The following is a 52,129-nucleotide window of genomic DNA, read 5'->3' as shown; positions in this document are numbered from 1 at the left end:
TTGTACCACTGGTGTAAATTTTCTCTTTTTGACTAGTCCTATTTATATGCTAACATCACTTGTATTTCTTTTACTATTGCACTTACTAAAGAATCAAATTCATTTGATTTACTCAAAATTTCAATTCTCAGTACACCACTAGACAGACCCAAATAATCTACAAGATACGTACGTTTTATGTAACAGCCATCCCCTTCCTCAACCACACATGCCTTATAAGAAAGTATCTCTACCTCTTTGTAGTCCAGATTTTCAAACTCAACATGAACAACCTCATCATAGGACATCGCATTATGTTCAATATAAGGAATCGTATCCACAAATACTACAATATCTGTATTCTCACCTAGAATGCGATACATCACACCTGAAGCAACCACTTTACTTTTATACAAAACAGGCTCATCATTCACAAGAAAATACGCATCCACATTCGGAAGAGTGAATGTACAAGCCAATCCCTGCACATTCAACTCTTTTCTTTTGGTATCAAGCACAATTATTCAACATCTAAAAGCTCAACAACTTTGAACTCTTTAATAATCGCTTCTGCCAATTCATCTGAAATATCATTATCATCATATTCATTGACTTCAATACAAACGATTCCATTTGGAAGATCTGGATGTTCAATATAATATTCTTTCTTTACGTCATCCTCATCCGATAAATCCGCAACTAAAGCTCTATAGCCACCGACTTTTGTCTCTTTATAGTCAGCTTGCCCATTCAAATCTTTTGTCGCAAGTTCCTCAATAGTATATCCATCACTCCATTCCGCAAAGGCATCATCTCCTACATATACTAAAAGAACCGGAAGATAATCATCATAAACTTCATATTTTGTGCTTCCAAGTGATAATTCCGTATTGTAAACAGGCTTTTCTAAACCCTTCACCAAATAGAAAGAATCCAAGTTTGGCAATTTAAAATTACAAGCTAGACCCTCCGATTCATACTCTTTTCTTTCGGCAAACTTCTGCTCTTCTTTCTTCTCTACCGTTTTTGTGCCATCCGTCTTTGTAGTTGTACCACCATCGCTACTACCACATGCAACTAGACTCAAACCCATACCAAGCACAAACAGACTTGTTAATAACTTATTATTTTTCATATTATGTTCTCCTATTATTATTTAATTTCTACCTTCAATTGCTGCAAAGCCGCCAATAATATATCTTCTAATCCTGTCGTATCATCCGAATTATCACGAAGTGTTACAGAACATGATAATATTACATTTTTATCGCCCACTGGATAATTTAACTTATACCTATACGTCGTATCATTGGCACTATTCCAATAATTGTGGTAGCTCATAGAACGATACCCAGAATATTCACCCAATGTATACTCTGTGAATGGCTCTTCTCCTTTACTTAAATGCTCGTTATGGAAGACGATAGCCTCTTCAACCGTATCACTTGAATCCGTACATATGTTTACGTATATTGAACGATCTGGATCTTTTCGACTTAATGTATAACCAATGTTTCCCTTATCTTGCTCACCCTTGATTGTGTCATACTTTTCACTAGGCGTATAGAACGAAGTCAAATCCCTAGGTAAAGTTAATTTTGCACGAGACGATTCACCAACGATTTCCTTACTGTTTTCATCCTTCTTCTCTTCTTTAACTTCCTTCTTTACTTCCTCTTTCTTTTCTTCCTTCACCTTTTCCAACTTCATATTTTTAACAATAGCCTTCGCAAAAGGTTCTAAATCAGAAGTATCCTTTTCTTTATCATTCTTCTGGTTGATTTCGATAGAAACGACTTTGTTGATATCCTCGACTGGATAATCTACATAATAGTGAAGTCTAGTATTTTCAATTGTACCAAGATTGATGGTATGACTATACGCATCAAAGCCCTCAAACGTACAAGGCTTATACTTTTTATCCTCGTCATTTTCACCATACATTGAATTCTGTAGATCCGCACTCTTTTCAGCTGAGCTAGACGACAACAATTTAATTTCAGCATTCAACTCATACTTATTTTCTTCATTTAAACACTTATAGATAATCGAACCATTATCCTTTAACATACTCTCCATTTTACCTACACCCTCTCTAGATGAAGTAAAATAAGGAGATAGATCTTCAACAATACTCAATTTAGCTGTTCGATCCTGCGTAACAATTTGTTTCTCTTCTTTTTTCTTTTCTGCTACCTTAGTCTCTTCTTTTTTAGACTCAGGCTTATCACTTGAACAAGCCACTAAACTCAGTCCCATACCCAAAACTAAGAAGCCGGTTAATAACTTATTCCCATTCATATTATTCTCCTATTAATTCAATCTTTAAATTATGTACCACATCCAGCAACAATGGCTCTAACAAGGAAGTATCGTCATCATTACGTAATTCTTCACGAATGGTTAGTACGACATCTTGACCATCCACTAGATAATCAAGCACATAATGATATTCAATCGATTTATCACTTGACACCACATACTTATATCCAGAATATTCACCTACAGTACATGGCTCATACATTTTTGATTCATCCTTACAAACCTTGTTGTGAGAAACGCTAGCAGCCTCTGCTGAATCCCAGCCATCCGTTCCAATTGAGAAATGAATGGTGAACGTACGATCTTTCGCATACAATGAATAACCAAGAACATTCGATTCTTCCATATAGCTATATCTAGAAATTTCTCTAGCAGGCATATGGAAAGAAGTCAAATCTTTAGGTAAAGTAACTCTTACCTTTTTATTCGCATAACTAATAATCGTACTATCCTTTTCTTTTTCTTCCTCAGCTGCCTTAGCCTTTTCTTCTTCCTTCTTCTCTTCTTTTACCTTTTCTTCTTTTTCTTCGATTGCCTTAGTCTCTTCTATTTTCTTTTCTTCTACCTTTTCTTCTGGCTCATTTGATGAACAAGCCACTAAACTAAGTCCCATACACAAAACCAAGAAGCCAGTTAATAACTTATTCTTTTTCACTCTTATCACCTACTCTTCCATACAAATTTCAACAACGATATTATCCAATACAGCAAGTGTTACCTCATCCAAATCATTGGCTTTTTCTTGTTCTACATAAATTTGTAAGACAACATTATCTTCACCAACCGGATAATCAATCAACATCTTAGAATAGGTTTTATCAGACGAATCATATACCGTCGTTTTCTTATAACCCGAATACTTACCAATCGTAAATGCCTTATATTGATCTGCTTCATCTTCAAAACCTGCATTCAAGACATCCGCCGTTTCCTTGGCCGCCTTACGATAATCACAATCAATTGAAATTCGCGTGATATACGTACGATCATCCGAATGTAAATCATATTTAAGAATACGACCACCCTCTAGCTTACCCGATATGTTTAAGCCTTCTTGTTTCGGTGTATAAACCGACAATAAATCTGGCATTGTCATCTTAATGAAATAGCCATTCATTTGTGCGACTCCAGTCATTTCGCCAATCTTTACCTTCTCTTCTTTTTTCACTTGTGAAGACCTTGGTTCTTCTGGCTTTTTTGCACAAGAAACCAGGCTTAAGCCTATACCTAGCGCAAGCAAGATCTTAGCTAGCTTATGATTCATAGGCTTACTCACATTTCTTCTTTTCAACTTTTACATTATCTAAAATTGCAGTAATAATAGCTTCTGTATCCGAATCATCCGCTTCCGCTTTTAGCTTTTCAACAACAACCTTAATTGTTCCTTTAAAACCATCTCGATCCAAATTGAAATACATATTGTACGTTACATAATCATCATAAGAATAATCTTGAATTTTATTTACGCCTGTATAGTTTCCAACCTGATAAGGCTTATAAAGCTTACTTTCATCTTCCTCACCTTTATTGAAGGTTTCAGCCACTTCATCCGCTGTCGCATCTGCATTAGCTTCAATAGCCGCAATCTTTTTCGTATCGGCTTCTTTATTTTCAAAGCTATAGCGAATAAAGGAATCATTGACAATCTCTCCTGTAACCTCTACACCATCAGCTGGCGTATAAATCTTTGTGAAATCTTGAGGCATTGTGATGATGATCTCATACTTCTTGTTGTAGTTTTTGCTTACCACAAAATCCGTTGTTTTCTCTTCTTTCTTTTCCTCTTTCTTTTCTTCCTTTTTAGCTTCAACAACCTTTGTATCTTCCTTTTTAGGCTCTGGATCATTCGATGAACAAGCAGCTAAACTCAAGCCCATTCCGATTACTAATAAGCTCTTCACAAATTTTGCGTTCATGACTATTTAACCTCAACTTTCATATTGTCTAAAACAGCCTTCATCGCTACTTCCATATCCGCTGTATCCGTATCATTGAATTGTTCTACCGTTACAGACATCACTACAGCAGAACCATCCACACTTTCAAAATCCAACAACAAGTTATCTTTACATTTGAAGCTAGGATTTTCACTTGTAGTCACTTTTATAAAGCCACTGAAATCACCCACCGTGCTAGGCTTATATTGTTTCGATTCATCATCCTTAAATCCTTCATTAATACGATTCGCATAGGCTTCTGCACTCTCAGCATTGATTGGATTTACATAAATAGCCATTTTAAAATCACCAAATTCATCTTCAAGCGTATATGAGATTTGTTGCTCATTTACTTCTGTTTTAACTTCTAAACCATCTCTACTTGGTGTATAGAATGAAGTAAGCTCAGGAATTGTGACTGTATATGTCTTACTCGAAATTTCTCTTACTAATACAGCATCTGTACTTTCTTCCTTTTTTTCCTCTTTCTTTTCTTCCTTCTTCTCTTCTTTCTTTTCAACAACCTTTGTATCTTCCTTTTTTTCTTCTGGCTTTTCACTTGAACATCCTGTCAATCCAAATACCATACTTAATGCGAATGCACTTACTAATAATTTTTTATTCATATTTATACTCCAATTCTAATTTGTCATGATCAAACAAATTTTTGATCTCTAATTTTTCATATAACGGCATTACTTTACAATACGATAAGACTTGTTGATTATAGTCATCATATCCATACACAAATCCATCTTCTTCCATACCTACACTAAACAATAGGCCAGAATGCGAATTCTCTTGATCCTGCATTGCATACAAACCATTCTCATCGATTTGAAGTGTTACACTCTCATTTGTATACGTACCCTCAAGACTTTTAAACGGCTGATTTCTCAATGCATCAAATAAATCAATCAACTGATCCTTTTCTGTCAATGCCTGACCAGCACGAAGGCTCTTTACTTTATCTAACCCATATAATGGTCCTTGGCTACAAACTCGATTAATTGGCAAACCATCCTCAATCGCAATCACTTCCACCAAACCATTTGTCGTAAGGGCAAATCCATAAGTAACGCCTGGACCAATTTCATATACATGAACCTGTTTATATTCATTGAAACATCCATGTACTTCATATGCTTTTTGTGTCCCTGCAAAATAGAGGGATAGCTTATTATTCTTTAATGTCATAGTCATCTGGTCAAACGTGGAAGAATCTTCTATCTTATAAGACTTCTTGCGACTTGGCCTATACGGAACCATCTTTGTTCCAGAACCAAAATTTGTGGCGACAGGAATCAATACATTCAATTTCCCTTTGTGGTAAAACACATCCAGATTTGAAGGCAACAAACCAATTGTTTGAGCTCTTAACTCCTTTACATTGTCATAATATTCATTGGCATATTCTTGATCAAAAGCCTGTGCAGCCCATGCCTTCGTATCCTTTTGATTGATTTTATATTTCTTATATAGCTTTTTATTCGAAACACGCTTCTTTGTTTTAAAATCAAAATGATATACTTTGTATCTAGGATCATCCGCTTCCACTTCTTCCTTGATGACTAAAGAAACCATTTTCTTGTTCCAATATTCTTTATAGCTAATACTTGTATCTGGTAATGTATACTTTTCTTCTTTTGCTTCATTTAAAGTATGAATCAAATCCTTGTATTCATTTTTTATAGTCTTATTCAACTTCTTTGCGGATTTTGAATCACAATGAATACGAGGCAAGGAAATGTCGTACTTACCAACATTTCCCCATGCATCCTGGTATTCTTCATGAATATTGTAGAGATCTGAAACATACACCTCTTCATTGGATTGTGATTTACAACCTGTAAACATTAGACTCAAACTAAGAAACACGATCGAACAAAGCTTAATCCAAATCATATCCAGCTAGAGCTTGATCGGCTGCATCTTTAAATTGCGTACGATCTCCAATAATAGTTGCCCCAAACGCATCCACTGTCGCTTTCGCTTTTTCTTCTAAATTTTCTCCATTCTTTTTGGCTTTCGCTAAATCCCACATACTCTTTGTTGCCTTAAATTGAGTTACAGACTTTTTAATGCCACTTCTAAATGAATCATCTAAGCCAAACAATTTATTTAGATAATCTACACATTGATGACAATCAGTTTCACTATCAAATGGAATATAGACATCATTTAAGCCTTTTGTATGTACGAAACCTAAGTGAACACACATTTTATCTTTATCCGAACCACTTGTTCTTGCGGGCATCCTTTCAGTTCTATAAAGCTGAAGATTTTCTAGACGGAATACACACGCATATGTTTTTGTATTAAACAAACCTCCACGAGCTTCAATAACCGCAATCAAACCTAGACTTGGTGCAATATAAATAGGGCGGAAAGCCTGCATCTTTTGATTTTTATCACGTGTTTTTTTCAAAGGTTCCATTAAATCTTGCCAAACCTTTGTACCCACCTCAGTTTGATGAATGTGGTCCTTGACATTATCTAAATCAGAATGAACATAGTCGTAATATTTTAATCCCTTTGCACGACAACCCTTTGTACAAATATAATTTCCATCCATTAATTTCTGTGATTGTAAAACATTAATTGTAGCACCACAAATTGCACATGTATTTGCCATATATGATTCCTCCTTTTCTGTGCATTATTATGATTCAAGCGCATTCTTTAATGCGTTTGCCGTCTGTAAAGATTCCTGATACTTTTCGTTTGACTGTACCATTACTTCTTTATCCTGCATTTCTGAAATGATCTTGACATCCTCTTTGGTAATTTTCAAAGAAATCATTTTGATGAATGGATGATTCGTTTGAATATTTACCTTGAATTGGTACGTAAATTCGTATCTTGCTGGTTTGTAGGAACATGTCTTCCCTTTCTTATTTGTGAAATGAAGTTCTCGCTTATTCTCTTCAATTTCTACCAAAACATTTTGAATGTCACTTAAGTCAAACACATCTGGATTTTCATCACTAAGCTTTGTTGCCTTTGTCACGACAAACCAGTTGTGCTTTCGATCAACCATTACCTTTGGATACTCACCAAACGTTTCAGCTGCCACAAACGCTTTGACTCTTTGTACGTTTTCTTCACGATAGGTTAGCTGCCCTTTGATCTGTGTTATTGTTGTGTTTTTGTAGTCTGTAAATAATGGTGACATTTTTTTCTTACAGTCATTACAGATCGTACCATCCGCACATTTATAACCTTCCATCAATGCCATCTTCTTTTTACACACATCACATTCCTTTTTAGAAAACAACCCCATTTCATTTTCCTCCTTTCTTCATTTGATTGACTTGTTTACTTGTGCTATATTGTATTTAGAAAGCACTTTCAAAACTTATGTAATCAACTTACATTTTCATTATAGAAAGTATTATAAAATTTACCCCACCCCAAAACTTAAAAAGGGTGGGAACTGCTGTAAATAAAGGGGAAAATCATGAAAAAAGTTATAAAATATTTATTAGTATTTGGTCTAAGCCTGTGCAATCTATATGGGTGTTCATCAAAATCTTTACTCGATAAAGATAACCCCGTGACCCTGACAATGTGGCATGTTTATGGAGAACAAGTCAATTCTCCAATGAATCAATTGATTGCTGAATTCAATGAAACTGAAGGCAAGGACAAGGGCATCATAATTAATGTCACAAAAATAACCAATGCGAGTAAAATTGGTTCTGAGCTTGAAGAAAGTTTATCTAAAGAACCAGGTGCAGATCCAATGCCAGATCTTTATACAGGACATATTCATAATGCCAAACAGGTAGGCTTAGATAAGAGTGTTGTATGGAATGATGTATTTACAGAGAAGGAAATTTCAAATTTTGTTGATGAGTTTTTAGATGCTGGAATGCTAGAGGATAAGCTTGTGGATCTTCCATTATCAAAATCAACAATCGTTTTATTTATGAATGGTACACAATTTGAAAAGTTTTCTAACGATACCGCTGTTTCATTAAATGATTTTGACACTTGGAATCAAACGTTTGATGTAGCCGAAAAATATTATGAATGGTCAAATGGAAAGCCGTTATTATGCTTTGATTATCTATTAAATTCCATTGAATCTTATGCGATCGCATTAGGTTCTAAACATATGTTTAATGAGAATGGCTGGTATAATACGGACGATAAAGAATTTCAAGAAGCCTTTAGAACCTTTCTAGAACCATTGATCAAAGGCCATATTTCTGCTTCAGATTTCTATTCAAGCACAGAACTTACAACCGGAGAAACACTCATTGGTGTATCCAGCAGTGCAGCCTATCTCTATTTAAATGACATCGTTACATATCCAGATAATACAACGGAACCATTAAATGCGATTGCCCTGCCTTATCCAAAGGCCGATAAAGACCATGCCCTCATGACACAAGCTGGTGTTGGATTATGTGCCTATAAGACTACAGAACAAAAACAAGAAGCCGCTAGTGTCTTTGCACATTGGCTTGTGGAGCCAAAACGAAACATGGACTTTGTGATCCAAGCAGGTTACATGCCAGTCACAAAAAAAGCATTTAAAAACTTAAAAAATGAAAAGTTTGAAGATGAAGAAACACAATCTTTATACAATACACTCACCGAAATGAAATCCGACTATACCGTTATTTCTAGAGAGGTTCCAAATGCGATTTCTAGAAAGGCCTATGCATTTTATGATCAAGTAAGAAGCCATCAACCAGAATGGCAAGCACGAGCTGCTGCTGGTGAAGATATTGATGAAATTGTAGATGAAGCAATGAATATTTTAAAAAGTCTTTCTTGAGGTTAGCCTATGCAATTAAGTTTTAAATCAAAAGAAAGATCCATGAAACGAAAGCTTTTCGTATATATGTTCTTTCTAGTGACTACCATCAGTATTACTTTATTGATGGGACTCTTCCTATTTGGAAGACTTGGAACGACCGAACAAGATTTTCATAAAGATCTAACAACACAAAGTGAATACTTCACAAAGAATATGGAAAATTATTGGGATGACTTGGCCTCTATAAATATCGCATTGGCTGATAATATGGAAGCTATATTAGAAACAACCCTAGCGAATCAAGGATTAACCTTTCAACAGTTGCAGGACAATCCCAATGCCATCTATTCTTTAGAAAATGATATGATTCAGCCTTTAGAACAATATCTTGAACGATCTAATTGTTCAGGAGCTTATGTACAACTAGATACGACAATCAATTCCACTTTGGATAATGCGCAGACACAACGAAGTGGTGTGTATCTTCAAAAAACGACAATGTCCTATTCAAAGGAAGACTTAATTTTGTATCGTGGCATCGCAAATATAGGAAAAAAGCATGGCATCATGCCACATCGTAAATGGAGACAGGAATTTGATATTACACTTGTACCCGATTATGAAGAATTAAAAAAAGGGAACTTTGATTATTCCCTATCAAATATTATTCAATTGCCATACACAGGTGAAAGAATCGCCCTATTACGTGTTCCTTTAGTTGGAAAGGATGGTACCTTCTATGGTCTTTGTGGTTTTGAAATTTCACAAAGCTGGTTTAAATTTGCGCATACCCAGCCCTCAACTCTCAACCATTTAACGTGTCTTTTAGTGCCAGACTCCGATTCAATCATCACAAATGAAGGCTTTAGTACGGGAAGCCAAAACGGATTCTATTATATGCCAAATGGAGATCTTTCCATTAAGCCTATTGGCAATAATTTATTAAGAATCACAAGTAAGGATCGTAATTATATTGGAGTTAAGAACACTATCAAAATTTCTAAGAATCAAACCTATTCGACATATGTTATGATTTTGGATTCTGACTACAATCGAGCCATCGCAAAAAGTAATATTGAATTATTCTTCTTTACCATTGTCCTATTATTATTTGTATTTTTAGGATGCTCTTTCTTCAGTCAAAGATACCTGTCCCCAATTCTAAAAGGATTAGAACAGCTGCGTAAAGACAATAAAAACAGTATGCGCTATGATGTACAAGAAATTGATGATCTTTTGGATTTCTTATCTTCAAAAGACTATGAAGTTGAAAATAAAATGTTGACGCTTGAGCTAGAAATGCAGGAAAATCGCAAGAAGCTGCAACTGATTGAAAATGAACATGAAGCCATTCAAAAGGAATATGACAGAGCTAAAAAAGAAGTGGAGCGGTTAACGACAAAACGTATCGATGATATTGATGAGGATGAATATAAACGTTTCTTAGAATGTCTTGCGACTTTAACACGTAAAGAAAAAGAGATTCTAGAGTTATACGTGAAGGGATATTCCAGCAAGGATATTCTAGATACATTAAGTATTACAGATAATACATTAAAGTATCACAATCGAAATATATATAGTAAGCTTGGTGTAAAATCTAGAAAACAATTATTGATGTATATGACAATTTTGAAGAACAATAAGTCTTAAAACCACAAAAGGAACCGATATATGGTTCCTTTTTATGAATATATAAAACTGGATAGGGATAAATCAACCTTTAAAAGTCATAGGGATTTTAGCTCTGAGAAAGAGATATCCTTTAAACACTTTTAGGGTGAACTTTTCCTATCTTTTTGTTACAGTATTTTTAGAAGGGATTGGACGTAAATAAAAAAGGTAGAAATCCTTCACCGACCATACCCGTCCTTTTAGACAATATTATGATACTGAAAATTATCAACGACTTCAACTTGATTTTGAATAAAGATGATTATCGAGCATTTATTGCTTCGATTGATCTGCTTTCTTTACATTGTCCTGTTTGTGGTGTCGTTGGGCTTTTTATATTATATGAACACTACAAAAAATTTGTGATCATTGATGATATTTCCAATGGTGATTGTAAGATTCAAATTCCTGTTCAACGTATCCAATGTACTCAATGTAAATCCACTCATGCCTTGCTTCCAACTCATTTTGTTCACCGTTATGGTCTACATCTTGTTCTATATTTTTACTGAAATCAAAAAAAAGCAGAGCCTGCTCCACTCAAACTCTGCCTCTCACTTTTTTCTTTTTATACTGCCGCTATTCTTCTACTTCTCTCTCATAAACAATCTCACCGCCAAGAACTGTCATATCCACTTTCGTTGTCTTGATTTCATCCGGGTCGATCTCATAGATATTCTTCTCGAGAACTACGAAGTCCGCATTTTTTCCCACTTCGATGGTTCCGTTCTCGTCTTCTGTATAGGAAGCGTAAGCTGCGTTTTTTGTAAAAAGCTTCACCGCTTCGTCTACGGATATTTTTTCGGATGGGATCCAGCCTTCCTGTGGCTGACCGCTTATATTTTTGCGGGTAACTGCAAAATAAATATTCTCCATTGCATCAAAGCTTACCACAGGAGCATCCGAGCCGCCGGACGTATGGATTCCCATATCCAGCATACTCTTCCATGCATACACCTTATCCATACGTTGTGCGCCGATGGCAGGTTCCACTGTGTTCATATCCAGATCGATAAATACCGGCTGGATATATGCCAGCAAATCCTGGTCTTTCATCCCCTGCAAAATACGCGGATTGGTGATCTGGCAATGCACGATACCATGTCTGCCCTTTTTGTTATCCTTCCGGTAAGGAGATTTCGCAACTGCCTCAATGACCATATCCATGGCACGATCGCCTATACAGTGTACCGCCGCCTGCATCTGATGCCGGTCAAAAAAAGCAAACAGATCGTCAAGCTCATTCTGACTGAATGTGATGATCCCGGTATTTTCCGGCGAATCCTCGTAAGGCTCATTCATGGCCGCTGTTCTTGCACCAAGGGAACCATCCTGGATCAGCTTCATCGGTCCAACAGTAAAGTAATCTCCCCTCTGCCTGGTACGATATCCTTCCTCGATAAAAGCCTTCGCATCCTCCGCCCGCTCAAAAAGGCACTGCTCATAATGGCGAATACTCAGCTCTCCTCTGGCATCCAGTGCCTTGTAGGAGGCCATGATCCGACGCCAGTTTTTTCCCGGAAGGGAGGCAAGATCATCGGACTGTACACCTGTAAATCCACATTCATTCAGCTTCTTCGCACTGTATCTGATGTAGCCTTCCACTTCTTCCTGGGATGGTGCTTCCAATACGGAAGAATAAAACTGTACTGCATTCTCCTTCAGAAGTCCGGTATCCAGATCAACCTCCTTCTCAATCTCCGGAAACTCCGGGATTTTTTTCAGAAGCTCCAGACCACAGCTGTTGCACACAGCCACATGCCCGCAGACACGCACCATAATGATGGGGATTTCCGTTGAGAGTGCATCCAGCTCATCCTTATGCGGATAGCGCGGCTTATCAAAATGCTCCTCATTCCAACCTCTGCAGTAGAGCCAGGTCAGCTTCTGACCTTTACTCTCCTCCAGTCTTTTTTTTGCTGCAGCAAGCATTTCCTCAACACTTATGCAGTCAAACAGTTTCACAGATCTTTCCACAAATGCATAATGCAGCATATGCATATGTGTATCCACAAAACCGGGCAGCATCAGCCTTCCCTTAAGGTCAATCCGTTTTTTGCAGGAAAAAGCTTCCGCTTCTTTATCAGTTCCCACAAAAACGATCCGGCCATTTTCAATTCCCACAGCCTCTGCCACTTTTTCACTGTTATCCAGTGTTCTTATACATCCGTTAAAAAAAATCGTATCCACTGTTTATTTTTCCTCTTTTTCTTTTTTATCCTCGTAGAAAAGTGCCATATCCTTGTCTACTTTTCCGATTCCCATGTAACGCGCCTTATAATCCTTCAGCAGCTTAAAGAAGGTACCACTTAAGATAAATAATGTGGCAACATTTACAAATGTAGGGAATACGGTTGTAAAGTCTGCAATTACCCACAGCTGTGCCGGTGTTCCGTTTCCGTAAATAGTAAGCACTGTGACCAGAAGACCCCATAATGGCGTTCCAAGGATAAAAACCTTCTCTGCGATCTTCAGAACCTTCTGATTGTTTTTCAGCCAGTGCTTCAGGATCACACTGTAATAGGTGAACCATCCGGTTGATGTTGTCAGTCCGAAAAGGAAAATACTGATTGCAATCAGTGCTCTCGCAACAGAGCCCATTCCGGACTCAAATGCTGTCAGTGTCAGCTCTGATCCCTGAAGTCCTGAATTCCAGTAGCCTGTGATGATAACAACAAGACCTGTCATGGAGCAGACTACGATGGTGTCTGCAAATACCTCAAATGCTCCCATCAGTCCCTGTTTAACAGGATGGTCTGTTTTTGCGGAAGCATGGATCATAGGTGAGGTTCCCCAGCCTGCCTCGTTGCTGTATACAGAACGAGCAAATCCAAGACGCATAGCTGTTGCAACACCGGCTCCCATAAATCCGCCGACTGCTGCCTGTGTTGTAAATGCACCCTTAAAGATCAGTCCAAAGGTTTCCGGCAGCTTATCAAAATTCACTACCAGTATTGCAAGAGATCCTACAATGTAAAGCATGCACATGATCGGTGTCATATAGGAAGAGATCACACCGACTTTCTTTACACCGCCAATGATGATCAGGTAGATTGCTGCCACATACAGAAGTGACGGCACGATGTACGGCAGGTGGAAGGTACTTCCGACAGCCTCTGATACTGTATAATTCTGTAAGGTGATGAACCATGTCATAAAAATACAGCCGCCGAACAGTACTGCAAAAAGTTTCCAGAAGGGAAGCTTTTTCTCGTCGCCAAGACCCTTCTGCATGTAGTAGGTTGGGCCTCCCTGGTACTCACCGTTTGGCTGTTTTTCTCTGTAGTACACAGCAAGTGTTACCTCTGCCATCTTGATGACCATAGCAAGAAGCGCTGCGATCCAGAGCCAGAATAATGCACCAGGTCCTCCTGTTGCAATGGCTGTTGCAACACCGGACATATTGGATACTCCAACGGTACCGCCGATCGCAATGGAAATAGCCTGGAACGGTGTCAGACTCTTTCCGTCGTCTCCGCCTTCCTGACGGCGTTCTTTACTGAACATGTTTTTCACAATGTAACCAAAATGGCGGAACTGGAAGAAACCGGAACGTACTGTCAGATATACACCTGTAGCGAGAATCGTGATCAGCAGTGGCAGTCCCCAGAGCCAGTTGGTCAGATTTTCAAATAATTCAAACATCTTTTCCTCTCCTATCCTTTTTATTGTTTTTCTTTTGCATACATTCGGAAAATCCGCGTATAGTCCGCGTATAGAATATAAAAAAAACCAGAACATGAAGTCAGATACGGATACCCGGTGTTCTCGACATACAGCTCTTCTGCCATATATCTGCGAGCCCCGTTTCTGTCCTCTTTGTACTTCATGCTCTGGGGATCTTACATTTCAATCCACTAATCTTCCAAACGGGCACAGTATATCACAGTTCCGAAGGAATTGCTACTTTTCCCGTTTGAATTTTGTATTTTTATTGTACGTAACGCTTTAAATAATTTTCATCTAAAACCAAGATTTTATGATATACCATAGTGATGACATTCTCTTCGCGTAAGCCTCGCAAGATACGATTCACACTGTTTCTTGTCGATACACCACAGAAACCTGCAATATCATCATTTGTGATTTGTAAATCAATAAAAATACCCTTCTTTACTTTTCTTCCAAATAACGGAATCAAACTATATACGAAAGCACAAACAGCTCCATTTTTACCATTCATCGTCATAGTTTGTTGGCGAATAATAGCTTCCTTTAATTTCGTACGATAATATGTATCAACATAATTTTTGAAATCTGAATTATACTTAACCTCATTAAAAAATAATTCTCTTGGAACACGACAGAATGTAGCCGTATCACTTTCTATACGAACTCGAAATTGAGAAGTCGTAAACTCATTGATTTCATCTTTCAATAGTGAAATTACATCAAAATCTTTTATGTAAGTAATATTAAATTCTCGCCCATCACACAAAATAACACTTACTTTAATAATCCCCTCTTTTAATACATACATATATTCTTGATCATGTCCATCTATCATTAAATATGTATGTTTCTTTTTTGTGATTGAAGGCATATTTTTTTCTTCTAGAAAATGTAAAATGCACTCACTCATATATAACCCTTTCTTAATCAGCGCCTATTATACCATAGTCGCATAGCCATTTTATGTAACATTTGTTATAATTGACACATGACAATCAATCGTTACAAAAATAATATAACATACTTTAAGTAAACCCATTCACTTTCAACCAAGAAAAGACTTTCCAAAGGAAAGTCACACGTCTAAATGACGTGCCCGGTTCGTTTCCAGTCGTCCGGTAACATTTCAATATCCACTCCATCTTTCTGAATTATTCGGTATCCCGATCCATTCAGTCTTTATCGATGGAGTTTTTATTGTATGCTTTTTTATAAATACTTCAGAATTTCATCCATGATCTATGTATCTATCATCCAGTAAGATATCATAAACTTCTGGTTCTGATTATTTATTTCATTTAATCCACAAATCCCATGCCTCTTCGATTGATCACATAGGCTGCACAATAATGTACACTCAATCCTTTGATCATTGTATACTTTTCTTTTCCAATCTTACTCGTATTCTTTGGATCAACTTTAATTACATCCACTTCATTCATCAAACATTTTCTTTCTAGTTTTTCTAATATCTTTTTATACGCAAAACTCGATAACGTTTTATTTTGTTTTTTAGGGCGATAAAGCATCCTTGTTTTCAACTGTTTGAAATTCAAGTCTTCAACAACTAGACTCTTCTTCTTGGATTTACATTGCTCCATGATTTCCATGGCCAGCTGATATAGTTCTTCATTGCGTTTGTTCTTTGCATTCTCTTTATGGATTGGATACTTCTTGATTAGTACGATATTTCCATCCTTATTGGTTTCACATAGTGCTATATGGTCCACATTGATATCGATTCCTACGGCTCCATACAATGTATCTGTCTTTGGAAGATTCATATGTTTTTCAAATATAGCTTTCACAATAAAGTATTCACCATAATCCATCAACTCATAGGCTACAGCCTTATCAGGTGAATTGTGTTTTTCATTGACTCTTGCATACAATTCATCCTTGTATTTGTGAAACTCCACTTTGAATACAATGTTTTTCTGCGTACTTCGATAGGTCAACATATCATTATCAACATTTAATTTGAATAGGTTGTTTGAATACTTGCCCTGTCTTCTGCCTGGAATAAGCATTCTTCTTTGTCTTCTGAATCTAAAGGTTTCTAAATCACTTCTCAAATTCTTTTTACCACCAAAACACACAGAAGGCATCTTTCTTTTAAGCTTGAACTTATTCCGATTTCTTCTGAATTTAAGATTGCGAATGATGCTCTTCAATCTTTTGATATTTGGATCCAATACCTGCACCTCATACAAGTAATCCTCTTCTGTATATTTCTTTTTCTTGGATCTGTTGATCAATTTTTCTTTTTCCTTTAAAGCCTTCTTTAATTGCTTCTCCTTCTTTTTGATTTTCTTGTCTATCTTTTTAAGACGAGTCTTGATCAAATCACGATCTTCCTTTTCTCTACATTTAAGACTTTTCACCAAAGCCTTGGCCTCATTAATGGCAGACAAAGGAAAATAATCACTTGTACCATAGAAGGACTTGATCATTCTTTGATCTGTTTCTGAATAGGTAACATCTTTATAGGCACGGTCAAAACAGATCTTGAATGCCTTATGAAACATGCAGTTATACAGTTCAAGATCCTTTTTAATGATAGATTCTGCTTCAGGTTCCAAATCTTTATAATAGATTCTTTGTGACATCGAAAATACCTTCATAAGACAAGTCCTCCTGTTCTATCTGACTCTATTATACTATATTCAAAACACGTTTAATAGATAGATTTGGGACTTTCTGATTTATTTTATTTGTATCATTATATCACCAATGTGTATATGTGATATTTATCGATATTCTCACATGTTCACATTAAATTCACATTGGACTTATTCAGGTCCTTTTTATTTGCCAAGTCTTGTTTACATCTCTATTTAATTCTATACTTCAATTATGGACACTACTTATTATTCAAATATTCTAATTGAAATTTTATCTCTTTTAGATTGTGATGTTAAAAACTTCGATTTCAATCACCTATCAAGAATATCTTCTTCGATAATATTGAATACATTCGAAAATTAGATGCTTCCGGTAAAGCTCGTCCTTGCATTTTAGACAATGTCGAACGTTCATTACTTTACTACACATGTTATCTTGGATTTGATCAGTTTGAATGTACTGATTGTGACAACTGGAATATTATTCAACATTCATGTCATTCCAGGTTCTGTAATGCATGTGGTGTTAAATATGCCAAACAGCTTGCAGCCAGGGCTACTTCTTTTTGTCTTGACTGCCCTCATAGACACATTGTCTTTACTATTCCTGAAGAACTTTGAAATTGGTTCAGACAAGATCGTACTCGACTCAATCTATTGTTTGTTGCAGCTAGAAATACAATATGTATACTTATGAATAGATTATTATTAAAGAAATTGAAAACGAAACAATTAAGGAATACTCATTATATATTCAAAGATATTCCTGTTCGTAATGAATTTGGCATGATTGCAACTATGCATGCTTTTGGAAGGGACCTTAAATGGAATCCACACATCCATTGTCTTGTACCGGAACTTGTATATTCGCAAAAAACAAACAAACTTAAGATGTTCCACCATTTCAATTTTTCTAGGCTTCGAAAAAACATTTCAATATCAGCTGATACATCTCATCATTGAATCTGGTAGTTTGAGTAAACTAGAAGAAAGAAACAGACTCTATAAAAAACACCCAAAAGGTTTCTATGTCTATGCCAAATCTAAATCAGATAATAATGATTCCAATAATGGTAAAAACATTCAAGGCTGCATAAACTACTTCATTCGCTATGCAGGTAGACCTGCCATGGCTGAAAATAGAATTACAGAATACAATAAAGAATCAAAGACTGTCAGTTGATTCTACAATGATCATAAGGATGAGAAAAGATATGATGTCACAGATAATGTGATCGACTTTATTAACCGCCTTATTATACATATACCAGACTACCATTTCTTAACCACTCGATATTATAGATTCTATGCCAATGCTTCTAAGAAAACATTGGATAAAGTTCATGCACTTCTTGGAATCAAAAAGAATAAAGATTATTCTCGTGAAACAAGAACTAAAGCCTTAAAAACAAACTCAATAAATTCAGATACCGCACACACTTGATTAATTCTTTTAACCTAAGACCCAATTCAATGTAAATGTGGATCTATAATTAAGTATACCTATACATACAATCCTTTAGAAAACTCAAAGAATGACAGAACATACAGAAAAAGATGTATTGATGAAATGATGCGAATGTATAAAAGAAGGATATAACCAATAAGAACTCCATACTAAACAAGGCTATTACCAATAGTCTGTTTTGTCATGCCAATAAAGTTCTAAACCCAGATAATTCGGTCATTTTTAAATTTTCAAATTCATCTTCTCCGAAACCAATTTCTTAATATATAAAAAATACAAATCCTACTAAAATATGCAAAGACAAAAGAAAGCGTAGGTACAACACTACGCTTTACAAAATATCGATATTTTCTCCAGATAAAGCCTTATTCATGCTTCGTACAGCACAGAATTTTCCGCACATACTACAAGTATCACTGTGATCTTCTTCTGGCATACGTGATTGACGAATAGCTTTTGCGGTTTCAGGATCTAAAGCACACTCAAATTGTGCATCCCAGTCCAAAGCCTTTCTTGCGTCTGCCATCTTGTCATCAATTTCTCTAGCTCCCGGTACCCCTTTGGCAATATCAGCCGCATGCGCCGCAATCTTAGATGCGATAATTCCCTGCTTTGTATCTTCTACATTTGGAAGTGCTAAATGCTCTGCAGGTGTTACATAACATAGGAAGGCAGCTCCTGACATAGCGGCAACCGCACCACCAATGGCAGCTGTAATATGATCATATCCAGGTGCAATATCTGTAACGATTGGACCTAGCACATAGAATGGAGCTCCCATACAAATTTGTTGCTGAACCTGCATATTGGCAGCTACTTGATTTAAAGGTACATGTCCAGGGCCTTCTACAATTACCTGAACATTGTGTTCCCATGCACGTTTTGTAAGTTCACCTAAACGAACCAATTCTTCAATCTGACATACATCTGTCGCATCTGCCAAACATCCTGGACGGCAAGCATCTCCTAAAGAAATTGTCACATCGTATTTTTCACAGATGTCTAAGATTTCGTCATAATATTCATAGAATGGATTTTCCTCACCTGTCATTGACATCCACGCAAATACTAAGCTTCCTCCACGAGAAACAATATTTGTCTTACGTTTGTGTTTTTTAATTTGATCAATTGTTTTTCTAGTGATTCCACAATGTAATGTCACAAAGTCCACACCATCCTTGGCATGTAATTCAACAACATCTAGAAAATCCTTAGCTGTTAAAGTATTTAAATCTCTTTGGTAGTGAATTACACTATCATATACAGGTACTGTACCAATCATAGCTGGACATTCTGCCGTTAATTTTTGACGGAATGGCTGTGTATTTCCATGACTCGAAAGGTCCATAATGGATTCTGCACCTAAATCTACGGCAGCCATAACCTTCTTCATTTCAATGTCATAGTCTTTACAGTCTCTAGATACACCTAGATTGACGTTGATCTTTGTGCGTAACATACTACCTACACCTTCTGGATCTAAAGATTTGTGGTTTTTATTTGCCGGAATAACAACTTTTCCACACGCAATTAACTCACGTAGAGCTTCTTCTGTCATTTTTTCTTTTTTCGCTACAATCTTCATTTCTGGCGTAATAATTCCTTTACGCGCAGCATCCATTTGTGTGGTATATGTAGCGCCTGTACTTACTGTACTTTCATTTGTGTTCATTTTAATTCTCCTTTTCAAATGATTATTTAACGTGACAAAAAGTGGTGCTCCCATTTTGCCACTAAAAAAGTGAGCAGCCAAAATAGGTCTACTCACATCAAAACAATGTATTTTCCTACGTTGGCATTATCCAAATCAGGTTATAGGTCGAAAGTCATACTTTCCTCTCAGCCTGTCATACAAGCTCCCTTTTTTATTTACATTTAAGTTATACACCAATTTTTTAAGATAGTAAAGACTAAATTACTTTCTAAAAATTGTTGCACTACAGCCATCCTTCTTTTTACTTTGATACATGGCTGAATCTGCTCTATAATACAAATCATCAAAGCTAAGCTCTTCTTTTCCATCATAAATACATGCTCCCAGACTAATCACGATCTTTTTATCTTCAAGCGCTTCAATTTTGATATTATTTATATTTTCAAACAAACGATCAATAAAAGATTGTGCACATTTTTGTTCCGTTACCCCAGGAATAAACATCGCAAATTCATCTCCACCTAAACGCATCACAACATCCTTATCGCGACATGATTTTTGGAGCGTATTCGCAATCGCAATAATCACTTCATCTCCTACCATATGGCCATAGGTATCATTAATGGCTTTAAACTTATCGCAATCCACTAAGCACATCATGCCACTAACTTTATTATTCAAAACACGCTCAATCATCTTTTCACCACTACCACGATTAGATATACCTGTCATAATATCGGTTTGTGCCATATATAAAAGCTTATCTTCCCTTTTCTTTTGTTCATCAATACATTCCACACAATATAGTACATGTAACAAATGACCATCCTCATCATAATCGACTGGAATAAAACGACTTCGACACCAGCCAGAAAGCTTACCATAAAATACATTCTCAATTGATTTTCGATTTTTTAATCTTTCTTCCAAAGTATTTAAATCAATAAAATCAAACTCGTATTCTAAATATTCTGGCTTACAAAACTTTTTATAAATTGTACGCATATGCTTCATAAAATTATCTTCAATATCGTATTTTTCATGTAATGCTTCTCTTCCTAAATATTTCAAAACAACATTATTGATTTTGACAATATGAAATTGATGAGTCTGCACATTAATATAGTGCATCGACATATAGATTTGAGCCAAGGCTGAATAGCCACTTAATTTAGCTGCCCTTTTTGTTTTGATCTGTGCATTACGAATTTTTAGAAAGGAAACTACCATCGTCGCAATCATATCTAAGAAGGTCGTTAATCCTAAGTTTTCATTGATTGGTGGATTATCAACGCCAAAGAATGCACTGATTTCATCTTTGTAGCGAATTGGACAAACCACTAGTGATTTCACATTTTGTTTCAATAACGTACTATACGTATATGGATGCTCTTCTTTGATTGTTTCAACATCTTGAATGATCACATTCTTTCCTTCATCAAAAATATCGTACCACCAATTAATAATATTCATATCTACATCCTGTAGATTATCAATTTCTTTCGATACACCCTGTGCACACCATTCATATGTATTAACTGCCACATGCTCTTTTTTATTATCTTCAAAAATATAAAACCGATCACACCCAATATGCTTACCAAAAAAACTAATAAATTCATAAATTTGTTCATCTGGCATATCATACATCAGGGCAGATCTTAAAGCCTCATTGATTACCAATTCATACTTCATGAGTGTCTTCATAAAAGCCTGCCTTTCTTTGTAAGAAATCTTTATTTATTAAATTATAATATGACTTTGGTTATATTATAGTTATATTTCAACCAAATAAATAATTTATTTATATACACAAAAATAAACTCTTTTAGTTATTTATCGCAATTATGACCCATCATATCTCTGACTACTCCTCACCGCAAGTAGTGAGGACTTTGAACTGACAACATTATGCAGCAATCGCACATTATTTTCAAGCTTTGGATTTGTGTCTTTCTGTTGGAGAAGTGAACTCTACAATCAAGCACTACATTTAGCACACAAGAAATTGTTTTCTGTATCTCTACATGAAAACATGAAGACATGATTTCGAATCTGTTCTTCCTTAGTAACTTGATTTATATATCTAAGATTTGATTGATACTCATTAATTTCTGAGAAAAATCCCTATTTTCTATTGTTCTATCTTCTTTAAAACGAAAAAAGCTTAGCACGACACTAAGCTTATAAAATCTTCTTCATTTAAAGGCTTTGAATAATAGAAGCCCTGTATTTCATCGCATTCCATTTCTTTAAGACAATCTCTTTGTTCCTTTGTTTCTACCCCTTCAGCCACAACCTTCAAATCTAGGCCATGGCACAAATCGATAGCTTGTTGAACTATTTTTTTACCTCGATTCTGATTGATACAGTCAATCAAACTCTTATCAAGCTTAACAGTTGTAAATTTCAGTTCATTTAAACTCGTCAAAGAAGAATATCCGGAACCAAAATCATCCATATGAAGCTTAAATCCAGCTTTCACTAGCTGATTTATAATTGCTGCAATTTGTTGTGAATATAAAGCAGCAGATTCCGTTAATTCCAATGGAACGCACGCAAATGGAATATCATTTTCTTTTACAATTTCAACATATCGCTCTACGACATTATTAAAATGAATACTTGCACGAGACAAATTAATGGAAATAGGAACGACAGGCAAATGATTTTGAATACGTTCATGCTGGAAGTTACATACACTTTTAAAAACATATTCATCTAATTGAACAACCAATCCATCCTTTTCAAATAAAGGAATGAATTTACCTGGTGGAATCAATTCTCCATCCGATTTCTGCCAACGTACCAAGGCCTCTGCACCTACGATATGTTCATCTTTTACATCATATTTTGGTTGAAAATACACCTTAAATTCTTTATTTAAGATCGCATTCTTAAAATCATTTTCCATTTGTCTTTGTGCCAATAATCTTTGATTCATTTCTGAAGTAAAGAAGGCAATATTTGTTTTAAAATCCTTTGAAATGCTCTTTACAGCTATCAAAGCACGGTCACAAATAATTGGAATCTGAAGACTCTTATCTATATTTTCATATATACCCATTTTAATACGAATATTAGGAATTGGTGCTTCCTCGACAATCTTATTCAAATTCTTTTCTATTTTTTCAACTTGCAGTTTATCATTACTATGGAACAAACCTAAGAGCTGATCTCCTTCATAACGTGTCAATAAACCATTCTTTCCATAATACCGGAAGGCATTCGCAAGATAGACTAATACTTCATTTGCTTTTTTCGTACCATATGTTCCGTTGATCAGCTTAAAATCAGCTATATCCAAAACAATCACATAACAATTTTCATTGGAAATAAAATTAATAAAAGTTCTCGCATGATGATAAAATGCCTGTCTTGTAAACAAAGCCGTTAATTCATCCTTTTCAATAGCTGCCAAAGTCATGCTGGATTCTCTAAGCTTTATAACACTGTCAATACGACTCTTAACAATTCTTGCATTGTATGGCTTTGTGATAAAATCAACAGCTCCTAGGCCTAAGCATTTTAATTCATCTTCCTGTGAATTATTTCCTGTTGTTACAATGACTGGAACATTCGCGAGTAAAGAATCTGATTTTTGACGATTCAAAAATTCAAATCCATCACATATAGGCATCACAACATCTAACAAGATGATTGAAATATCTTTATAATTCTGAGATAAAATTTTCAAGCCCTCTTCTCCATTGACGGCTTCGAGAACTTCATAATCATCCTCTAATGTAACCTTTAATATTTCACGATTGATTTCATTATCCTCGACAATTAAAACCTTTCGTCTAAGTCCATTTGGCACAATCGTATTATCCATCATATCTAAATTGTTTCTACGAATATCTAAGTCTTCATTCGCAAAACCAATAATAATTTGAGTAAGCTTATTACCTTCCATGATACGTCCAAAATGTGTATACATAAAATGAACTTCCGTATCACTTTTTGATTGATAATGAATATTAAAGTGTTCTGATTTTTCTAACCTTGCATAAAGAGAATCAAATGAAAGAGCCATTCGTAACATATCTCGATTTTTTTCATAGACACGCTCATCAATATATTGATTCATCGCATCATCATAATTCATGCATAAAGAAAAACCAGGCAACTTTAATGTTTCCTTAAAAGCATAGATTTGTTGACTCTCACAATCAACAATATAGATGTTTTTAAATTCATCGCCTAGTATTTGATAAATGCGACTAGAATCAAAATCTTTCATAAAAACCTCTTTCAAATAATATAAATAACCAACATTATTATATAACCAAAACTTTCATTACGCAAACAACCCAAAAAAATAAAAAATAAAAAATAAAAAAAGTGTCTAATGACACTTTATCATTATTTACGGTTTGCGTTTACCGATTTCATGATTTGACGAATCTGTGCTTCACTAGGTTTACGTCCCATTTGTAAGAACATTGCACGAATCATCTTTTCATTAATAGGTGGATTTTCTTTAATTTCTTTTTCAAACTTCTTACGAGTGAAGTAGAAAGTAACCAAGCCACCAACGATGGCTCCCACTATCGTATAAAAAATTGAACCCATGTTTTAGTCAACCTCACTATCTACTCATTTATTCTACTATCTTTTTACGCTTTTGACAATATGAATTGACCACTATATTCCGTTAAAATTACAGATAAGAAGATCAATAAGCCTCCTAAAATCATAATTGGACTCTTTGCTTCATGTAATAATATGAAACCAAATACATTCGCAAATAAAGATTCTGTACACAAAAGTACACTTGCACTTGAGGCATCTGTATACTTTTGTGCAAGTGTCTGCAGCTGGAAAGCTAGATATGTCGCAATTAAAATCATATATCCACAGCTCAAATACGCATGCATTGTGATTGTTTCAGGAATGGTTTCCAAGCCTAAAGCCAAAGGAACGGAAAGTAAAGCCGCAATACTCATTTGTACGGCATTAATTGCGATGGAATTGCTGTTTTTTGTTGCATACTCCAAGGAAATAATGTGACACGCAAAGAACAAAGCACATGTCAGTGATAAACAATCACCAAAACTAAATAAGAAATAGCCTTTTGATAAGCTTAAACATGCGATTCCTGCTAAACACACCATACTAGCCAAAAGCTGACGGTTGCTCGGTTTCTTTTTCCAAAGAATCCATACTATATAAGGTACAAGTACAACATTAACAGCTGTTAAGAAAGCATTTTGTCCTGTATTTGTCAAAAACAAGCCAAAGGTTTGAAAGGCAAACGCCAAATACATCAAGACACCCGAAATACTTCCTCGTACAAGTGCTTCCTTTGAAATCTTCACTTTACTTGTCATGCAAACTACAATACTGACAAGAGCCGCTCCAGTAAAGCGAATCATTAAAACAGTAAAGGGAGCAAAAGTTTGTAATGCAGCATCTGTAGCAATAAAGCCACCACCCCATATAGCTGCTACTAAAAGGCAAACAAAATTGGCTTGTTGTTTACTCATATCTTAATCCTTATCGAACAAAGATGGTTGCTCAAAATCATCTTGTTTTACCCAGAAACCATCTTCCACATTTTCTAGTGGTGAAATCCATTCAAAACGATCAACCTTGCCAAATGGCGAAGAGAATGTAGATTGTGCATTCATTAAACTGATTTCTTTCGCTTCAAAACGTAAAATCTCATCTGTATAGACTTCACACTGCGAATTTAGATCTACCATTTGAACATTCAATATCGTATTTGGATTAGACTTTACAAGCTTACAAACACGATTTCCCTTAGCAGGACGATTTAATGAAGCAATTTCAATCTGTTTCATACGTTTCAAAGATAATGTAGTTGTAGAAATAAGAACTTGCTCATCACGATTTTTATTGATACAAATAGAAGCTACACCATCATCCTTGGATAAGTTTGTGGCCTTTACACCTTTTGATTTATTTGAAACCAAAGGAATTTGTTCTACCGGATACATCAATCCATAACCTTGTTCCGTTACTAAAATAACCTGATCATCTGGCTTATAAGATAGGGTTGCACAAATCATTTCGTCCATAGCCCCAATTTTCATGCATACCATGGTTTTATTCGAACGACTCACTTCAAACTCTTTTAAATCTGTTCGTTTGATCATGCCATGGCGACTAGCACTTACAACATGAACTCCTGATTTAAAGGAATCCAATACGTAAGCTGCGATGATTTTTTCACTTGAATCCATCTTGATATAATTCGAAATATGACTACCTAGATCCTTCCATTTAGCCTCTTCAATCTGATATACCGGAATATATCCATATGTACCTCGATTTGTGAAGAACAATAGTGTCTGTAAAGTATGACTAGCTCCGTAACAAATCAATGAATCCGTGTCCTTTCGTTGTGTCATCGCATCATTTGAAGCATTAAAGCTACGCATTGATACACGTTTAATATAACCATCACGAGTCACAGTAATCATACATTCTTCTTTTGAAATCATAGCTTTTTCATCAATAACAATTTCCTTAACTTCATGTACAATATCTGAAAGTCGAGGAGTATCAAATTCTTCATTGACCTTTTCTAATTCTTCAACCATGACCTTATGAAGCTCGCACTTATCTGAAATAATTTTTTCTAATTCGGCAATATCACTTTGAAGCTGCTTAAATTCAGCTTTTAGTTCTTTCACATCTGTATTCGTTAAACGATACAAACGCATCACTACAATGGCCTCTGCCTGCTTTTCTGTAAAGCCAAAGCGCTCAATCAAATTCTTTTTGGCATGTGACTTATCCTTCGACTTACGAATGATTTGAATAATTTCATCCATAACACTTACAGCTTTGATTAAGCCCTCTAATATGTGTGCTCGATCTTTTTTTGCTGCCAAATCATACTTACTTCTACGAATGACAACATCTTCTCTATGGACAATAAATGCATCAAGCATCATTGCCAAAGACATCTGTACGGGTGCCTTATTTACAATCGCAATGACATTGTAGTTATATGAAACTTGTAAATCCGTATTCTTATACAAGTAATTTAATATTTGTTCATCATTACTATCTTTTTTAAGATCCACGACAATTCTAAGTCCTGTACGATCACTTTCATCACGAACATCTAAAATACCATCAATTTTTTTATTTAAGCGAATCTCATCAATTTTCTTTACAAGATTCGATTTGATTACCTCATAAGGAATCTCATGAATCACAATTTGTTTAATTGTACGAGTAGGGACAACCTCGACCTTTGAACGAATCAAGATACGTCCGCGTCCTGTTTGAAACGCTTGTTTAATTCCATCAAGACCCATGACAATACCGCCTGTAGGAAAGTCGGGTCCTTTGACAAACTGCATCAATTCTTCTAAGCTGCAGTCTGGATGGGATATACGATAAATACTAGCTTGAATAACTTCATTTAAATTATGTGGTGGAATATTTGTGGCATATCCAGCGGCAATACCTGTAATTCCATTCACTAACAAGTTTGGAAATCGAGCAGGTAATACGGTTGGCTCCATTTTTTCATCTGAGAAGTTAGGTGCCCATTCCACTGTATCTTTATCAATATCCTGTAATAAAAAATCACTGATTTTGGCAAGACGTGCTTCCGTATAACGCATCGCAGCCGCTGGATCATCATCAATAGACCCATTATTTCCTTGCATATCAATCAATGGGTTGGTAATTTTCCAGTTTTGCGACATACGAACCATCGCATCATATACTGAGCTATCTCCATGAGGGTGATAGTTACCAATTACATTACCGACTGTCTTTGCGGATTTATGATAGGGCTTATTGTATGTATTCCCATCTTCATACATCGCATACAAGATACGTCTTTGAACAGGCTTTAAACCATCTCTTGCGTCTGGTAAAGCACGTTCTTGAATAATATATTTTGAATATCTGGCAAAACGATCTGCCATGATATCTTCTAAAGAATTCTTTAAAACATTATGTTTTACTTCTTTTTCTTTCACGCACTTACCTCCTTATAATCATCCTCTAATGTAAACACGACATTATCTTCGATCCAATTACGACGAAGCTCCGCTTTGTCACCCATTAACTCTGTTACACGTTTTTCTGCCATCATCGCATTTTCAATCGTCACACAAAGTAATGTTCTTGATTCAGGATTCATTGTCGTATCCCATAGCTGTGTGGCATTCATTTCACCAAGACCTTTATATCGAGTAATGGTATAGCCATTCTTCAATTCAGCTTTTTTCTCATCTAATTCTTCATTCGTATATAAATAATATTCTTTTCCACCTTTCGCAATACGATAAAGTGGTGGAAGCGCAATATACAACATTTCATGTGTAATTAAATCGCGCATATAACGATAGAAGAATGTTAATAATAAATTTTGAATGTGTGCCCCATCATCATCGGCATCGGTCATAATAATAACCTTATAATAGTTAGAATCCTCTGCCGTAAAATTAGCACCTACTCCGGCTCCTAAAGCATGAATAATAGTATTTAATTCTTCATTCTTTTCAATAGCTTCAAGACTTGCCTTTTCTGTATTTAATACTTTACCACGCAAAGGCAAAATCGCCTGATATTTAGAATCACGTCCCTGCTTTGCAGAACCACCGGCAGAATCCCCTTCGACTAAGTATAACTCTTTTCTTCTAGCATCCTTACTTTGTGCAGATGCAAGCTTTCCAGATAAAACTCTTTCTGAACGGTTCTTGCCCTTTCCATTACGAATATCCGCACGAGCTTTACGAGCTGCATTACGTGCTTGCGCTGCCTTAATGATTTTTCGAACTAAGGCATTTGCGATTTCTTTATTCTCCTCTAAGAAATAACGAAGATTTTCTGATACAACCGTTTCCGTAGCCGGTTTCGCCTCTGGTGTCCCCAACTTTTCTTTTGTCTGACCCTCAAATTGAAGATAATCTTCAGGAATCGTTAAATTGATGACAAGTGTTAATCCTTCTCTAACATCATTTCCATCAAAGCCTTTATCTTTTTCCTTTAAGAACCCATTTTTACGAGCATATTCATTGAAGACTTTTGTGAAGGCTTGTTTCGCTCCTGTTTCATGTGAACCTCCATCACGAGTACGAACCATATTTGTGAAAGAAAAAATATTTTCCTGATACTCATCTGTATATTGGAAGCATCCCTCCACTACAATTTGATTACTTTCTCCTCTGAAGCTAATTGAATCGTGCATTGGCGTATGATCTTGATTCACTTCTTCAATAAAAGCCTTTAATCCATCTTCATATTGATAGATCACTTCTCTTTCTTCCTTACGTTTATCACGCACAATCATTTTTAACCCTTTTAATAAAAAGGCATCCTCCTGTGCTCGTTCACAAATGGTTGAATAAGAGAAATGAACCGATTTAAAAATAGATGGATCCGGTTTAAAAGAAACAGTACTTCCTGTACGATTGGTCTTTCCTACTTTTTCAAGCTTTCCAATCTTACTTCCCCCATCTTCAAATGTCATACTCCATATATTTTTCCCATCATGAACGGTCACCTTACACCATGTACAAAGTGCATTTACAACACTGGCACCTACACCATGTAATCCTCCAGCACTTGTATAGCCTCCATGACTAGTAAATTTTCCACCTGCATGCAGAATGGTAAAGATAACTTGAAGTGTGCTCACTCCCGATTTATGCTTTCCAACAGGCATTCCACGCCCATGATCTTCTACAGTGACGCTGCCATCTTTTTCTAATGTGATCGCAATTTCATTACCATATCCATTTAAGGCTTCATCAATCGCATTGTCTACAATTTCCCAAACAAGGTGATGCAGACCCTTTGAATCCGTAGATCCTATATACATACCTGGACGCTTTCTAACGGCATCCAAACCCTCTAAAATAACGATACTATTTTCATTATATTGTTGTTTTGGCATACTATCCCTACTTTCCAACGTAATTTTTATTATATCAACAAATCAAAAAAAGTGCACATAAATTCCTGTTAAATCTACCATTGAATATACTTCTTATATCCACATCATATATGTCAATTTATTAAAATTAAAAAGATGTTTTGCATACCCTTTTCTCAAACCCATACTTTCCTTTCCATGTCCTGCGACAGGTTCAATTATGTCTACTTCTAACAATTTAGTTAGTATTTAGATACAGCTAAACGCTATAATCCAACAAGATCCATGACATCTTCTCTGCCAAATACTTGATTGTATCCAAATTCTTCAAAAAGAGTTTCAATATGATGTATTGTTTTCTTACTGAAATTAACACTTCCAATATCCACTTTTTCGACATACATTTTATATCCACATCATTTATGTCAAATCATTAATTTTTTCATCCAATTCTCGACTAAGTAGATCAAAACTGCTAAAATAAGTTTCGAGGTGGAAGAAATGAAAACTATTCTATGTATTTTATTAGGTTACTTATTAGGATCTTTACCCTTCGCATTGATTATTGGTAAAGTTTTCTATCATACAGACATACGCCAATATGGCTCAGGAAATTTAGGTGGAACAAATGCTGGAAGAGTTCTAGGAAAAAAAGCTGGTATTTCCGTTATCTTGTTTGATGTATTAAAGGTTGTCTTGGCCATTGCGATTGCGACACAAGTCTCTAAAGTTGCGGGTATCTGGACAGGACTTGCATGTTGTGTAGGACATTGTTATCCAATCTTTGCGAAATTCCACGGTGGAAAAGCTGTAAGTACAATGTTTGGCTTCTTATTTTCTACAAGCATCTTCCTATTCCAAGATGCAAGCTACTTACTTGTCCCATTCGGTATGTTTATCATCGTATTATACATCTTTAAATATGTATCATTAGCAAGTATGTGTGCAGCTATTGCCAGCAGCCTATACATCACAGCTCTTATGTTTGGTGCAAATGTTGAAAACATCTGTGTTATTGTCGCAAGCTGGTTAATGACAATTCTAGTTATTTACAGACATCGCACAAACATTGAAAAAATTAAGTCTGGAACAGAAAATACAATCTCGTGGTTATAGAAAGTTTTTAAGAAACTTTCTTTTTTTTATGTCTTTTTCACATAGAACCCGTATCATTAATACTATGAACTACTTATATTATGAATTTAAAACCAGTCAAGTATGCATAGTAAAAGAAAATGAAAAGAAATACCATAACAGTATGAGTATAAACGCATACTTCAATGAAAAATGCTTAATGAATGGAGCCAGTCTAAAAGGAAGACAAGAGGCCTTCATGTATCAAATGAAAGTTAAAAAGTTTATTCCAATCATTGTTTCTGTTCCAAAGCAGGAAATTTATTTTCCAAACAAGTCAAAAAAAGATCCAAATTGTCTATGGATCAACTATGCGAATATCCAACACGTTTCCTATTATGATTCCTTTTGTCGCATTCTATTTAAGGATGGAACTTATCTAGATTGTACACATCCCAAAAGAATTCAGCATTCCTTGCAACAAATATTTCGATACATTAAAAAAAATACACCAGTCTAACTGGTGTATTAGTGACATCCTCCACCACATGATGAGCAATCATGTGAGCAGCTTGATTGTTGCATCTGTTCTTCATGACGAAGTGTATTTACGCCTAAACCTTCAATGCATACTGTGGCATTATCTGCCAAATTTGATACTTCTACGATTGTACAAGCTGGGAATGGTTCATCCACAAAGTTTTTAAAAGTTGCCAAGAACGCATCCTTATCATTGATATCCTTTAAATATACAGTGAATTTTACAACATGGTGAAGCTGTAAGCCATAGTTTGATAATACATCAATCACCTTATTAATTGCTGTAATTGTTTGTTCCTGAATGCTTTCTCCAAGGCCTGTTTGCCCACTTAAATAAAAGAAGTCACCTAATTGAACCATATTTGAAACACATGGTGCTCCCTCTTGTTTTCCTGCTGATTTTAAAAATATATTCATAGTGTTTTAATTCCTTTCTTATTCTATTATATAGAATCTGTACCATCTTCTAAAGTATTTTGCACTAAAATTTCACGTGGTTTACTACCTCTTGCAGGTCCAATAATGCCATTGGCCTCCAAAACATCCATTAATCGAGCCGCTCTTGAATACCCGACAGAGAATTTTCTTTGTATCAAAGAAGTACTTGCCTTTCTTGATCCAATCACAAAACGCTTGACCTCTTCATATAGAGGATCCGCTGTCACATTACCTGCTTCATTACCTTGATTTTGTAAATCCTTTAATTGGATAAAGGCATCATCATACTTAGGCATAGCCTGTGACTTCACATATTCACAAATATGGTTAACCTCTTCATCCTGAATAAATACACCTTGAATGCGTTTTGGACTCGTTTCACCATTTGGCAAATACAACATATCCCCATTTCCAAGCAATCTTTCAGCTCCAGCTTGATCTAGAATCGTTCTAGAATCAACGGCCTGAGATACCGCAAAAGCAATACGACTTGGAATATTGGCCTTAATAACACCCGTAATGACATCGACACTTGGTCTTTGGGTTGCGACAATCAAATGAATACCCGCTGCACGTGCTAACTGTGTAATTCTTTGAATACTTGCCTCTACCTCTTTAGCTGCCACCAACATCAAGTCGGCCAACTCATCAATAATAATCACAATACGAGGCAACACCTTTAAATGCTCGTCCTCATGCGTTTTAACATACTCATTATAAGCTGTAATATTACGCACACCTAAATCGCCAAACAAATCATAGCGACGATCCATCATTTCCACAATGACCTTCAATGCCTTATTTGCTAAATCTCCATCCGTAATAACTGGAGATAATAAATGTGGTACATCATTATAAGGTGTAAACTCAACCTTTTTAGGATCAATCAAAACCAATTTAACTTCGTCTGGCTTTGTTCGCATCAAAATCGATGAAATAATCGCATTCACACATACCGATTTACCACTACCCGTAGCACCTGCAATCAATAAGTGTGGCATACGATTTAATTCACCATAAACATTATTGCCCATCAAATCTTTACCCAGGCAGAATAATAATTTTTTATCCTTCATAGAATCTGGAATCGTACGCATCAAATCCTTCATCTGCACTGTTGTCTTTTCCACATTTGGAATTTCAATTCCTACACTCGCCTTACCTGGAATCGGTGCTTCAATACGAATATCCTTGGCCGCCAATCCCATCTTAATATCATTTTGAAGGTTGCTGATTTTATTAACACGCACACCTAGTTCTGGCTTGATTTCAAACTTTGTAACACTTGGACCAATATGAATTTGAACAAGCTTTGCCTCTACACCAAACTCATGTAAGATTTCAATTAGCTTTTCGCCCTTTTCCTTTGCGGTTGTGACATTCACATTGGATCTTGATTTACGTTCAATGTCTGATAAAACATTCAACTTAGGAAGCTTATAGTTTTTAAAGTCTGTATTTTCATCGAGAATATATCGTTTGGGTTCTGCCTTTTCAACAATCCCCTCATTTACAACTGGTACTTCTTTTTTCTCAACCACTTTTTCCTTTGGTTCTTCATCCACATCCATCATAAAGCTAGGTTTTCTTGGTTCTAAATCCCCAATAATTAAAGGCTCATCCTCTTCTTTTTCCTCTTCCACGCTCGAATCCATTTGTGCTGGTTTCACAGGATCTGCATTAATAATTTGAAAGCTCGATTCATTTGTATCTTCATCTTCAAAAATAAAGCTTTGACGATCAATAGACACTGGTTTTTCCTTAACAGGCACACTCTTCATTTGTTTCCTTGGCTTTCTTTCAAAGCCCATGATCTTCTCATATCCAAACATTAAGATTCCAAGTACAACCAACAATAAAATCATGATATATGTACCTGAATAATCAAATAGAGATTGAAACAAACAAAATAATAAGGCTCCCAATAACCCTGACATACTTGGCATTCCATCAATGATAATGTTTTTGGCATGTTGCATAACATAGCTTAATCCAAAGCTTCCTGGTTCAGGCTTAAATTCGATAACAGAGGCCCCTAGACACAATGCCATCAATAAGAAAATAGCTCCAAAAAGGTATCTTTTACGGATAGGAAGTTGATCCTTATTAAAAATCTTAAGCCCACTCACTCCAATCGCAACGACAAAAAGTATGTTGGTCAAGATACCAAATAAAAACGCAAAGAAATTATGTAAGAAAGAGCCTACAACACCGAGCTTAAACAGTGCTATAAAACTAATAAATATCATACAAATAAGGAAACACAAACGAAACAAGTTTGAGTGCAACCAAGACGTTTGTGTTTTCTTTTTCGTAGATTTTCTTCGTGTTGTTTTTTTTCTGGCTTTAGCCATACTCTACCCCACTTTCTACTTATTTAAGTTTATTTCGAGAATAACCGGTAAAATCATCGGTCTCTTTGCGGTTTGTTTATAAAGATACTTAGAAACCTTATCACGGATCAAATTACGCGTCTCTAAATTATCATACGTTTTATTCTCAACCGCCTCGTTGATTGTATCCTCCATAATTTTGGCAACATCACCCGTAATGTATTCTGCATCACGCAAGTAGATCAATCCACGACTTTGTACATCTGGACCATTAATGATCTTTTTTGTCTTGGCATTGATACCAATTGCCAAAATCATTACACCATCTGTACTTAAGGTTTCACGATCCTTTAATACAACACCGGCCATATCCCAGTTTTCTTTTCCATCAATCATTGTTTCATGTAGCTCAAGCTCCATTGAACAAGAAACTAATTTACGATTCTCAAAAGTAGCCACCTGACCATTATCTAAGATAATGATACGACTTGGATCATATCCCATTTCCACGGCAATCTGTGAGTTCATATGTAGTAAACGATATTCACCTTTGATTGGAATATAGTACTTTGGCTTTGTAAGGAAAATCATCATCTTTAAATCTTCTTTACTAGGGTGCATACTTAAAACATTCTTGTCTAAGACAATGATTTCACCCTCTTTTTTATACATGTCATTTTCCATGCTCTTAAATTCATTTTCAACTCCAGGCACAACTGGACTTGCCACAACAATGACATCATCTTGATCAAAGTCAATAGAATCCAATTCATTATTGGCAATGTTGTTGATGGTTTTGAATAATGATTTACCTTGTCCTGAAATGATAACAACTACATCTTTCATGGAATTATCAAAATCTTGAGGATCTACAACTAGAGTTGGATCGACCTCATATCCAATATCTTTCAATCTTTCAACAAGCTCACGCAATTCTTTTGAATAGAAAACCATTTTACGATGACTTGCCATACAACAATCAATGATTTCTTGAATACGATATACACTTTGGTTATATACACTCACAAATACTCGCTTTTGTTCATGTGTTTCTAGTACCTGCAAAAGCTTAGGTGCAATACGATGATTTGGCGAAGTATGGCCACTTCTCTCTGCTCCCTTACTTTCTTGTAATAAAGCCAATACACCTTCATTTCCAATTTCAGAAATAGTTGTAAAATCAGCTCTATACGCATCATCTAAATCATCATAATCTTCAATAAATTCACCTGAATACACAATATAACCTTGATCCGTTTGAATAGCTAGACCAAACGTTCCAGGATATGCATGGGTAATTGGGAAGAAAACAATTCTTCTTTTTCCAATACGCTTTTTTTCATTTCTTTTTACTGAATGCACACGAACTCCCGAAATATGTTCCTGACGAATCATTTTCTGTACTTCTTTTACGGCAAGCGGAGCTGTATATACATCACAAGGGACTTGTTTTAATAAGTAAGGTAAAGCACCCATAACATCATCATGACCATGGGTAATAAAAATAGCGGCAACACGGTCTTTATTTTCAACTAAATATGTAAAATCCTGAATAATAAATTCAATTCCTAATGATTCTTTATTATCTGGGAACTTAATTCCCGCTTCAATCACATAGATTGATTGATCGACCTCCACACAGAATAAATTTTTTCCATCTTCATCCAATCCGCCAAGGGCAAAAATGCGAATCTTTTCTGTCAATGAAGGAATTTTTTCTTCTTTCATATTATCTCCTTTTAATAGTATTATTTTTTTAATTATATCACACCGCAACGCCATCTAAAGAGAAACTTTTCGCATCTGTGATTTCGACTTCTACAAAATCTCCAGGATGAATATTTTCACCTTTAAAATTAACTAATTTTTGGGTGTCTGTATATCCAGAATATACTTTTTCATTCTTCTTACTTAAGCCATCCACCAATACAGTAACGGTACGTCCTACATAAGCTTTATTCTTTTCTAATGCAAAATCATTCCATGTTTTATTTAATTTTGCTAAACGTTTTCTCTTTGTCTCCATATCAATAGAGTCTTTCATACGACTGGCTGGTGTACCAGGTCTTGCTGAGAAAATAAACGTAAAGGCATTGTCGTATTTACAATAACGAACTACATCTAGAGTGTGTTCAAACTGTTCATCTGTTTCATTTGGGAAACCAACAATAATATCTGTAGAAACAGAAACGTTTGGAATCGTATTCACAATCTTGTCATATAAAGCTAAGTATGATTCTTTTGTATAACGACGACCCATTAATTTAAGTACATCATCATCTCCCGATTGTAAAGGCAAGTGAATGAATGGCATGATATTGTCATATTTGGCAATAATATCAATCATTTCTTCTGTGAAATCCCAAGGATGGCTTGTTGTAAAACGAACACGAGGAATTCCAATCTTTGCGACCTCTTCTAATAATGTGGCAAAATCCTGCTCATTATCCATATCTTTTCCATACGCATTTACGTTTTGTCCTAATAATGTGATTTCTTTATAGCCTTCCTCTTTTAATTGTTGAACCTCTTTTAAGATTTCAGACATTTTACGAGAACGCTGCTTACCACGAGTATAAGGGACAATACAATATGTACAGAATTTATCGCAGCCATACATAATGTTGACCCAAGCCTTAAATGTTCCAAAACGATGAACTGGTAAGTTTTCGTAAACCTCTCCTTCTTTCGAATAGATTTTTACAACCTTCTTACCTTCAAACATACAACTATATAACATACCTGGAAGATCTTGAATATTATGCGTACCAAACAATAAACGTACCTGAGGGTATTTTGTCAATAATGTTTCAACTAAGCCTTCCTCTTGTGCCATACATCCGCAGACACCAATCACTAATTCTTTATTTTCACGATATAAACGTTTAAAGTTTCCAATTTCACCTAATACTTTTTCTTCAGCATTTTGTCGAATTGCACAAGTATTGATGATAATGACATCACTGCCTTCTGCCATTTTATTTGGTGTAAATCCACATTCATCCAAAATACCGGCAATTGTTTCGCTATCACGTTCATTCGCCTGGCAACCATAAGTCGAAATAAAATACTTTTTACCTCTTCCCATCATACGAGCTGCTTCAGGAATTGTAAATGTATCAACACGATCAATTGTATTTGTCGTACGCTTTTGTGCTTCTTTTAAATCGGGTAATACCCATCCTGGTTTTTGTTTCATATTGACCTCTCTTTCCAAAAAAAATTGCCAAGCATTAAGCTTGGCAAACATTCTTTAATAGAATTACTGGTTGATTGCTCCAACAGGGCAAGTTCCTACGCAAGAACCACAGTCGATGCAAGTTCCTTCGTCACAAACTGATTTTCCTTCATCATCTAATGAAAGAGCTCCAACTGGACATCCTCCTACACAAGCACCACATCCGATGCAAGCATCTTTATCGATATTTACTGCCATTGTCATTTCCTCCTTGTTTAATAATTTATACTCAAATTATAACTATAACCTAGAAGTGAATCAAGACAGTTTAGTAAGTGGAGGCTTACCGTAATTCATTTACCATACTTAAAAAATTGAAGTCGGGACTAAAGCCCGACATTTTTATTTTGCGTATTCCTGGGCACGTGTCTCACGAATAACATTAACTTTAATTTGACCTGGATATGTCAATTCAGATTCAATCTTATCACGAATATCACGAGCTAATTTAACACAAGTCAAATCATCTACATGTTCTGGATTTACTAAAACACGAATTTCACGCCCTGCTTGAATCGCAAATGCGTTCGCTACACCTTCAAAACCATTCGCAATCTTTTCTAAGTTTTCAAGACGGTTGATATAGGCCTGAGCACTTTCCTTACGTGCTCCTGGTCTTGCAGCACTAATTGTATCGGCTGCGATTACCAAATGACTTGTCAAGAACTTAGGTTCTACATCCCCATGGTGTGAGTGGATCGCATTCAATACGATTTCCTTTTCACCATGCTTCTTACAGAACTTGTAACCCAATTCTACGTGAGATCCATCTTGCTGTTCAATATTTAAGGCTTTACCAATGTCATGCAATAAACCTGCACGTTTGGCAATTTGCTGATTCAATCCTAATTCAGCAGCCATACAACCCGCAATATAAGCAACCTCCATAGAGTGCTGTAATGCGTTTTGACCATAAGAATAACGATATTTTAATGTACCAATCAATTTTACGATTTCACGATCGATACGACCAATACCCAATTTGAAAATTGCTTCTTCCCCAGCCTTCATGATTTCCTGATCAATTTCATTCTGGTACTTCTTAACAACTTCTTCAATACGTCCTGGTTGAATTCTTCCATCACGAATTAAATGTTCCAAAGCTAAGCGAGCCACTTCACGACGCACTGGATTAAAACATGTGATTGTAATTAAATCTGGTGTATCATCGATATTTAATTCAACCCCTGTCGCCTGTTCGAAACAACGAATGTTACGTCCCTCACGACCAATGATACGTCCCTTCATTTCTTCACCAGGTAAAGAAACAACACTTACGGTTTTTTCTTGTGTTTCCTGTTGAGACATACGCTCAATAGCTAAGGCAATAATATTTTGTGCCTTTTCATTGGCAGTAGCCTTTGCCTCATCTTCTTTATCCTTGATATATGCAATTGTTTCATGTTCCATTTTCTTTTCGACAATTGCGAACAATTCATCTCTTGCTGCCTGACTCGACATTTTGGCAACATTTTCTAAAACCACAACCTGTTTATCAATTTCTTCTTGTAGTTTCTTTTCTTTTTCGTCTAATGATGACAGTTTGTCAGCAACACTTTTCATTTTTTCATTAATCTGACGCTCTTTTTGATTTAACGCTTCATCACGAAAATTCAAGTTATCTTCTCTACGCAATAACTTGTTCTCTAATTCCATTGATTCTTGTTTACGTTCTTTAATCTCTTTTTCAGCTTCAACACGTAAATCGTGTGCTTGTGTCTTTCCGTCTAACACAGCTTGTTTTACGCGAGATTCCGCTTCATTTTGAGCTTCCTTTAAAATTTGTTCTGCTTTTTGCTGATTCTTATTTAAACCTGCTTTTGAAATTCCGACCATACAGCCAGTTCCAAGCGCAAGACCTGCGACACCAGACAAAACGATCCATAGTACATCCATACTATTTCCTCCTTTTCGTCCTTTGTTCTAGGTAAAACCAAAAATATTATACACGAAATCAGCTATAAAGTCTATTAACTCAAAAGCTAAAATAAAAGATGTTTGCTTAAACAAACACCTTTAGAATAAAGCACGAATCGCAAAGAAAATCAAAACAATGACACCTAATACGATACGATACCAGCCAAATACTTTGAAATCATGTTTTTTAATGTATGACATCAAGAAGCGAATCACAAAAATAGACACAACCAATGCCACAAGCATACCTATAATTAGAATAAAGAATTCTAAAAAGCTAAACGCAAAGCCAAATTTCACAAGTTTCAAAAGACTTGCTCCAAACATTACTGGAATAGCCAAAAAGAAAGTAAATTCAGCTGCTACGGCACGACTTACTCCAATCAACAAGCCTCCAATAATAGTTGCACCAGATCTTGAAGTTCCTGGAAGCACAGCTGCAATTACTTGGAATAAGCCAATAATCAATGCATCTTTATAAGATAAAGCAGATAAGCTATTTACAGTTGGACGCATATCTTTATTGCGATTTTCTACATAAATAAATGCCACACCCACTAAAATCAACATAATCGCAACCACGAAGCCATTATACAAGTGTTCATCGATCCAATCATCCAAAGCCAAGCCAATAACAGCAGCAGGAATGGTAGCCACTAATATTTTTGACCATAAGACCCAAATCGATTTTACTGAAACACATTTACCTTCTCGCGTTTTCTTAAATGGAAATATCTTATTCCAATACAACAATACAACGGCTAGAATTGCACCTAGCTGAATCACGACAAGAAACATAGACCAGAATGATTTAGATACATTCATTGGCATAATTTCTTCTAATAAGATCATATGACCTGTTGAACTAACAGGAAGCCATTCGGTAATTCCTTCAACAATACCATATATTATCGATTTTAAAATTTCGATCATATTATCCTCCATACTACAGAAAAAGCCAGGAAATCCTGGCTACATTTTTACTTCTCAACGATTTGTTTGCCGTTGTATTCGCCACAAGAGCACATCTTGTGAGCAAGTTTATATTCACCACAATTTGGACAACGAGTCAACGCTGGTTTCACCAATTTGTAATGTGTTCTACGTTTTGCTTTACGTGTTTTTGAATTTCTTCTCTGTTGAACTGCCATGCTTGCACCTCCTAGTCATCATCCAGTTTGAAATCATTTAACTTTTCCCACCGTGGATCAATCTTTGGCTCTTCCTTATCCTGATCAGATAAAAGCTGCCAACCATCTCCCTTTGGATATTGATCACGAGGTAAACGAGTGATACTCATTGGAGCCTCATATAATATCGCCTGGAAAATCTCTGGGTTAATATCGATTGTATCTTTTTTCACCACGATAATTTCCTGATCTTCTGCATCCTGTACCGGAACAAAAGAATACGTTTGCTGCGACTCCGCTTCAAATGGAAAATCGATATCTTCATCTGTAATCGAATCAAGAACAATCATTGTTCCATCCATTTTCAAATCACTCGATACGAAATTCATTCCGTCAAACTCTAATGTACCCGTAACATGTACATCTGGAATAGACTTGACAGAAGTATGATGAAGCAGATCGTTTTCTTCAACCGCAATCCACTCATCAATATTAATAATATGGTTTTTTGCATTTAAGAAGTCTTTTCTATTAAATTTCACGATCTTCACCTCATGTCGCATTTGATATTATAATAAAAGTAATTCATAAAGTCAATATTTCCACGAGAAAAAGATTTTGTTATCATAATGAATATGAAAACATGTGGAATTATTACAGAATACAATCCTTTTCACCAAGGACACCTATATCATATCAAAAAAACGAAAGAATTAACACAATGTGATTGTTTAATTGCGATTGTTTCCAATCATTTCACCCAAAGAGGCCTGCCTAGCCTAATGCGTATGGAAGATAAAACCAAACTTGCCCTAGAAGCCGGATGCAATCTCGTCATTGAATTGCCACCTTGTTATGCAGCACAAGGCGCTGATTACTTTGCCAAATATGCCATAGAATCACTAAATGAAATACAAATCGACCAGATTTGCTTTGGTTCTGAAACCAATGATATTCAAAAGCTTAAACAATTATCTTTAAAAATGGAACAAATCAAAAAGGATCCTTCCCTTAGTATGAATCAAAATCTTTATGCCAACGATTTGATTCGTCCAAATGACATTTTGGGAATTCAATATATTAAGCAATGTGAGAAACATCATATTGAATCCATCTGTATTTCAAGAAATGAAACCTTTAAAAGTGCTACGCAAACACGTATAGATTATTTTAATGGTCTTTCCCAATTTAACGATAAATATTTCTTAGAAAATCAATCGTGGCAACATTATTATACTTATTTAAGAAAATATTTAATCCTAACTGATGTTCATGTTCTATCCACATTCTTTCTTGTGAATGAAGGAATTGAATATCGCTTAAAGGAAAATGCCAAAAAATATACAGATTGGGATAGTTTTCTTTCTGCTTCTATTTCAAAAACATATACGCGTGCGCGTATTCAAAGAACTTGTATGTTTATATTGCTACAAATCACAAAAGAACAGATGAAGGAAAACAATCATTTCAAAGAAGTCATCGTCTCTGGTTTTGATTCAGTTGGACAAGCTTTCCTTAAAGATAAACAAGTCATCACAAAATTTAAAGAGCTTCCTGAATTTCTTCAAGATATTGAATTAAAGTGTCAGTATCTTTGTTTCAATACATTTAAAGCTAGAAAGGTGATTTATTATGATCGTTAGTTTATGCATTCTAATCATCCTTGCAAGTATATACATCTATTTCTTTCCCTTTATCCCAAAAAGAAAGAAACACTATACATATGCATTATTACTTGGATGTCCGGCTCACAATGATGGAACGATGTCTTCAAGTCAAATCAAACGATGCCATTTAGCTATCGACACATATAAAAAAGGCTTATACGATACCTTGATCATTTCGGGTTCAAATGTTAAAAATGAATATGTAGAAGCTCAAGTAATGCATGACTATATTCAAAAACAAATATATATTCCAACCATCCTAGAAGCCAATGCGCGTAATACTTTTGAAAACTTTAAATTTTCAAAGGAATATATTCAAAAACAAGATGTTGTTATCTTAACCTCACAAACTCATGCCAAAAGAGCTTGTGCCATCGCAAGACAATTCTTTGATGATTATGGTTGTGTTTGGTATAAAGATCATAAACCCAAACATATTGTTCGTGAGATTGGATCTCGTTTGATTTATATAAAAATTGAGTTATTAAAAAAAGTAGGAAAGTATTAACTCTCCTACTGAATGGTACGAATGACTTCATTGACACTTCGTACCTTTTTTAAATTCGAAATTAGATTTTGTAGATGCGCCGCATTCTTAACCGACACCGTCAATTTTGTAGTCGCCTCTAAATTACCATCATCTACCGCAGAATCTACATGCTTCAAATATACATTACATTGCTGCAATGTCGTAACAATATCACTCAATAAGTAATTACGATCGTCACTATGAATGATCAAATTAACTTCATATTGTTTTTCATCAAGGCCTTCTTCCCATTGAACAGGAATCAAACGCTTTTTCTCATTTATAATATTTGGACAATCCGCACGATGCACCTTCACACCCTGTCCCTTAGAAATATATCCAATGATTGGATCTCCAGGAATCGGACGGCAACAATTGGCCAATGAAACCGCAATTGTGTCAACACCAGGAACAATAACACCACAACTTGAATGCTTAGCTTGATGAGTTGGCTGCTTATTGTAGATTTTCATAATTTCCTGATCTTCTAACAAATTCGAACGGTTTTTAACCAAACGATCCACAATAGACTGCAATGAAACACGCTTCATCGCAATTCCTACATAAAGGTCATCTACCGTCTTAAATGATAGTGATGTTAAGATAGATTCCAACCGTTTTGTCTCCATCAATTTTGAATCTAATTTTAAACGCCTAAATTCATCCTCAAGCATCGACTGACCTAATCTAATACTATCTTTACGAGATTGTTGCTCTTGTTTTTGAAGGAAAGCACGAATCTTATTACGAGCATGTCCACTCTTAACAATTTTAATCCAGTCCGCACTAGGCCCCACCGAATTATTATTTGTCAAGATATCGACAACGTCACCTGTCTTTAAAGGTGTATTCAAAGGAACAATAGCCCCATTGACTTTTGCTCCTACTGTTTTATTTCCAACTTCCGTATGAATTCGATATGCGAAATCAATCGGACAAGAACCAGAAGGCAACGCAATTACCTTTCCTCTTGGTGTTAAACAATATACGTTGGCTTCAAAAATGTCCTTTTGAAGAACATCCATATATTCCAATGGATCTTCACTTTCTTCATCGGTCATCATAGAGAAATCTCTAAACCATGAAAGCTTATCTTCAATTTCCTTTTGTTCATATTCAGGCGTATAGTTACGATTCTCTTTATATTTCCAGTGAGCCGCAACACCACGTTCAGCAATCGCATCCATTTCTTCTGTACGAATCTGGATCTCAAAAATATTTCCATGCCCAGGCTCTACAATCGTCGTATGCAAAGACTGATACATATTTGCCTTTGGCATCGCAATATAGTCTTTAAAACGACCTGGAATTGGTCTATACTTCGCATGAATATAGCCTAAAATTTCATAACAATGCACAACAGAATCGGTAATGATACGAATCGCTAGTAAGTCTAAAATTTCTTCAAAACGCTTGTTTTTCGTTATCATCTTTTTATAGATACTATAAAAATGCTTTGAACGGCCAAAAATACGATATTGAATATTATATTCCTTTAAAATTGCTTCGATATCCGAAATCATTTCTTGGACCTGTTCATTACGATCGCTTTCACGCTGCTTAACAAGGCCTTTGATTTCTTCATACTTTTTGTAGTCCAAATATTTAAAAGATAGATCTTCTAATTCATTTTTGATTTCACTAATACCCAAACGATGCGCAATTGGCGCATACACGCTTAAAGTTTCACGTGCAATCTTTTTCTGCTTTTCTGGACGCATATACTGTAAAGTACGCATATTGTGAAGACGGTCCGCCAATTTAATCAATATAACACGAATGTCTTTGGCCATCGCAATGAATAATTTACGATGATTACTTGCCAAATACTCTTCTTCGTCCTTGAACTTAATAGCGCCAATCTTCGTTACTGCATCCACAAGTGTCGCAATCTCTTCACCAAACAATTCTGTGATTGTTTCCGTTGTAACACCTTCACAATCCTCTACTGTATCATGTAAAAGGCCTGCCGCAATGGTTTTAGGACCACAATGCATCTCGGCTAATGTATTCGCAACTTGGATTACATGAATGACATAAGGCTCTCCACTTTTACGAAATTGTCCCTTATGGTGTTCATAGGCAAAATCATATGCCTTTTGAATCAACTCAATATTTTCTGGACGCTTTATGTATGTCTTTACATTCTCCATACATTCTTCGAATGTAACTTGTTTTTTCTGGCTCATAATCAAGGCGCCCCCCTTCCTAAAAATTATTAAACTAGTTATTCACCTTCATAATGTGTTAGTGAACAAACTGGAATATTCTTAAACTTTTCTTTTCCTTTTAAATCATCTAATTCAATCACAAATGCCACACCTGTAACACTTGCCTGCATACGCTCTACCATTTTAATGATAGCTTCCACTGTTCCTCCTGTTGCCAATAAATCATCAACGATTACTACTTTTTGCCCAGGTAAGATAGCATCTGCATGCACACACAATTCATCCTGCCCATATTCTAAATCATAGCTTTCATTTACTGTTTCACGAGGAAGCTTTCCTGGCTTTCTAACTGGAATAAAACCAATTCCACTTTCCAAAGCTACAGGAACCCCAAATAAAAAGCCTCTTGCTTCAGGAGCAACAATAATATCGGCCCCTACTTCCTTCACAAACGCATTTAATTGATCCACACAATAACGCATAGCCTTCGCATTTTGTAGAATCGGTGTTACATCTCTGAAAATAATCCCTTCTTTCGGAAATCCCGGAATACTTTCAATATAATCTTTTAAATCCATACAAAAAACCTCTTTCTAATTAGTTTAATTTTACTACGCATATACAATCTCATCAATCACAAAATTCACCTGTTTACGCCCTTGATACTGATTGATTTGAACCGTTCCAATAAAAGAATAGATTGCATTTACGCTTTTTTTATATTCTATATCACTTTGGTTAAAGCGGATACACTGCAAGCCTGATTCTAAGGTATATTTGCGATGCTTATGATTTTGAAAGTCATATAAATTCTTTATTTTAGGATGCACGATTTCAAAACTAGGAAACACAAATCCAGGTCCAAAGGGACGTAGTGTATCTAAAGACTGAATTGTTTCCAAACTTAATTCTTCATCATCGATCACTAATGTGTTTTTCTTTTTAGCTTCATATGTGTATTCATGAATACGCTGATGCACGAACTTTTCAAACAAATCAAATTCATTTAAATTCAAAGAAAAGCCTGCTGCATTTTCATGTCCTCCAAACACAACAAAATGCTCATACGGGCCTAAAAAATCCATACAATTAAAGCCTTCTGGACTTCGCATACTCGCCTTATATCCCTGTTCATTTTTAGCTAAAACTATGCAAGGCTTATTAAACTGAGAACATAAAGATCCCGCAACTAAACCAATAATCCCTTCATGGAAGCTTGTATCTTCAATCACAAAAATATCATCATTGATGTTACACTTTGAATATGCCTTTTTTTGCATTTGATCCGACAATTGTTTACGCATCGTATTGATTTGTGTAATCTGTGAAGATAGCGCAAAAATACTTTCATCATCCTGCGCTAAAAAATAACGCACAACATTATTCGCATTGGCAAGATTACTCAAGCGACCAATCGCATTCAGTTTTGGCACCACTTGAAAGCCTACACTTGTCTCATTTAATTCACGATCTGTAGCCAAAGAAAAAATATGCTTTTCATGTGTTTGATTCATCAAACGTAGTGCATTTTGAATTAAGGCACGTGTTTGCCCCTTCACTATCATCATATCTGAAATACTAGCCAAACCTGCAAGCTGCAACAAATAATCATTATCCACCCCTAATACACGCATACATTCATAGGCAATACCTGCTCCACATAAGGTAGAAAAGCAAGATTCCATCATTGTAGGGTGCACAACAATATCACAATTGACTTCTTCATCCATCGTATGATGATCTGTTACAATCACGTCCATAGATAATTCTTTCGCCAAGGCTAAGGCTTGTTTACTCTTAACACCATTATCTACAGTAATAATCAATGAATACGCTTTTTTATGTGCTAAGCTAACTGTTGCTTCACTCAATCCATATCCTTCTTTAATTCGATCTGGAATATAAAATCCACAATCAAGACCTAAAGATTTTAGACCTGAAACCATGATTGTTGTGGCTGTAATTCCATCACAATCATAATCACCAGCTACAATCACTTTTTCCTGATGATCAACCGCTTTTAAAATACGCGCTTTAAAACTCTCCATGCAATTTGCTTTAGAAACAGGATTTAATTTCTGTTTACTCGTCCAATATTCCCATTTTGTTTGATCGGGTTCTAAATATTCTAATACTTTTCTTGTTAATTCTGTCATTTGTTTCATGTTAACAATTATACCACATAATAAAAATGTTCACAGAAACTTAATCTGTGAACAAATCCTTCTGGTATGGGATCTGAAGATGCTCATATGCCTTAGGAGTCACAATTCTTCCTCTAGGTGTACGATTGATAAAACCTATCTGCAATAAATAAGGCTCATATACATCTTCAAGTGTCATTGGCTCTTCACCAATGCTAGAAGCAATCGCCTCTAGTCCAACAGGTCCCCCTTTAAATCTTTCAATAATTCCTTTTAGGTATTTATGGTCGACCGCATCCAAGCCCAGATGATCGACGCGCAAACGATCTAAAGCTGTTTGAGCAATTTCTGTTGAAACAATTCCATCATTGTATACTTGGGCAAAATCTCTTACACGACGGAATAAACGATTCGCAATACGCGGTGTCCCACGTGATCGAAGGGCAATTTCTCGAACAGCATCCTTTTCAATTTTGGTATCCATGACGCAGCTTGTACGATAAACAATTTTTTCTAAATCTTCTAAATTGTAATATTCCAACTGTGAAATAATCCCAAAACGATCTCTTAAAGGAGCACTTAAATCACCGGCACGTGTTGTAGCACCAACAAGTGTAAATGGAGGTAAATTAATACGAATATTGTGTACAGTAGCTGAATCCTTGCCTACCACAATATCTAAACAATAATCCTCCATAGCTGGATATAAAACTTCTTCTACTTGCTTTGGCAAGCGATGAATCTCATCAATAAACAACACATCTCCAGCTTCTAATGTTGTTAAGATAGCCGCAAGATCACCACTTTTTTCAATTGAAGGACCACTTGCCGTCTTTAAATTCCCATGCATCTCATTGGCAAGAATATAAGCCAAAGTCGTTTTTCCAAGTCCTGGAGGACCATAGAATAAAACGTGATCCAAGGCTTCATTTCTTGATCTTGCCGCATGAATAAACACATTTAGATTTTCTTTCAACTCAGACTGACCAATATATTCACTTAAGCTTTGCGGACGCAACGTCTTTTCAAAGCTATCGGCCTCCTGAAGATTTCCATCTACTTCTCTAGGCATTTATCTTATACTCCATTTCTTTTTGCAAGTAAGACCAACGCTTGTCTTAGCATTTCATCTTCCTGCAATTCTGTATTTTCTAATTCATTTTTAATTTTTGTTAGTTGACTCGACTTATATCCCAAAGATACAAGTGCATCCTGTACCTGTGTCCATACAGGATTGGAAGTTGAAGACTCACTTGTTTCCAATGACACAAACTTGCCTTTTAAATCCAAAACAATTTGTCCGGCTGTTTTAGCACCTATACCTGGCAAAGACTTTAACCTCTTAATATCATCATTTTCAATGGCTTCTATCATTTCTTTTCCTGAACATACCGATAACATTGTTTGGGCTGTTTTAGGACCAATCCCCTTTACATTGATCAAGCGCATAAAAACTTCATAGTCCTCTTCCTTTAGAAAACCAAATAATAAAATGGCATCCTCACGAACATGTTGATAGGTATATAGAAATAATTCTTCATCTTTTTTTTGGCTAAGCGCATTGGCTAGATAGACTTCATAGCCTACGCCATGCACATCAAGTACGACGCGATCACTTCGAATAATTTTTACAATTCCATTCACAAACGCAATCATTTTACACCTCAATCTCTAATTCAACAGGACAATGATCCGAACCATAAATATCTGTAAGAATCTTGGCGTCCACAATTTTATCCTTTAATTCTGGTGACACCAACCAATAATCGATTCTCCATCCTGCGTTTTTTTCTCGAGCCTTAAAGCGATAACTCCACCAGGAATATTCGACTTTTTCTGGATATAAAGTACGATATGTATCCATAAAATCTGTTAACAGATGCTTTTTAAAGCTATCTCTTTCTTCATCCGTAAACCCCGCATTTTTATGATTGGTCTTTGGATTCTTAATGTCAATTTCTTCATTGGCCACATTAAAGTCTCCACAAGCCATAACAGGTTTATCTAATAATTTTAAATAAGCACTAAAAGCTTCATCCCATTTCATACGATAGTCTAAACGTTTTAAACCATCACCTGAATTTGGTGTATATACAGTCACAACATAATAATTGGGATACTCTAAAGTAATCACTCTTCCTTCTGTATCATGCTCTTCTATACCCATGCCATAACGAACCGAAATAGGTTCTTCTTTACAGAAGATCATCGTTCCACTATAGCCTTTCTTTTGCGCACTATTTATATATTGGTAGGGATACAACTCACAATCCACTTCGATTTGGTCTGGCTGTGCCTTTGTTTCCTGAATACAAAATATATCTGCATCCAAGGCATAAAGAATTTCCACAAAATCCTTTTTTAAAACGGCACGAATGCCATTCACATTCCACGAAATACATTTCATAAAAAAACACCTCAAATGCATTATACCACACCATAAGAAAAGGCTACACAATGTGTAACCTTAGTTTTCAATAAATTCAAATTCAAAACCTAATAAACGTACTGTATCTCCATCTTGACATCCAGCTTCTCTTAGGGCTGTATCAATTCCAAGATAACGCATCTTATTGGCAAATAAATAGAAGTCTTCTTCTGTATTTAACTTATTGATGTCAAATACACGTTCAAGTCTAGGACCTGAAACATTCCATACACCATCATCTTCTTTTTCAATAATGATGTCTTTCTTCTTCTCTTCAAATGTATACATAACACCTGTTTCACCTGTATCTTCCGTAATTGGGAATACTGGTGTTGTCGCAAGAAGATCAGCTGCTTTTCTTAGTACTGGATCTAGACCCTCATGAATAATTGTGGTTGTTTCATAAACTGGAATGTCTGGATATTTTTCTTTAAAGCGACGAACATTTTCTTCAGCATTTTCCATATCCATCTTGTTCGCAACAACAATTTGTGGTCTTTCCAACAAACGAATCTGGTATGATTTTAATTCGTTGTTGATAACTTCGTAATCCTTCAATGGATCTCTTCCATCTTCAGCACCCATATCGATAACATGAATAATAACACGACATCTCTCAATATGACGTAAGAATTGATGCCCTAAACCTTTTCCATCACTTGCGCCTTCAATTAAACCTGGAAGATCAGCTAAAACAAAGCTTCTACCATCACCGGTTTGTACAACTCCAACGTTTGGTGTAATTGTTGTAAATGGATAATCTCCAATTTGTGGCCTTGCCTTACTAACAGCATCTAAAAATGTTGATTTTCCAACACTTGGAAATCCTACCAATCCAACATCAGCCAAAACACGTAATTCGACAATACAGTCAAATTCCTCACCTAAAATACCTTGTTCTGCATATTTTGGAGCTGTGTTGTGACTTGATCTAAAGTGCCAGTTTCCACGACCTCCACGACCTCCATGTGCAACAACTTGTTGCTGATGTGGTTTTGTCAAATCGGCTAAGACCTGATTATTATCTACTCTTTTTACAATCGTTCCTAATGGAACCTTTACAATTTTATGTTCTCCATTAGCTCCATGCATTTTTTTATTTTTACCTTTTTCACCTGGAGTAGCAATGATCTTACGATGGTAACGTAAATCTAATAGTGTTGTCATTCCTGGATCGGCTTCAAAAATGACATCGCCCCCATTGCCTCCGTCTCCTCCAAAAGGTCCGCCGTAGGCTACATATTTTTCATGGCGGAAACTTACTAAACCATCTCCACCTTTACCTGCTTTTATATGAACTTTGACTTGATCTACAAACATATATACCCTCCTTTCCTTCTCATTAAAAAAGATCCCAGCAACGGGATCTTAAATTTCACACTTGTTAAGCTTGTGGATAAACAGAAACTTTCTTTTTATCTTTACCAAGACGTTCGTATTTAACAACACCGTTAACTAAAGCGAACAATGTATCATCAGCACCACGTCCTACGTTAGTTCCTGGATGAATTTTTGTTCCACGTTGACGATAAATAATGCTTCCAGCGTGACAAGATTGTCCATCAGCTAATTTAGCTCCTAAACGTTTTGAATGAGAATCACGACCGTTCTTTGTAGAACCAACTCCCTTTTTAGAAGCGAATAACTGTAAGTCTAATTTTAATAACATTTTTTACACCTCCTGTACTTGTATGTATTTAGGATATTCCTCTTCAATACTTAGAAACTGAACCAATAGCGTATTCAATATGATTTGTAGCTCAGCACTTTCCGTATTGTTTATTTTTAATTCAACATCCCCTGCTACTACGTTATAAGAAATGAAACTTAAATAGCCAAGCTGTGCGATTGCGTTGATACCACCAATAATAATGGTACTGGCTGCAGAGCAGACGATATCTTTTCCATACTGATCATATTCAGCATGTCCATGCATCGAGATCAACGAAATTCCATTTTCATCTCGAGCAACTTTAATTTTAATCATAATTAAGCTTCGATAGCTTCAATTTTTACACGAGTGTAAGGTTGACGGTGTCCTTGTTTACGACGTGTTGAAGATTTTTTGGCTTTATATTTCACGATAGTGATTTTCTTTCCTTTGCCTTGTTTTTCAACAACACCAGTTACCTTTGCACCTTCTACGAATGGTTTACCAAATTTTCCATCAGCGTATAATACTTTGTCAAATGTAACTGTGTCTCCTTCGTTAGCTTCTAATTTTTCAACGAAGATAACAGCATCCTTTTCAACACGGATCTGTTTTCCACCAGTTTCGATAATTGCGTACATGTGTGCACCTCCTATTCATTCTTTTTTCACATTTAGCTTGATACTCGCCATCAAGGTGTGAGATTTCAACTTAAAACCTTTTCTGGGCGGTTGCAAGTCCATACACGGAGTTTGCAACATTGATATTTTAAAGGATGGAATGCAATACGTCAAGATAAAATTCTATTTTTTAGGCTCTATGTTTAATACCGATAAATTGGAATTTGTTTCTTGATACTTATTACACTTTTGCTTTTTTCTTAATCATACATATTGC

51 protein-coding genes, 1 pseudogene, 1 riboswitch and 1 other annotated feature are annotated in these 52,129 nt (G+C 35.7%); of the genes and pseudogenes, 11 read left to right on the top strand and 41 right to left on the bottom strand.

What is annotated here, in order from left to right:
* Positions 1-38 precede the first annotated feature (38 nt).
* Genes DWY01_RS07730 through DWY01_RS07685 form a run of 10 tightly spaced genes read right to left on the bottom strand, consistent with a single transcriptional unit; the run spans position 39 to position 7,521 of the window.
* A complete protein-coding gene (locus DWY01_RS07730; RefSeq protein WP_117995569.1) occupies positions 39-497 on the bottom strand; it encodes a hypothetical protein in 459 nt (152 codons plus the stop codon).
* Between the two features lie 2 nt (positions 498-499).
* Positions 500-1,114 (bottom strand): hypothetical protein, encoded by a 615-nt coding sequence (locus DWY01_RS07725; RefSeq protein ID WP_117995568.1) that lies wholly within the window; start codon positions 1,112-1,114, stop codon positions 500-502.
* A gap of 17 nt (positions 1,115-1,131) precedes the next feature.
* Positions 1,132-2,280, bottom strand: coding sequence for a hypothetical protein (locus tag DWY01_RS07720; protein ID WP_117995567.1), 1,149 nt, complete (start codon positions 2,278-2,280; stop codon positions 1,132-1,134).
* 1 nt (position 2,281) lies between these two features.
* Positions 2,282-2,956 carry a hypothetical protein gene (locus DWY01_RS07715; RefSeq protein ID WP_117995566.1) on the bottom strand — a complete coding sequence of 225 codons (675 nt, stop codon included), beginning with the start codon at positions 2,954-2,956 and terminating at the stop codon, positions 2,282-2,284.
* A gap of 9 nt (positions 2,957-2,965) precedes the next feature.
* Positions 2,966-3,565 carry a hypothetical protein gene (locus DWY01_RS07710; RefSeq protein ID WP_199519921.1) on the bottom strand — a complete coding sequence of 200 codons (600 nt, stop codon included), beginning with the start codon at positions 3,563-3,565 and terminating at the stop codon, positions 2,966-2,968.
* Positions 3,566-3,569: 4 nt separating this feature from the next.
* Positions 3,570-4,217, bottom strand: coding sequence for a hypothetical protein (locus DWY01_RS07705; protein ID WP_117995564.1), 648 nt, complete (start codon positions 4,215-4,217; stop codon positions 3,570-3,572).
* Positions 4,218-4,219: 2 nt separating this feature from the next.
* Positions 4,220-4,864 (bottom strand): hypothetical protein, encoded by a 645-nt coding sequence (locus DWY01_RS07700; RefSeq protein WP_117995563.1) that lies wholly within the window; start codon positions 4,862-4,864, stop codon positions 4,220-4,222.
* Positions 4,857-6,095 (bottom strand): hypothetical protein, encoded by a 1,239-nt coding sequence (locus DWY01_RS07695; protein ID WP_147332171.1) that lies wholly within the window; start codon positions 6,093-6,095, stop codon positions 4,857-4,859. Before DWY01_RS07695 ends, DWY01_RS07700 begins: the two co-directional genes overlap by 8 nt.
* A gap of 34 nt (positions 6,096-6,129) precedes the next feature.
* Positions 6,130-6,873, bottom strand: coding sequence for a hypothetical protein (locus tag DWY01_RS07690; RefSeq protein WP_117995561.1), 744 nt, complete (start codon positions 6,871-6,873; stop codon positions 6,130-6,132).
* Between the two features lie 27 nt (positions 6,874-6,900).
* Entirely contained in the window at positions 6,901-7,521 is a 621-nt protein-coding gene (locus DWY01_RS07685) for a DUF4428 domain-containing protein (RefSeq protein ID WP_117995560.1), read from the bottom strand.
* Positions 7,522-7,698: 177 nt separating this feature from the next.
* Between DWY01_RS07685 and DWY01_RS07680 the strand changes: the two genes are divergently transcribed.
* From DWY01_RS07680 to DWY01_RS07670, 3 genes are all read left to right on the top strand, one after another.
* The gene (locus tag DWY01_RS07680; protein ID WP_117995559.1) at positions 7,699-9,027 is read left to right on the top strand and encodes an ABC transporter substrate-binding protein; all 1,329 of its coding nucleotides are present in this window, start codon (positions 7,699-7,701) and stop codon (positions 9,025-9,027) included.
* 9 nt (positions 9,028-9,036) lie between these two features.
* Positions 9,037-10,662: a LuxR C-terminal-related transcriptional regulator gene (locus DWY01_RS07675; protein WP_117995558.1), complete on the top strand. Its 1,626-nt coding sequence runs from the start codon at positions 9,037-9,039 to the stop codon at positions 10,660-10,662.
* A 233-nt stretch (positions 10,663-10,895) separates the two neighbouring features.
* Positions 10,896-11,195: a hypothetical protein gene (locus tag DWY01_RS07670; RefSeq protein WP_199519920.1), complete on the top strand. Its 300-nt coding sequence runs from the start codon at positions 10,896-10,898 to the stop codon at positions 11,193-11,195.
* A gap of 67 nt (positions 11,196-11,262) precedes the next feature.
* On the opposite strand, the gene DWY01_RS07665 is transcribed toward DWY01_RS07670, so the two are convergent.
* The 4 genes from DWY01_RS07665 to DWY01_RS07645 form a co-directional block, all read right to left on the bottom strand.
* Complete coding sequence (locus DWY01_RS07665; protein ID WP_117995557.1) at positions 11,263-12,873, bottom strand: amidohydrolase; 1,611 nt, start codon at positions 12,871-12,873, stop codon at positions 11,263-11,265.
* Positions 12,874-12,876: 3 nt separating this feature from the next.
* Positions 12,877-14,328: a sodium:alanine symporter family protein gene (locus DWY01_RS07660; RefSeq protein ID WP_117995556.1), complete on the bottom strand. Its 1,452-nt coding sequence runs from the start codon at positions 14,326-14,328 to the stop codon at positions 12,877-12,879.
* Positions 14,329-14,614: 286 nt separating this feature from the next.
* On the bottom strand, positions 14,615-15,226 hold the full coding sequence (locus DWY01_RS07650) for a Crp/Fnr family transcriptional regulator (RefSeq protein WP_243001990.1): 612 nt from the start codon (positions 15,224-15,226) through the stop codon (positions 14,615-14,617).
* Positions 15,227-15,653: 427 nt separating this feature from the next.
* Positions 15,654-16,979 (bottom strand): IS200/IS605 family accessory protein TnpB-related protein, encoded by a 1,326-nt coding sequence (locus tag DWY01_RS07645; protein WP_117995554.1) that lies wholly within the window; start codon positions 16,977-16,979, stop codon positions 15,654-15,656.
* A gap of 318 nt (positions 16,980-17,297) precedes the next feature.
* Between DWY01_RS07645 and DWY01_RS12020 the strand changes: the two genes are divergently transcribed.
* The 4 genes and pseudogenes from DWY01_RS12020 to DWY01_RS12005 all read left to right on the top strand — a co-directional run.
* Positions 17,298-17,600: a transposase zinc-binding domain-containing protein gene (locus DWY01_RS12020; protein ID WP_117995570.1), complete on the top strand. Its 303-nt coding sequence runs from the start codon at positions 17,298-17,300 to the stop codon at positions 17,598-17,600.
* Between the two features lie 72 nt (positions 17,601-17,672).
* Positions 17,673-17,942 (top strand): transposase, encoded by a 270-nt coding sequence (locus DWY01_RS12015; RefSeq protein ID WP_147332170.1) that lies wholly within the window; start codon positions 17,673-17,675, stop codon positions 17,940-17,942.
* A gap of 10 nt (positions 17,943-17,952) precedes the next feature.
* On the top strand, positions 17,953-18,162 hold the full coding sequence (locus DWY01_RS12010) for a transposase (RefSeq protein ID WP_158553678.1): 210 nt from the start codon (positions 17,953-17,955) through the stop codon (positions 18,160-18,162).
* A gap of 15 nt (positions 18,163-18,177) precedes the next feature.
* Positions 18,178-18,423 (top strand): annotated as a pseudogene (locus tag DWY01_RS12005) (hypothetical protein); the annotation flags it as partial.
* A 355-nt stretch (positions 18,424-18,778) separates the two neighbouring features.
* Here the strand turns inward: DWY01_RS12005 and thiC are convergent.
* The 8 genes from thiC to DWY01_RS11535 all read right to left on the bottom strand — a co-directional run bounded on the left by thiC (position 18,779) and on the right by DWY01_RS11535 (position 30,376).
* Positions 18,779-20,119, bottom strand: a complete 1,341-nt coding sequence (gene thiC / locus DWY01_RS07620) for a phosphomethylpyrimidine synthase ThiC (protein ID WP_117995550.1) — start codon at positions 20,117-20,119, stop codon at positions 18,779-18,781.
* Positions 20,120-20,214: 95 nt separating this feature from the next.
* A riboswitch (TPP riboswitch) is annotated at positions 20,215-20,320 on the bottom strand.
* Between the two features lie 42 nt (positions 20,321-20,362).
* On the bottom strand, positions 20,363-21,808 hold the full coding sequence (locus tag DWY01_RS07615) for a GGDEF domain-containing protein (RefSeq protein WP_117995549.1): 1,446 nt from the start codon (positions 21,806-21,808) through the stop codon (positions 20,363-20,365).
* Between the two features lie 460 nt (positions 21,809-22,268).
* Positions 22,269-24,344 (bottom strand): EAL domain-containing protein, encoded by a 2,076-nt coding sequence (locus DWY01_RS07610; protein ID WP_117995548.1) that lies wholly within the window; start codon positions 24,342-24,344, stop codon positions 22,269-22,271.
* Positions 24,345-24,466: 122 nt separating this feature from the next.
* Positions 24,467-24,676, bottom strand: coding sequence for a YneF family protein (locus tag DWY01_RS07605; RefSeq protein WP_117995547.1), 210 nt, complete (start codon positions 24,674-24,676; stop codon positions 24,467-24,469).
* Between the two features lie 44 nt (positions 24,677-24,720).
* Positions 24,721-25,590, bottom strand: a complete 870-nt coding sequence (locus tag DWY01_RS07600) for a DMT family transporter (protein ID WP_117995546.1) — start codon at positions 25,588-25,590, stop codon at positions 24,721-24,723.
* Between the two features lie 3 nt (positions 25,591-25,593).
* Positions 25,594-28,071, bottom strand: a complete 2,478-nt coding sequence (gene parC, locus DWY01_RS07595; RefSeq protein WP_117995545.1) for a DNA topoisomerase IV subunit A — start codon at positions 28,069-28,071, stop codon at positions 25,594-25,596.
* Positions 28,068-29,993, bottom strand: a complete 1,926-nt coding sequence (gene parE, locus DWY01_RS07590; RefSeq protein WP_117995544.1) for a DNA topoisomerase IV subunit B — start codon at positions 29,991-29,993, stop codon at positions 28,068-28,070. The genes parC and parE overlap by 4 nt, the downstream gene beginning before the upstream one ends.
* A gap of 245 nt (positions 29,994-30,238) precedes the next feature.
* The gene (locus tag DWY01_RS11535) at positions 30,239-30,376 is read right to left on the bottom strand and encodes a hypothetical protein (RefSeq protein ID WP_158553677.1); all 138 of its coding nucleotides are present in this window, start codon (positions 30,374-30,376) and stop codon (positions 30,239-30,241) included.
* Positions 30,377-30,473: 97 nt separating this feature from the next.
* Between DWY01_RS11535 and plsY the strand changes: the two genes are divergently transcribed.
* Both plsY and DWY01_RS07580 read left to right on the top strand, forming a co-directional pair.
* Positions 30,474-31,088, top strand: a complete 615-nt coding sequence (gene plsY, locus DWY01_RS07585) for a glycerol-3-phosphate 1-O-acyltransferase PlsY (RefSeq protein WP_117995543.1) — start codon at positions 30,474-30,476, stop codon at positions 31,086-31,088.
* Between the two features lie 64 nt (positions 31,089-31,152).
* The gene (locus DWY01_RS07580; protein ID WP_158553676.1) at positions 31,153-31,566 is read left to right on the top strand and encodes a competence protein ComK; all 414 of its coding nucleotides are present in this window, start codon (positions 31,153-31,155) and stop codon (positions 31,564-31,566) included.
* Positions 31,567-31,574: 8 nt separating this feature from the next.
* Here DWY01_RS07580 and DWY01_RS07575 read toward each other — a convergent pair whose 3' ends face one another.
* The 9 genes from DWY01_RS07575 to DWY01_RS07535 form a co-directional block, all read right to left on the bottom strand.
* Positions 31,575-32,003 (bottom strand): RidA family protein, encoded by a 429-nt coding sequence (locus DWY01_RS07575; RefSeq protein ID WP_117995541.1) that lies wholly within the window; start codon positions 32,001-32,003, stop codon positions 31,575-31,577.
* A gap of 26 nt (positions 32,004-32,029) precedes the next feature.
* Positions 32,030-34,378 carry a DNA translocase FtsK gene (locus DWY01_RS07570; RefSeq protein ID WP_117995540.1) on the bottom strand — a complete coding sequence of 783 codons (2,349 nt, stop codon included), beginning with the start codon at positions 34,376-34,378 and terminating at the stop codon, positions 32,030-32,032.
* A gap of 15 nt (positions 34,379-34,393) precedes the next feature.
* Entirely contained in the window at positions 34,394-36,085 is a 1,692-nt protein-coding gene (locus DWY01_RS07565) for a ribonuclease J (protein ID WP_117995539.1), read from the bottom strand.
* 37 nt (positions 36,086-36,122) lie between these two features.
* Complete coding sequence (gene miaB, locus DWY01_RS07560) at positions 36,123-37,556, bottom strand: tRNA (N6-isopentenyl adenosine(37)-C2)-methylthiotransferase MiaB (RefSeq protein WP_117995538.1); 1,434 nt, start codon at positions 37,554-37,556, stop codon at positions 36,123-36,125.
* A gap of 63 nt (positions 37,557-37,619) precedes the next feature.
* Positions 37,620-37,793, bottom strand: a complete 174-nt coding sequence (locus DWY01_RS07555) for a 4Fe-4S binding protein (RefSeq protein ID WP_040466055.1) — start codon at positions 37,791-37,793, stop codon at positions 37,620-37,622.
* 144 nt (positions 37,794-37,937) lie between these two features.
* Positions 37,938-39,491 (bottom strand): ribonuclease Y, encoded by a 1,554-nt coding sequence (gene rny / locus DWY01_RS07550; protein WP_117995537.1) that lies wholly within the window; start codon positions 39,489-39,491, stop codon positions 37,938-37,940.
* 120 nt (positions 39,492-39,611) lie between these two features.
* On the bottom strand, positions 39,612-40,445 hold the full coding sequence (locus DWY01_RS07545; RefSeq protein ID WP_117995536.1) for an undecaprenyl-diphosphate phosphatase: 834 nt from the start codon (positions 40,443-40,445) through the stop codon (positions 39,612-39,614).
* A 47-nt stretch (positions 40,446-40,492) separates the two neighbouring features.
* The gene (gene rpmF / locus DWY01_RS07540; protein WP_003864180.1) at positions 40,493-40,663 is read right to left on the bottom strand and encodes a 50S ribosomal protein L32; all 171 of its coding nucleotides are present in this window, start codon (positions 40,661-40,663) and stop codon (positions 40,493-40,495) included.
* An 11-nt stretch (positions 40,664-40,674) separates the two neighbouring features.
* Positions 40,675-41,184 (bottom strand): DUF177 domain-containing protein, encoded by a 510-nt coding sequence (locus DWY01_RS07535; RefSeq protein WP_158553675.1) that lies wholly within the window; start codon positions 41,182-41,184, stop codon positions 40,675-40,677.
* Between the two features lie 87 nt (positions 41,185-41,271).
* Between DWY01_RS07535 and DWY01_RS07530 the strand changes: the two genes are divergently transcribed.
* The gene (locus tag DWY01_RS07530) at positions 41,272-42,285 is read left to right on the top strand and encodes a nucleotidyltransferase family protein (protein WP_117995534.1); all 1,014 of its coding nucleotides are present in this window, start codon (positions 41,272-41,274) and stop codon (positions 42,283-42,285) included.
* A complete protein-coding gene (locus DWY01_RS07525) occupies positions 42,275-42,817 on the top strand; it encodes a YdcF family protein (RefSeq protein WP_117995533.1) in 543 nt (180 codons plus the stop codon). The genes DWY01_RS07530 and DWY01_RS07525 overlap by 11 nt, the downstream gene beginning before the upstream one ends.
* Before the next feature lie 5 nt (positions 42,818-42,822).
* On the opposite strand, the gene DWY01_RS07520 is transcribed toward DWY01_RS07525, so the two are convergent.
* The 10 genes from DWY01_RS07520 to rplU all read right to left on the bottom strand — a co-directional run bounded on the left by DWY01_RS07520 (position 42,823) and on the right by rplU (position 51,873).
* Positions 42,823-45,027, bottom strand: coding sequence for a bifunctional (p)ppGpp synthetase/guanosine-3',5'-bis(diphosphate) 3'-pyrophosphohydrolase (locus DWY01_RS07520; RefSeq protein WP_117995532.1), 2,205 nt, complete (start codon positions 45,025-45,027; stop codon positions 42,823-42,825).
* 38 nt (positions 45,028-45,065) lie between these two features.
* A complete protein-coding gene (locus DWY01_RS07515; protein WP_117995531.1) occupies positions 45,066-45,587 on the bottom strand; it encodes an adenine phosphoribosyltransferase in 522 nt (173 codons plus the stop codon).
* 33 nt (positions 45,588-45,620) lie between these two features.
* On the bottom strand, positions 45,621-47,174 hold the full coding sequence (locus tag DWY01_RS07510) for a DHH family phosphoesterase (protein WP_117995530.1): 1,554 nt from the start codon (positions 47,172-47,174) through the stop codon (positions 45,621-45,623).
* 40 nt (positions 47,175-47,214) lie between these two features.
* Positions 47,215-48,225 (bottom strand): Holliday junction branch migration DNA helicase RuvB, encoded by a 1,011-nt coding sequence (gene ruvB, locus DWY01_RS07505; RefSeq protein WP_117995529.1) that lies wholly within the window; start codon positions 48,223-48,225, stop codon positions 47,215-47,217.
* Between the two features lie 5 nt (positions 48,226-48,230).
* Complete coding sequence (ruvA, locus tag DWY01_RS07500; protein ID WP_117995528.1) at positions 48,231-48,809, bottom strand: Holliday junction branch migration protein RuvA; 579 nt, start codon at positions 48,807-48,809, stop codon at positions 48,231-48,233.
* 1 nt (position 48,810) lies between these two features.
* Positions 48,811-49,560, bottom strand: a complete 750-nt coding sequence (locus DWY01_RS07495; protein WP_117995527.1) for an exodeoxyribonuclease III — start codon at positions 49,558-49,560, stop codon at positions 48,811-48,813.
* A gap of 60 nt (positions 49,561-49,620) precedes the next feature.
* The gene (gene obgE, locus DWY01_RS07490; protein WP_117995526.1) at positions 49,621-50,901 is read right to left on the bottom strand and encodes a GTPase ObgE; all 1,281 of its coding nucleotides are present in this window, start codon (positions 50,899-50,901) and stop codon (positions 49,621-49,623) included.
* Between the two features lie 64 nt (positions 50,902-50,965).
* Positions 50,966-51,250: a 50S ribosomal protein L27 gene (gene rpmA / locus DWY01_RS07485; RefSeq protein WP_003864191.1), complete on the bottom strand. Its 285-nt coding sequence runs from the start codon at positions 51,248-51,250 to the stop codon at positions 50,966-50,968.
* Positions 51,251-51,253: 3 nt separating this feature from the next.
* Complete coding sequence (locus tag DWY01_RS07480; protein ID WP_117995525.1) at positions 51,254-51,568, bottom strand: ribosomal-processing cysteine protease Prp; 315 nt, start codon at positions 51,566-51,568, stop codon at positions 51,254-51,256.
* 2 nt (positions 51,569-51,570) lie between these two features.
* Positions 51,571-51,873 carry a 50S ribosomal protein L21 gene (rplU, locus tag DWY01_RS07475; RefSeq protein ID WP_003864193.1) on the bottom strand — a complete coding sequence of 101 codons (303 nt, stop codon included), beginning with the start codon at positions 51,871-51,873 and terminating at the stop codon, positions 51,571-51,573.
* A 30-nt stretch (positions 51,874-51,903) separates the two neighbouring features.
* Positions 51,904-51,975, bottom strand: a sequence feature (ribosomal protein L21 leader region).
* Positions 51,976-52,129: the final 154 nt, after the last annotated feature.

The sequence above is a fragment of the Eubacterium sp. AF22-8LB genome (assembly GCF_003458715.1).
Classification (GTDB): domain Bacteria; phylum Bacillota_I; class Bacilli_A; order Erysipelotrichales; family Erysipelotrichaceae; genus Holdemanella.
Note: the sequence above shows the minus strand (reverse complement) of the source record. Positions and strands in the feature narration are given on the sequence as shown.

Bases quoted from the DNA above. Each gene is read 5' to 3' on its own strand.
- DWY01_RS07725 (WP_117995568.1), bottom strand. From the start codon at position 1,114: ATGAAAAATAATAAGTTATTAACAAGTCTGTTTGTGCTTGGTATGGGT.
- DWY01_RS07720 (WP_117995567.1), bottom strand. From the start codon at position 2,280: ATGAATGGGAATAAGTTATTAACCGGCTTCTTAGTTTTGGGTATGGGA.
- DWY01_RS07710 (WP_199519921.1), bottom strand. From the start codon at position 3,565: ATGAATCATAAGCTAGCTAAGATCTTGCTTGCGCTAGGTATAGGCTTA.
- DWY01_RS07705 (WP_117995564.1), bottom strand. From the start codon at position 4,217: ATGAACGCAAAATTTGTGAAGAGCTTATTAGTAATCGGAATGGGCTTG.
- DWY01_RS07700 (WP_117995563.1), bottom strand. From the start codon at position 4,864: ATGAATAAAAAATTATTAGTAAGTGCATTCGCATTAAGTATGGTATTT.
- DWY01_RS07695 (WP_147332171.1), bottom strand. From the start codon at position 6,095: ATGTTTACAGGTTGTAAATCACAATCCAATGAAGAGGTGTATGTTTCA.
- DWY01_RS07690 (WP_117995561.1), bottom strand. From the start codon at position 6,873: ATGGCAAATACATGTGCAATTTGTGGTGCTACAATTAATGTTTTACAA.
- DWY01_RS07685 (WP_117995560.1), bottom strand. From the start codon at position 7,521: ATGGGGTTGTTTTCTAAAAAGGAATGTGATGTGTGTAAAAAGAAGATG.
- DWY01_RS07680 (WP_117995559.1), top strand. From the start codon at position 7,699: ATGAAAAAAGTTATAAAATATTTATTAGTATTTGGTCTAAGCCTGTGC.
- DWY01_RS07675 (WP_117995558.1), top strand. From the start codon at position 9,037: ATGCAATTAAGTTTTAAATCAAAAGAAAGATCCATGAAACGAAAGCTT.
- DWY01_RS07670 (WP_199519920.1), top strand. From the start codon at position 10,896: ATGATACTGAAAATTATCAACGACTTCAACTTGATTTTGAATAAAGAT.
- DWY01_RS07660 (WP_117995556.1), bottom strand. From the start codon at position 14,328: ATGTTTGAATTATTTGAAAATCTGACCAACTGGCTCTGGGGACTGCCA.
- DWY01_RS07650 (WP_243001990.1), bottom strand. From the start codon at position 15,226: ATGCCTTCAATCACAAAAAAGAAACATACATATTTAATGATAGATGGA.
- DWY01_RS07645 (WP_117995554.1), bottom strand. From the start codon at position 16,979: ATGAAGGTATTTTCGATGTCACAAAGAATCTATTATAAAGATTTGGAA.
- DWY01_RS12015 (WP_147332170.1), top strand. From the start codon at position 17,673: ATGAATAGATTATTATTAAAGAAATTGAAAACGAAACAATTAAGGAAT.
- thiC (WP_117995550.1), bottom strand. From the start codon at position 20,119: ATGAACACAAATGAAAGTACAGTAAGTACAGGCGCTACATATACCACA.
- DWY01_RS07615 (WP_117995549.1), bottom strand. From the start codon at position 21,808: ATGAAGACACTCATGAAGTATGAATTGGTAATCAATGAGGCTTTAAGA.
- DWY01_RS07610 (WP_117995548.1), bottom strand. From the start codon at position 24,344: ATGAAAGATTTTGATTCTAGTCGCATTTATCAAATACTAGGCGATGAA.
- DWY01_RS07605 (WP_117995547.1), bottom strand. From the start codon at position 24,676: ATGGGTTCAATTTTTTATACGATAGTGGGAGCCATCGTTGGTGGCTTG.
- DWY01_RS07600 (WP_117995546.1), bottom strand. From the start codon at position 25,590: ATGAGTAAACAACAAGCCAATTTTGTTTGCCTTTTAGTAGCAGCTATA.
- parE (WP_117995544.1), bottom strand. From the start codon at position 29,993: ATGCCAAAACAACAATATAATGAAAATAGTATCGTTATTTTAGAGGGT.
- DWY01_RS11535 (WP_158553677.1), bottom strand. From the start codon at position 30,376: ATGTATGTCGAAAAAGTGGATATTGGAAGTGTTAATTTCAGTAAGAAA.
- plsY (WP_117995543.1), top strand. From the start codon at position 30,474: ATGAAAACTATTCTATGTATTTTATTAGGTTACTTATTAGGATCTTTA.
- DWY01_RS07580 (WP_158553676.1), top strand. From the start codon at position 31,153: ATGAACTACTTATATTATGAATTTAAAACCAGTCAAGTATGCATAGTA.
- DWY01_RS07575 (WP_117995541.1), bottom strand. From the start codon at position 32,003: ATGAATATATTTTTAAAATCAGCAGGAAAACAAGAGGGAGCACCATGT.
- DWY01_RS07570 (WP_117995540.1), bottom strand. From the start codon at position 34,378: ATGGCTAAAGCCAGAAAAAAAACAACACGAAGAAAATCTACGAAAAAG.
- DWY01_RS07565 (WP_117995539.1), bottom strand. From the start codon at position 36,085: ATGAAAGAAGAAAAAATTCCTTCATTGACAGAAAAGATTCGCATTTTT.
- miaB (WP_117995538.1), bottom strand. From the start codon at position 37,556: ATGAAACAAAAACCAGGATGGGTATTACCCGATTTAAAAGAAGCACAA.
- DWY01_RS07555 (WP_040466055.1), bottom strand. From the start codon at position 37,793: ATGGCAGTAAATATCGATAAAGATGCTTGCATCGGATGTGGTGCTTGT.
- rny (WP_117995537.1), bottom strand. From the start codon at position 39,491: ATGGATGTACTATGGATCGTTTTGTCTGGTGTCGCAGGTCTTGCGCTT.
- DWY01_RS07545 (WP_117995536.1), bottom strand. From the start codon at position 40,445: ATGATCGAAATTTTAAAATCGATAATATATGGTATTGTTGAAGGAATT.
- rpmF (WP_003864180.1), bottom strand. From the start codon at position 40,663: ATGGCAGTTCAACAGAGAAGAAATTCAAAAACACGTAAAGCAAAACGT.
- DWY01_RS07530 (WP_117995534.1), top strand. From the start codon at position 41,272: ATGAATATGAAAACATGTGGAATTATTACAGAATACAATCCTTTTCAC.
- DWY01_RS07525 (WP_117995533.1), top strand. From the start codon at position 42,275: ATGATCGTTAGTTTATGCATTCTAATCATCCTTGCAAGTATATACATC.
- DWY01_RS07520 (WP_117995532.1), bottom strand. From the start codon at position 45,027: ATGAGCCAGAAAAAACAAGTTACATTCGAAGAATGTATGGAGAATGTA.
- DWY01_RS07515 (WP_117995531.1), bottom strand. From the start codon at position 45,587: ATGGATTTAAAAGATTATATTGAAAGTATTCCGGGATTTCCGAAAGAA.
- DWY01_RS07510 (WP_117995530.1), bottom strand. From the start codon at position 47,174: ATGAAACAAATGACAGAATTAACAAGAAAAGTATTAGAATATTTAGAA.
- ruvB (WP_117995529.1), bottom strand. From the start codon at position 48,225: ATGCCTAGAGAAGTAGATGGAAATCTTCAGGAGGCCGATAGCTTTGAA.
- ruvA (WP_117995528.1), bottom strand. From the start codon at position 48,809: ATGATTGCGTTTGTGAATGGAATTGTAAAAATTATTCGAAGTGATCGC.
- DWY01_RS07495 (WP_117995527.1), bottom strand. From the start codon at position 49,560: ATGAAATGTATTTCGTGGAATGTGAATGGCATTCGTGCCGTTTTAAAA.
- obgE (WP_117995526.1), bottom strand. From the start codon at position 50,901: ATGTTTGTAGATCAAGTCAAAGTTCATATAAAAGCAGGTAAAGGTGGA.
- rpmA (WP_003864191.1), bottom strand. From the start codon at position 51,250: ATGTTATTAAAATTAGACTTACAGTTATTCGCTTCTAAAAAGGGAGTT.
- DWY01_RS07480 (WP_117995525.1), bottom strand. From the start codon at position 51,568: ATGATTAAAATTAAAGTTGCTCGAGATGAAAATGGAATTTCGTTGATC.
- rplU (WP_003864193.1), bottom strand. From the start codon at position 51,873: ATGTACGCAATTATCGAAACTGGTGGAAAACAGATCCGTGTTGAAAAG.